Origin of the sequence: Serratia sp. C2(1), assembly GCF_036352655.1 — a bacterium.
GTDB classification, from domain to species: Bacteria; Pseudomonadota; Gammaproteobacteria; order Enterobacterales; family Enterobacteriaceae; genus Serratia; species Serratia inhibens.
In genome coordinates this window covers 344,488-402,158 of sequence record NZ_JAZFBA010000002.1, presented here as the reverse complement: position 1 = coordinate 402,158, position 57,671 = coordinate 344,488, and the positions used below count along the sequence as shown (strand labels likewise).

The 57,671-nt window shown below is 58.0% G+C and carries 47 protein-coding genes and 1 riboswitch (1 of these 48 running past the window's edge); of the genes, 22 read left to right on the top strand and 25 right to left on the bottom strand.

Going from position 1 to position 57,671, the window contains the following annotated elements:
* The 3 genes in view from leuB to leuD are tightly spaced (at most 11 nt apart) and all read left to right on the top strand, a layout consistent with a single transcriptional unit that may run on beyond the window.
* Positions 1-736, top strand: the 3' portion of a protein-coding gene (gene leuB / locus V2S86_RS17435; RefSeq protein ID WP_311994018.1) for a 3-isopropylmalate dehydrogenase. The gene continues 356 nt to the left of window position 1, outside the view; 736 of the gene's 1,092 nt are visible here — the last part of the coding sequence; the start codon falls outside the window, past its left edge; it ends in the stop codon at positions 734-736.
* 1 nt (position 737) lies between these two features.
* On the top strand, positions 738-2,138 hold the full coding sequence (gene leuC, locus V2S86_RS17430; RefSeq protein ID WP_004950109.1) for a 3-isopropylmalate dehydratase large subunit: 1,401 nt from the start codon (positions 738-740) through the stop codon (positions 2,136-2,138).
* Positions 2,139-2,149: 11 nt separating this feature from the next.
* Positions 2,150-2,752: a 3-isopropylmalate dehydratase small subunit gene (gene leuD / locus V2S86_RS17425; RefSeq protein WP_330763469.1), complete on the top strand. Its 603-nt coding sequence runs from the start codon at positions 2,150-2,152 to the stop codon at positions 2,750-2,752.
* 134 nt (positions 2,753-2,886) lie between these two features.
* On the opposite strand, the gene V2S86_RS17420 is transcribed toward leuD, so the two are convergent.
* The 3 genes from V2S86_RS17420 to sgrT form a co-directional block, all read right to left on the bottom strand.
* Positions 2,887-4,359 (bottom strand): DASS family sodium-coupled anion symporter, encoded by a 1,473-nt coding sequence (locus V2S86_RS17420; protein WP_330763468.1) that lies wholly within the window; start codon positions 4,357-4,359, stop codon positions 2,887-2,889.
* 142 nt (positions 4,360-4,501) lie between these two features.
* Positions 4,502-5,707 carry an MFS transporter gene (locus tag V2S86_RS17415; protein ID WP_330763467.1) on the bottom strand — a complete coding sequence of 402 codons (1,206 nt, stop codon included), beginning with the start codon at positions 5,705-5,707 and terminating at the stop codon, positions 4,502-4,504.
* Positions 5,708-6,090: 383 nt separating this feature from the next.
* Positions 6,091-6,303 (bottom strand): glucose uptake inhibitor SgrT, encoded by a 213-nt coding sequence (sgrT, locus tag V2S86_RS17410; RefSeq protein WP_330763565.1) that lies wholly within the window; start codon positions 6,301-6,303, stop codon positions 6,091-6,093.
* 90 nt (positions 6,304-6,393) lie between these two features.
* Between sgrT and sgrR the strand changes: the two genes are divergently transcribed.
* The 7 genes from sgrR (at position 6,394) to ilvN (ending at position 13,967) form a co-directional block, all read left to right on the top strand.
* Entirely contained in the window at positions 6,394-8,055 is a 1,662-nt protein-coding gene (gene sgrR / locus V2S86_RS17405) for an HTH-type transcriptional regulator SgrR (protein WP_330763466.1), read from the top strand.
* Between the two features lie 37 nt (positions 8,056-8,092).
* Positions 8,093-8,218, top strand: a riboswitch (TPP riboswitch).
* A gap of 55 nt (positions 8,219-8,273) precedes the next feature.
* Complete coding sequence (gene thiB / locus V2S86_RS17400; RefSeq protein ID WP_330763464.1) at positions 8,274-9,260, top strand: thiamine ABC transporter substrate binding subunit; 987 nt, start codon at positions 8,274-8,276, stop codon at positions 9,258-9,260.
* The gene (gene thiP / locus V2S86_RS17395; RefSeq protein WP_330763463.1) at positions 9,236-10,840 is read left to right on the top strand and encodes a thiamine/thiamine pyrophosphate ABC transporter permease ThiP; all 1,605 of its coding nucleotides are present in this window, start codon (positions 9,236-9,238) and stop codon (positions 10,838-10,840) included. Before thiB ends, thiP begins: the two co-directional genes overlap by 25 nt.
* Positions 10,841-10,954: 114 nt before the next feature.
* Complete coding sequence (gene thiQ, locus V2S86_RS17390) at positions 10,955-11,659, top strand: thiamine ABC transporter ATP-binding protein ThiQ (protein ID WP_330763462.1); 705 nt, start codon at positions 10,955-10,957, stop codon at positions 11,657-11,659.
* An 88-nt stretch (positions 11,660-11,747) separates the two neighbouring features.
* A complete protein-coding gene (gene ivbL / locus V2S86_RS17385) occupies positions 11,748-11,864 on the top strand; it encodes an ilvB operon leader peptide IvbL (protein ID WP_208295193.1) in 117 nt (38 codons plus the stop codon).
* Between the two features lie 111 nt (positions 11,865-11,975).
* On the top strand, positions 11,976-13,670 hold the full coding sequence (gene ilvB, locus V2S86_RS17380) for an acetolactate synthase large subunit (RefSeq protein WP_004950090.1): 1,695 nt from the start codon (positions 11,976-11,978) through the stop codon (positions 13,668-13,670).
* 3 nt (positions 13,671-13,673) lie between these two features.
* Positions 13,674-13,967, top strand: coding sequence for an acetolactate synthase small subunit (ilvN, locus tag V2S86_RS17375; RefSeq protein WP_006317571.1), 294 nt, complete (start codon positions 13,674-13,676; stop codon positions 13,965-13,967).
* Positions 13,968-14,113: 146 nt separating this feature from the next.
* Here the strand turns inward: ilvN and V2S86_RS17370 are convergent, their stop codons facing one another.
* Positions 14,114-14,881, bottom strand: coding sequence for a DedA family protein (locus V2S86_RS17370; RefSeq protein ID WP_330763461.1), 768 nt, complete (start codon positions 14,879-14,881; stop codon positions 14,114-14,116).
* 183 nt (positions 14,882-15,064) lie between these two features.
* On the opposite strand from V2S86_RS17370, the gene V2S86_RS17365 reads away from it, so the two are divergent.
* The 3 genes from V2S86_RS17365 to rluA all read left to right on the top strand — a co-directional run bounded on the left by V2S86_RS17365 (position 15,065) and on the right by rluA (position 21,309).
* Positions 15,065-17,428, top strand: coding sequence for a DNA polymerase II (locus V2S86_RS17365; RefSeq protein WP_330763460.1), 2,364 nt, complete (start codon positions 15,065-15,067; stop codon positions 17,426-17,428).
* A 269-nt stretch (positions 17,429-17,697) separates the two neighbouring features.
* Complete coding sequence (gene rapA / locus V2S86_RS17360) at positions 17,698-20,604, top strand: RNA polymerase-associated protein RapA (protein ID WP_330763459.1); 2,907 nt, start codon at positions 17,698-17,700, stop codon at positions 20,602-20,604.
* A 54-nt stretch (positions 20,605-20,658) separates the two neighbouring features.
* Positions 20,659-21,309 carry a bifunctional tRNA pseudouridine(32) synthase/23S rRNA pseudouridine(746) synthase RluA gene (gene rluA / locus V2S86_RS17355; protein WP_330763458.1) on the top strand — a complete coding sequence of 217 codons (651 nt, stop codon included), beginning with the start codon at positions 20,659-20,661 and terminating at the stop codon, positions 21,307-21,309.
* A 138-nt stretch (positions 21,310-21,447) separates the two neighbouring features.
* On the opposite strand, the gene djlA is transcribed toward rluA, so the two are convergent.
* Positions 21,448-22,254 (bottom strand): co-chaperone DjlA, encoded by an 807-nt coding sequence (gene djlA / locus V2S86_RS17350; protein ID WP_330763457.1) that lies wholly within the window; start codon positions 22,252-22,254, stop codon positions 21,448-21,450.
* A gap of 228 nt (positions 22,255-22,482) precedes the next feature.
* Between djlA and lptD the strand changes: the two genes are divergently transcribed.
* The 6 genes from lptD (at position 22,483) to apaH (ending at position 29,244) form a co-directional block, all read left to right on the top strand.
* The gene (gene lptD, locus V2S86_RS17345) at positions 22,483-24,846 is read left to right on the top strand and encodes an LPS assembly protein LptD (protein ID WP_330763456.1); all 2,364 of its coding nucleotides are present in this window, start codon (positions 22,483-22,485) and stop codon (positions 24,844-24,846) included.
* A gap of 65 nt (positions 24,847-24,911) precedes the next feature.
* Positions 24,912-26,210, top strand: a complete 1,299-nt coding sequence (gene surA, locus V2S86_RS17340) for a peptidylprolyl isomerase SurA (RefSeq protein ID WP_330763455.1) — start codon at positions 24,912-24,914, stop codon at positions 26,208-26,210.
* Positions 26,197-27,189: a 4-hydroxythreonine-4-phosphate dehydrogenase PdxA gene (gene pdxA / locus V2S86_RS17335; RefSeq protein ID WP_330763454.1), complete on the top strand. Its 993-nt coding sequence runs from the start codon at positions 26,197-26,199 to the stop codon at positions 27,187-27,189. Before surA ends, pdxA begins: the two co-directional genes overlap by 14 nt.
* A complete protein-coding gene (gene rsmA, locus V2S86_RS17330; protein ID WP_330763453.1) occupies positions 27,182-28,000 on the top strand; it encodes a 16S rRNA (adenine(1518)-N(6)/adenine(1519)-N(6))-dimethyltransferase RsmA in 819 nt (272 codons plus the stop codon). Before pdxA ends, rsmA begins: the two co-directional genes overlap by 8 nt.
* 12 nt (positions 28,001-28,012) lie before the next feature.
* Positions 28,013-28,390, top strand: coding sequence for a Co2+/Mg2+ efflux protein ApaG (gene apaG, locus V2S86_RS17325; protein ID WP_311994037.1), 378 nt, complete (start codon positions 28,013-28,015; stop codon positions 28,388-28,390).
* A gap of 2 nt (positions 28,391-28,392) precedes the next feature.
* Positions 28,393-29,244, top strand: a complete 852-nt coding sequence (gene apaH, locus V2S86_RS17320) for a bis(5'-nucleosyl)-tetraphosphatase (symmetrical) ApaH (protein ID WP_330763452.1) — start codon at positions 28,393-28,395, stop codon at positions 29,242-29,244.
* Between the two features lie 48 nt (positions 29,245-29,292).
* On the opposite strand, the gene V2S86_RS17315 is transcribed toward apaH, so the two are convergent.
* The 4 genes from V2S86_RS17315 to V2S86_RS17300 all read right to left on the bottom strand — a co-directional run bounded on the left by V2S86_RS17315 (position 29,293) and on the right by V2S86_RS17300 (position 33,248).
* Complete coding sequence (locus tag V2S86_RS17315; protein ID WP_330763451.1) at positions 29,293-31,182, bottom strand: PhoX family protein; 1,890 nt, start codon at positions 31,180-31,182, stop codon at positions 29,293-29,295.
* 179 nt (positions 31,183-31,361) lie between these two features.
* Positions 31,362-31,844, bottom strand: a complete 483-nt coding sequence (gene folA / locus V2S86_RS17310) for a type 3 dihydrofolate reductase (RefSeq protein ID WP_006317558.1) — start codon at positions 31,842-31,844, stop codon at positions 31,362-31,364.
* Positions 31,845-31,986: 142 nt separating this feature from the next.
* The gene (locus V2S86_RS17305) at positions 31,987-32,451 is read right to left on the bottom strand and encodes a threonine/serine exporter (protein ID WP_043912103.1); all 465 of its coding nucleotides are present in this window, start codon (positions 32,449-32,451) and stop codon (positions 31,987-31,989) included.
* Positions 32,448-33,248, bottom strand: a complete 801-nt coding sequence (locus tag V2S86_RS17300) for a threonine/serine ThrE exporter family protein (protein ID WP_330763450.1) — start codon at positions 33,246-33,248, stop codon at positions 32,448-32,450. The genes V2S86_RS17305 and V2S86_RS17300 overlap by 4 nt, the downstream gene beginning before the upstream one ends.
* A 129-nt stretch (positions 33,249-33,377) precedes the next feature.
* On the opposite strand from V2S86_RS17300, the gene V2S86_RS17295 reads away from it, so the two are divergent.
* Positions 33,378-33,992: a LysE family translocator gene (locus V2S86_RS17295; protein ID WP_330763449.1), complete on the top strand. Its 615-nt coding sequence runs from the start codon at positions 33,378-33,380 to the stop codon at positions 33,990-33,992.
* Positions 33,993-34,130: 138 nt separating this feature from the next.
* Here the strand turns inward: V2S86_RS17295 and kefC are convergent, their stop codons facing one another.
* From kefC to pvcA, 8 genes are all read right to left on the bottom strand, one after another.
* Positions 34,131-35,984, bottom strand: coding sequence for a glutathione-regulated potassium-efflux system protein KefC (kefC, locus tag V2S86_RS17290; RefSeq protein ID WP_330763448.1), 1,854 nt, complete (start codon positions 35,982-35,984; stop codon positions 34,131-34,133).
* A complete protein-coding gene (gene kefF / locus V2S86_RS17285; RefSeq protein ID WP_041416736.1) occupies positions 35,977-36,534 on the bottom strand; it encodes a glutathione-regulated potassium-efflux system oxidoreductase KefF in 558 nt (185 codons plus the stop codon). The genes kefC and kefF overlap by 8 nt, the downstream gene beginning before the upstream one ends.
* 181 nt (positions 36,535-36,715) lie before the next feature.
* Positions 36,716-39,940, bottom strand: a complete 3,225-nt coding sequence (gene carB / locus V2S86_RS17280; RefSeq protein WP_330763447.1) for a carbamoyl-phosphate synthase large subunit — start codon at positions 39,938-39,940, stop codon at positions 36,716-36,718.
* Positions 39,941-40,096: 156 nt separating this feature from the next.
* Positions 40,097-41,245: a glutamine-hydrolyzing carbamoyl-phosphate synthase small subunit gene (gene carA / locus V2S86_RS17275; protein ID WP_330763446.1), complete on the bottom strand. Its 1,149-nt coding sequence runs from the start codon at positions 41,243-41,245 to the stop codon at positions 40,097-40,099.
* A gap of 471 nt (positions 41,246-41,716) precedes the next feature.
* Positions 41,717-42,538 carry a 4-hydroxy-tetrahydrodipicolinate reductase gene (dapB, locus tag V2S86_RS17270; RefSeq protein ID WP_330763445.1) on the bottom strand — a complete coding sequence of 274 codons (822 nt, stop codon included), beginning with the start codon at positions 42,536-42,538 and terminating at the stop codon, positions 41,717-41,719.
* 262 nt (positions 42,539-42,800) lie between these two features.
* Positions 42,801-44,060, bottom strand: a complete 1,260-nt coding sequence (locus tag V2S86_RS17265; RefSeq protein ID WP_330763564.1) for a glycosyltransferase — start codon at positions 44,058-44,060, stop codon at positions 42,801-42,803.
* A 23-nt stretch (positions 44,061-44,083) separates the two neighbouring features.
* Complete coding sequence (locus V2S86_RS17260) at positions 44,084-44,947, bottom strand: TauD/TfdA dioxygenase family protein (RefSeq protein WP_330763444.1); 864 nt, start codon at positions 44,945-44,947, stop codon at positions 44,084-44,086.
* Between the two features lie 90 nt (positions 44,948-45,037).
* Positions 45,038-46,003 (bottom strand): L-tyrosine isonitrile synthase, encoded by a 966-nt coding sequence (pvcA, locus tag V2S86_RS17255; protein ID WP_330763443.1) that lies wholly within the window; start codon positions 46,001-46,003, stop codon positions 45,038-45,040.
* A gap of 191 nt (positions 46,004-46,194) precedes the next feature.
* Here pvcA and V2S86_RS17250 point away from each other — a divergent pair, with 191 nt between their 5' ends.
* On the top strand, positions 46,195-47,118 hold the full coding sequence (locus V2S86_RS17250; RefSeq protein ID WP_330763442.1) for a LysR family transcriptional regulator: 924 nt from the start codon (positions 46,195-46,197) through the stop codon (positions 47,116-47,118).
* A 306-nt stretch (positions 47,119-47,424) separates the two neighbouring features.
* Here V2S86_RS17250 and ispH read toward each other — a convergent pair whose 3' ends face one another.
* The 5 genes from ispH to ribF form a co-directional block, all read right to left on the bottom strand.
* Positions 47,425-48,378: a 4-hydroxy-3-methylbut-2-enyl diphosphate reductase gene (ispH, locus tag V2S86_RS17245; RefSeq protein WP_330763441.1), complete on the bottom strand. Its 954-nt coding sequence runs from the start codon at positions 48,376-48,378 to the stop codon at positions 47,425-47,427.
* Positions 48,359-48,829 carry an FKBP-type peptidyl-prolyl cis-trans isomerase gene (fkpB, locus tag V2S86_RS17240; protein WP_330763563.1) on the bottom strand — a complete coding sequence of 157 codons (471 nt, stop codon included), beginning with the start codon at positions 48,827-48,829 and terminating at the stop codon, positions 48,359-48,361. The genes ispH and fkpB overlap by 20 nt, the downstream gene beginning before the upstream one ends.
* Position 48,830: 1 nt before the next feature.
* On the bottom strand, positions 48,831-49,340 hold the full coding sequence (gene lspA, locus V2S86_RS17235; RefSeq protein ID WP_006317538.1) for a signal peptidase II: 510 nt from the start codon (positions 49,338-49,340) through the stop codon (positions 48,831-48,833).
* A 13-nt stretch (positions 49,341-49,353) separates the two neighbouring features.
* Positions 49,354-52,170, bottom strand: a complete 2,817-nt coding sequence (gene ileS, locus V2S86_RS17230; RefSeq protein ID WP_330763440.1) for an isoleucine--tRNA ligase — start codon at positions 52,168-52,170, stop codon at positions 49,354-49,356.
* 157 nt (positions 52,171-52,327) lie between these two features.
* On the bottom strand, positions 52,328-53,266 hold the full coding sequence (ribF, locus tag V2S86_RS17225; protein WP_212558460.1) for a bifunctional riboflavin kinase/FAD synthetase: 939 nt from the start codon (positions 53,264-53,266) through the stop codon (positions 52,328-52,330).
* 390 nt (positions 53,267-53,656) lie between these two features.
* Here ribF and rpsT point away from each other — a divergent pair, with 390 nt between their 5' ends.
* Positions 53,657-53,920 carry a 30S ribosomal protein S20 gene (gene rpsT / locus V2S86_RS17220; protein ID WP_006317535.1) on the top strand — a complete coding sequence of 88 codons (264 nt, stop codon included), beginning with the start codon at positions 53,657-53,659 and terminating at the stop codon, positions 53,918-53,920.
* Positions 53,921-53,988: 68 nt separating this feature from the next.
* On the opposite strand, the gene nhaR is transcribed toward rpsT, so the two are convergent.
* The 3 genes from nhaR to dnaJ form a co-directional block, all read right to left on the bottom strand.
* Positions 53,989-54,888 (bottom strand): transcriptional activator NhaR, encoded by a 900-nt coding sequence (gene nhaR, locus V2S86_RS17215; RefSeq protein WP_004950031.1) that lies wholly within the window; start codon positions 54,886-54,888, stop codon positions 53,989-53,991.
* 194 nt (positions 54,889-55,082) lie between these two features.
* A complete protein-coding gene (gene nhaA / locus V2S86_RS17210; protein ID WP_330763439.1) occupies positions 55,083-56,249 on the bottom strand; it encodes a Na+/H+ antiporter NhaA in 1,167 nt (388 codons plus the stop codon).
* 242 nt (positions 56,250-56,491) lie between these two features.
* A complete protein-coding gene (dnaJ, locus tag V2S86_RS17205) occupies positions 56,492-57,619 on the bottom strand; it encodes a molecular chaperone DnaJ (protein ID WP_330763438.1) in 1,128 nt (375 codons plus the stop codon).
* Positions 57,620-57,671: the final 52 nt, after the last annotated feature.

Sequence of the window (57,671 nt, the reverse complement as noted above, 5' to 3'; positions counted from 1 at the left end):
GTTCTGTCCGCTGCGTGCCGACATCGCCGCCCGTGGTTTTGACATCTTGTGCGTGCGTGAGCTGACCGGCGGCATCTACTTCGGTCAACCGAAAGGCCGCGAAGGCCAGGGCATGCAGGAACGCGCCTTTGATACCGAGGTGTATCACCGCTTCGAGATCGAACGCATCGCGCGCATCGCCTTTGAGTCCGCACGCAAGCGCCGTAACAAAGTGACCTCTATCGATAAGGCCAACGTCCTGCAAAGCTCCATTCTGTGGCGCGAAGTGGTGAACCAGGTTGCCAAAGACTACCCGGACGTGTCGCTGTCGCACATGTACATCGACAACGCCACCATGCAGCTGATTAAAGATCCGTCGCAGTTCGACGTGTTGCTGTGCTCCAACCTGTTCGGCGATATTTTGTCCGACGAATGCGCGATGATCACCGGTTCGATGGGCATGCTGCCTTCCGCCAGCCTGAACGAACAGGGCTTTGGTCTGTATGAGCCGGCGGGTGGTTCTGCGCCGGATATCGCGGGTAAAGGCATCGCCAACCCGATCGCCCAGATCCTGTCCGCGACCCTGTTGCTGCGTTACAGCCTGGGGGCCTCCGAGGCGGCCGACGCCATTGAGCGCGCGATCAACCAGGCACTGGAACAAGGTTACCGCACCGCCGATCTGGCCGGTGAGGGCAAGGCCATCAGCACCGATGAAATGGGTGACGTCATAGCCCGCTTTGTAGCTCAGGGGGCATAACATGTCGAAAACGTTATATCAGAAATTATATGATGCCCACGTGGTGTACGAAGCGCCGAACGAAACGCCGCTGTTGTATATCGATCGCCACCTGGTGCACGAAGTCACGTCTCCGCAGGCGTTCGACGGCCTGCGCGCCATGGGCCGCAAAGTGCGCCAGCCGGGCAAAACCTTTGCCACCATGGACCACAACGTGTCCACCCAGACCAAAGACATTAACGCCAGCGGCGAAATGGCCCGCATTCAGATGCAGGAACTGATCAAGAACTGCGCTGAGTTCGGCGTTTCGCTGTACGATCTGAACCACCCGTTCCAGGGCATCGTGCACGTTATCGGCCCAGAGCAGGGTATGACGCTGCCGGGGATGACCATCGTCTGTGGCGACTCCCACACCGCCACCCATGGCGCCTTCGGTTCTTTGGCGTTTGGGATCGGCACCTCGGAAGTTGAACACGTGCTGGCGACCCAGACTCTGAAACAGGGCCGCGCCAAGACCATGAAAATCGAAGTGACCGGCGTCGCTGCGGAAGGCATCACCGCCAAGGACATCGTGCTGGCGGTGATCGGTAAAACCGGCAGCGCCGGCGGTACCGGCCACGTGGTGGAGTTCTGTGGCAAGGCAATTGAAGCGCTGAGCATGGAAGGCCGTATGACGCTGTGCAACATGGCGATCGAAATGGGCGCCAAAGCGGGCCTGGTCGCGCCGGACGACACCACCTTTGATTATCTGAAAGGCCGCCAATTTGCCCCTACCGGCGAGAACTGGGAACAAGGCGTCGCTTACTGGCGCACGCTGAAATCCGACGACGATGCCAAATTCGACACCGTAGTAACCCTGCGCGCCGAAGACATCGCGCCACAGGTGACCTGGGGCACCAACCCTGGGCAAGTGATCGCCGTCAATCAGGCGATCCCGGCACCGGAATCCTTTAGCGATCCGGTCGAGCGCGCCTCAGCCGAGAAGGCGTTGGCCTATATGGATCTGAAGCCGGGCATTAAGCTGACTGAAGTGCCGATCGACAAAGTGTTTATCGGCTCCTGTACCAACTCGCGCATCGAAGATCTGCGCGCGGCGGCGGCGATTGCCAAAGGGCGCAAAGTCGCCAACGGCGTTCAGGCCATCGTGGTGCCTGGTTCCGGCCCGGTAAAAGCGCAGGCGGAAGCCGAAGGTCTGGACAAGATCTTTATTGAAGCCGGTTTTGAATGGCGTTTGCCGGGTTGCTCCATGTGCCTGGCGATGAACAACGACCGCCTGAATCCTGGCGAACGCTGCGCATCCACCAGCAACCGTAACTTCGAAGGGCGCCAGGGCCGCGGTGGGCGCACCCACCTGGTCAGCCCGGCGATGGCCGCTGCCGCTGCCGTTGCCGGCCATTTCGCCGATATCCGTGATATTCACTAAGGGGCACTACCGTGGCTAAATTTACTCAACATACCGGTTTAGTGGTGCCTTTGGATGCGGCCAACGTCGATACCGACGCCATTATTCCAAAACAGTTTTTGCAGAAAGTCACCCGCACGGGTTTCGGCCAGCACCTGTTCAACGACTGGCGCTTTTTGGACGACGCCGGCCAGCAACCGAACCCGGAGTTCGTGCTGAATAAGCCGCGCTACAAAGGGGCCAGCATCCTGTTGGCGCGCGAGAACTTCGGCTGCGGATCCTCGCGCGAGCATGCGCCCTGGGCGCTGACCGACTACGGTTTCAAAGTGGTGATAGCGCCAAGCTTCGCCGATATTTTTTACGGTAACTCGTTCAACAACCAGCTGCTGCCGGTGGCGCTGAGCGAACAGGACGTGGATACGCTGTTCAAGCTGGTGGCTGAAAACGAAGGTACCGAGTTTGTGGTGGATCTGGAAAATCAGACGGTGAATGCCGGTGGCAAAAGCTATCCGTTCGAGATCGACAGCTTCCGCCGCCACTGCATGATCCACGGGTTGGACAGCATCGGTCTCACGCTGCAACACGAAGCGGACATCTCCCGCTACGAGGCGCAACAGCCGGCGTTTCTGAACTGATCATCTTCTTAATGCCCTAAATAATTGGCGCTGCGGCAAGGCGGCAAGTAAGTAAATCCCCTGTCACTTAGCTCACTAAGTGACAGGGGGCGCTCACGCAGCCAACACAGCGGTAGCGCCAAGTATGACGGGGATTACCAGTAACCCAACCACTTCCACCACGCCCCGCCGATCAGGATCCAGATCAGCAAGTTAACCACGCTCACGACAAAGCCGGTTTTCCACCATTCTCCCAGCGTCACGTAACCGGAACCGAAGACAATAGGCGCAGTGCCGGTACCGTAATGGGTCAGCGACATCATCAGTGAAGAAGCGAACGCCAGAATCAACCCCAGCAGCGCCGGCGGTGCGCCCAAGGTCATTCCTGCAGCCAGGAAGGCGGCAAACATCGCGGTAACGTGGGCGGTAGCGCTGGCGAAGAAATAATGCGAATAGAGATAGATGGCGGTCAGCAAGATGGCACCGCCCACCCAGCTCATGCCCATGTGGTCGATGCCGCTGCCGACGGAGTGCGACAGCCAGTCAATCAGCCCCAGCTTGCCGAGAAAGCTGGCCATCATCACCAGCGCGGAGAACCATACCACCGTATCCCAGGCCCCTTTGTGCTTGAGCACGTCCTCCCAACTCAGCACGCCGGTCGCCAACAGCACCGCCAGGCCGATCAGCGCCGCCGTGGTCGGGTTTACCAGCCAGGCTGGGCCAAAGATCATCGCCGGGATGCCGGCCCACAGCACCAGCAGCAGGGCAAACACCCCTAAAGTGATTTTCTCCGGCAGCGTCACCGGGCCCAACTCTGTGAGTTTTTCCCGCGCAAAACGCGGTGCATCCGGGGTGCTTTTAATTTCCGGCGGGTACAACAGATAGAGCACCAGCGGTATCGCCACCAACGAACAGAGCCCCGGCACCAGTGCCGCGAGCGCCCACATCGACCATGACAGCTCCAGGCTGCCGCCGGTGCCTTTGGCGATCAGGCTGACGATCAAAGGGTTAGACGCGGTGGCGGTAATAAACATCGCCGAGCTCACCGGGTTGATATTGTAATTCACCAGTGCCAAATAACGGCCAATCTTGCCAGAAGTGTTCAACTCCGGCTTGGATCCGAAGCTGTCGGCGATCGACTTCATTATCGGATGAATAATCCCGCCGCCGCGGGCGGTATTGCTCGGGGTAACCGGCGCTAAAGTGAGTTCCGCCAGCGTCAGCGCGTAGGCGATACCCAGCGTCTTTTTGCCGAACAGGGAAATGAAATAGTAACCGATCCGTGAGCCCAACCCGGTTTTGTTGAGGCTAAAGGAGATCATGATCGAGAAGCCAATCAGCCAAATCAGCTGATTGGAAAAACCGCTGAGCGCATCCTCCAGCGCCGCTCCCGGCTTGCCGGGATTAGTCACGCCGGTGATCGCCACCAGCGCGATGGCCACCACGGAAACGGCGCCAATCGGCATCGCCTTGCCGATGATGGCGATGATAGTGCCGATAAACAGCGCCAGCAGATGCCAGGCATTGGGCGTAACCCCTTCAGGAACCGGGATAACAAACCAAATAAGCAAAGTGGCGGCAACGGCACACAGAGAGGGGACGGGTTTAAGCGGTGTTAGTTTGTCCATGGCATACCCAAATGGTCTAAAAGGATCGGCATCTCAGCAGCAAGATGGGCAAGAGCGCCGCAATCGCGCTCCGGGTCCGTTTAGCTTGGGGTTCTGGCGTAATGTTCTCAATGACATGCGTCAAGGTTAATGACGTTAGCGTTTACACTTCTCGTACGCGGGCGCTGATCCACAGCGCCACCACCGCCAGGGCCGTCGCCAGCCAGTAAACCGCATAGTGTCCCAGGTTTTCCACCAGCGCGCCTTGCAGTACGCCGGCCAGGATCACCCCGGTAGAAATGCTGTTGGTAAACAAGGTAGTCGCCGCACCCGGCCGCCCGGGCATCAGATCCTGGAAATAGAGCATGCCGATACCGGCGATGATGCCGATAAATACGGCGTTGAACAGTTGCAACACCATCAACGCCAGCTTGAATTTAAATACCACCAACCCGGCATAAAACAAAATGCCGGCCGCCACGGCAAACAGCATCATATTGCGCTTGCCGAAACGTTTGACGTAGTAACCGGCCAGCAGCATCGCCGGGATCTCAAGCCCGGCAGCCGTGCCCATCAACAACCCCGCAAGGTTCTCCGGCAGGCCCAGATCGGCGGTGATATACAGCGGCATATCGATGATGTACAGGGTATTGCAAGTCCACATCAGCATAGAGGCGATAAACAGCCGCCGTACATCGGGGTTTCGCCAGGCGCCGGCGGGCGCTATCGGGGCCGAAGGCCCACCGTCCAGCGCATCGCCCTGCTCCACCGACGGGGTGCGCGGCACAGAAGGCAGGGTAAACCACACCAGCAAGGCGCAGATCGCGAAGGTGGCGGCGGCGATCATAAACATCCAGGTAAAGCCGTAGTTCAACGCCAGCGTGAACGCCAGAGGTGGGCCAATCACCCACGCCAGCGACAATTGCGCACGCATGACCGAACTGAACATCACCACTTCACGCGCCGAGCTGTCGGCATATTCCCGCGCCAGCGCGAAAATCTGCGGCATGGCGGTATTGGCAATCGCCGACATCAGCACCCCGGCGGTGATCAGCGTCAGGTAGTCGCGGTTGAAGGCAAACAACAGGCAGTTGCCGACCGCCATCAGGCAACACACCAGGATCAGCGTGCGCCGGTCACCGCGCGTATCCGAACGCTTGGCCAGCAGAAAACTGACGACGATGCCGGCAATGGCGTTGACGGTGTAGAACAACCCCACCCACAGCGGCCGTACCTTGACTTCGGTGGTAAGGAACAGGCTCAGCGTCGGCGCCAACAGCGCCCCGGCGATCCCGGAAAGAAAAGCAATCAACAAGAATGCGGCAAAGACGGGATTAAAGCGGCGCGGCAACCAGTACAGTCGTTTCATATCTTCGTCCCTGCCCCTAAAGCGGAAGACAAAACCTTAGGCTACGGTGAAAAAATTGCAAGAACATCATCGCGGCCAATAATAAAAAAACCAGTGGGTATGACCCCACTGGCTGGTGAACAACACCATTACTCAGAAACTTTTTTGCTGCCGCAAACTCAGAGATGCTCGCGATATTGCTTGTCCGTCATATCGAGGCTACGCCCCACCGTTGCACGTGAGCGCCGCTGGCGGTCATTTGGGCGTGCAGCAAGGCGCGTGTCGTGAGGTTTGGTGGGCCAAATAAGCGGCGCGCAACACAGATGTGCGCTCAAATGGCCCCAGCCCTTCGGGTCGCGCCCCAAAAACCCGTTTTCTGTGTTGGCGGGCTTGCCCATAGCCCACTATGGGCTGCTCCCTTCGTCGGGATAACGGGCTTTTGGGTCTGCGACGGCACCACGGTCAACGGTGGGACGTAGCCTAAGATCCCACTGTGTCAGATGGGCCAACATATCCAGCCGGGCCTGTTCCGGCACCAGGCCCAGCCAGTCGGCGTGCTGGCGGCGCACCGCGCTGAAATAGCGCTGATAGAACTGTTCTGACAAGAAAGCTTTCATCATTCGCCCTCCCCCTTTCATTGAGGAAAATTATCGGCGTAATATGGGGAAAGATAAATTGATGAATTGATGCCGGAGCCTTCCTCTTTTATGTCTACCTCACGTTTGCAACAGCAGTTCATTCGCCTGTGGCAGCGCTGCCACGGCGAGACCACCGACACCACGCTGCAAGAGTTGGCCGAAGTGCTCACTTGCTCGCGCCGTCACGTGCGTTCATTGCTCGGTGCCATGCAACAACAAGGGTGGCTGACCTGGCAAGCGGAATCGGGGCGCGGCAAGCGTTCGCGGCTCACCTTCCACTACACCGGCCTGGCGCTGCAGCAGCAGCGGGCAGAAGAGCTGCTGGAGCAGGACCGCATCGATCAACTGGTGCAACTGGTCGGCGATAAAAACGTGGTGCGGCAAATGTTGCTGTCCCAGCTTGGGCGCAGCTTTCGGCAGGGTAAACACATCTTGCGCGTACTCTACTATCGCCAGTTGTACAACCTGCTGCCCGGCTCGGCGCTGCGCCGTTCGGAAATTCACCTGGCCCGGCAGATTTTCAGCGGCCTGACGCGGATAAACGAGGAAAACGGGGAACTGGAGTCGGACCTGGCTCATCACTGGCAGCCGCTGACGCCCTTGCACTGGCGTTTTTATCTGCGCCCGGCGATACATTTTCATCACGGCCGCGAGCTGGAAATGGACGATGTGATTAGCTCCCTCACTCGTCTGATCCCTCAGCCGCTGTTTTCGCATATCGAGAGCGTGACCTCACCGACGCCTTTCGTGATTGACGTGCATCTGCACAGCCCCGATTACTGGTTGCCCTGGCTGCTGGGCAGCGTGCCTGCCATGATCCTGCCGCGCGAATGGCAAAGCATGCCGGAGTTCTCGCGCCATCCGGTCGGCACCGGGCCGTACAGCGTGGTACGCAACCACCGCAGCCAGATGAAAATCCACGCCTTCGATGACTACTTCGGCTACCGGGCACTGATTGATGAGGTGAATATCTGGGTGTTGCCGGAGCTTACCGAAGAGCTGGTGCATTCCGGCGTGCAACTGCAGGCGGATGACACCGGCAACAACGAACTGGAAAGCCGGCTGGAGGAAGGCTGCTATTTCCTGCTGTTCGATCAACGCTCTCCTTTGGCGGCCGATCCGGCCATTCGCAGCTGGCTGTGCGAGCTGATTAATCCCATCTCGCTGCTGAGTAATGCCGGGCCGGTTTATCAACGCTATTGGTCACCGGCCTATGGCATCCTGCCGCGCTGGCATCACAATCGTGCGCTGGCGCAACAACCCAAGCCGGCCGGGCTGACCGCGTTGACGCTGACCTACTACAGTGAACACTCGGAATTCCACGCCATTCAACAGGCAATTGAACCGCTGTTGGCGCTGCACGGGGTGCGGCTTAACGTGCAGGTGGTGAGCTACGACGCCTGGCATAAGGGGGAAGCGGCCAGCGATCTGTGGTTGGGTAGCGCCAACTTCTACCTGCCGCTGGAGTTTTCGCTGTTCGCCACCCTGTATGAGCTGCCGCTGATGCAGCACTGCATGAATGAAGATCTCGCCGCAGATGCGGCGCTGTGGCGCGCCAATGCCCTGCCGCTGGCGGATTTTTGCCAACGATTGGTCAAGGGTCACCAGTTACACCCGCTGTTTCATCACTGGCTGCAACTGCATGGCCAGCGCAGCATGCGCGGCGTGCGAATGAATACCCTTGGCTGGTTTGATTTTAAATCCGCCTGGTTTGCGCCGCCGGAAGCATAAGCGCCTTTCGCCGACGCCCGTTAGTCTCTACAATAGCGCCGTCTCAACGGGGTGCGAAACGGTGGCGGCGCGATGAAAACGCGGTGCGCAGGTTTTGCTGAGAACAAACCCGTCGAACCTGATCCGGTCAATACCGGCGGAGGGATTTGAGCATAGCGACCCGGTTTAATCACCTCGCCCTCAGATACCTTTGCCCCCTTATCTTTCAGGAGTGCAAAGTGGTCAAAAAAAGCCTGCCCTTATTACTGTTGTTGTGCGCCGTACCGGTGTTTGCCAAACCCACGCTGACGGTCTACACCTATGATTCCTTCGCGGCCGACTGGGGCCCTGGCCCGGCGGTGAAAAAAGCGTTCGAAGCGGACTGCAACTGCGAGCTGAAATTCGTCGCGCTGGAAGACGGCGTTTCGCTGCTTAACCGCTTGCGCATGGAAGGGAAAAACAGCGCTGCCGACGTGGTGCTGGGGCTGGACAACAACCTGTTGCAGGCCGCGCAGCAAACCGGCCTATTCGCGCCTAGCCGCATTGACGGCGCCAAACTGAGCGTGCCGGGCGGCTGGCAGGATAAAACCTTCGTGCCTTATGACTACGGTTACTTTGCCTTCGTTTACAACAAAGAAAAGCTGAAAAACCCGCCAAAGAGCCTGCAGGAACTGGTCAACGGCGATCAAAACTGGAAGGTGATCTACGAAGACCCGCGCACCAGCACCCCAGGCCTGGGCCTGCTGCTGTGGATGCAGAAAGTGTTTGGCGACAAAGCGCCGGAAGCCTGGCAGAAACTGGCGAAGAAAACCGTCACCGTCACCAAGGGGTGGAGCGAAGCCTACGGCCTATTCCTGAAAGGCGAAGGCGATCTGGTGCTCAGCTATACCACCTCCCCGGCTTATCATCTGATCGAAGAGAAGAAAGACAGCTACGCCGCGGCCAACTTCAGCGAAGGCCATTATTTGCAGGTGGAAGTGGCGGGCAAACTCAAGGCCGGCAAGCAGCCTGAACTGGCGGAGCGCTTCATGCAGTTTATGGTGACCCCGGCGTTCCAGAACGCCATCCCAACCGGTAACTGGATGTACCCGGTGATCAAGACTCAACTGCCGGCAGGCTTTGATCAAATGACCGTCCCCCAGACCGCGCTGCAATACAGCGCCGAAGAGGTCGCCAAACAACGCGGTAGCTGGATCCGGGCATGGCAAACCGCCGTCAGTCGCTGATCCCGCACTGGCTCTGGCCGGGGCTGCTGGCCGCCGGCCTGATCCTGGCCGTCGCCGCGCTGGCGATGGGCTCGCTGTGGCGGCACGCACCGGAAAGCGATTGGCGCGGCCTGTGGCAGGACAGCTACCTGTGGCACGTAGTCCGCTTTACCTTCTGGCAGGCATTGCTGTCCGCGCTGATCTCGGTGCTACCCGCCATAGCGCTGGCCCGAGCGCTGTACCGCCGCCGCTTCCCCGGCAGACTGTTGCTCCTGCGGCTGTGCGCCATGACGCTGGTACTGCCGGTATTGGTGGCGGTATTCGGCCTGCTCAGCGTGTATGGCCGACAGGGCTGGCTGGCATCGCTGTGCGGCTGGCTCGGCATCAACTACAGTTTTTCCCCCTATGGTCTGCAGGGCATCCTGCTGGCGCATATGTTCTTCAATCTGCCACTGGCCGCCCGCCTGCTGCTGCAGGCGTTGGAAAATATTCCGGTCGAACAGCGCCAACTGGCGGCTCAGCTCGGCATGAACGGCTGGCAACAGTTCCGCTTCGTCGAGTGGCCGGCGCTGCGTCGCCAGACCCTGCCTAGCGGCGCACTGATCTTCATGCTCTGTTTCGCCAGCTTCGCCACCGTGCTGTCACTGGGCGGTGGGCCGCAGGCCACCACCATAGAACTGGCGATCTACCAGGCGCTCAGCTATGACTACGATCTTAGCCGCGCCGCCCTGCTGGCACTGATCCAGTTGGCGTGCTGTCTGGGGCTGGTCGTGCTCAGCCAGCGCCTGAGCCAGGCGCTGCCGGTCGGCAGCACCCAGGCCCACATCTGGCGTAATCCCGAAGACAGCCTGTGGCGTCGCGCCAGCGATTTTCTGCTGATCGCCGCCGCCCTGCTGCTGCTGCTGCCCCCGCTGCTGGCGGTAATTGCCGATGGCGCCAATCAGACGATGGTCACCGTCCTGCAACAGCAGGTGCTGTGGCAAGCGCTGTTCACGTCATTGCGTATCGCGCTCGGTGCCGGCGCGTTGTGCGTGGTGTTGACCATGATGTTGCTGTGGAGCAGCCGTGAACTGAAGCTGCAACAGCGGCTGCGCTGGGGCCAAACGCTTGAACTGAGCGGCATGGTGATTCTGGCGATGCCGGGGATCGTGCTGGCCACCGGTTTCTTCCTGTTGTTGAGCGATACTGTCGGGCTGCCGCAATCGCCCTATGCTTTGGTGATCCTCACCAATGCGCTGATGGCGGTACCCTACGCCCTGAAGGTGCTGGAAAACCCGATGCGAGACCTGGCCGAACGTTACAACCCGCTGTGCCTGTCGCTGGGTATGCACGGCTGGCAGCGGCTGCGCTGGATCGAGCTGAAAGCGCTGCGCCGCCCGCTGGCGCAGGCGCTGGCTTTCGCCTGCGTGCTGTCGATCGGCGATTTCGGCGTGGTTGCCCTGTTTGGCAACGAGCAGTTCCGCACCCTGCCTTTTTACCTGTATCAGCAGATCGGCGCCTATCGCAGCAATGACGGCGCGGTCACCGCACTGTTGCTTCTGTTGCTGTGCTTCCTGCTGTTTACCCTGATCGAACGCTTACCGGGGCGCTCTGCCCAATAGATTTCAAGCTGCAGCAAGGCGGCGACTGAACGCATTCCCAGGAGCTTAGTCCACTAAGTGACTGGGATAAGTGAAGAAAGCCAACATAGCGGCAACTTGAAAGATGAAGGACATATGCTGACGCTTGAAAAACTGACTTATCTGTATGAACACCTGCCGATGCGCTTTGACCTGCGTATCCGGCCGGGCGAACGTGTCGCGGTGCTCGGCCCCAGTGGTGCGGGCAAAAGCACCCTGCTCAGCCTGATCGCCGGTTTCCTGCCGGCCGCCAGCGGCAAGCTGCTGCTGAACGGCAGCGACCACACCGGCACGCCGCCGGCCAAAAGGCCGGTCTCGATGCTGTTTCAGGAAAACAACCTGTTCGCCCACCTGAAGGTAGCGCAGAACATCGGCTTGGGCCTTGACCCCGGGCTGCGGCTGAACGCGGACCAGCAACAACAGTTGGCGCAGATTGCCCGCCAGGTGGGGTTGGAGGAACATCTGCAGCGCCTGCCGTCACAGCTTTCCGGCGGCCAGCGCCAACGCGCAGCCCTGGCTCGCTGCCTGATCCGCCAGCAGCCCATCCTGCTGCTCGACGAGCCTTTCTCGGCGCTCGACCCTGCGCTGCGCAATGAGATGCTGCAACTGTTGCAAGAGGTTTGTGACCAACGCAACCTGACGCTGCTGATGGTGTCGCACAACCTGGATGACGCCGCTCGCATCGCGCCGCGCACCCTGTTGGTGGTCGACGGGCGGATTTATTACGACGGCCCCACGCAGGCGCTGTTGGACGGCAGCGCACCGGAAGCCCGGGTGCTGGGCATTTCGCACAAACCGTGATCTGCAGCGCGTTTTTTATGCTGGGAAAATAAACCTGTTGTGCGAATTTTTCGCCTGTGGTTTTATAAAAACCTGACTTCTATTACTGATGATAAGGTTCCCTGTGATCGCATCCTCGCTGACTTCGACCCTACTAGTTACCGCGCTACCAGCCGCGGTGATGGTCGTCGTGCGTGTGGTGGTGGTCGTCGGCAATGCGCCGTAGGGTCCGAATCAACGCATCGATTCCCAAACCCCGCCGGCGCAAACCGGGCGGGGTTTCTTGTTTTAGCCCCCTGCCCAGAAAAGCGAACCGGCCCTGAGAAAGGATAGGAACATGGCAATTTCGGGCACGCCACATCAAGGCCAACGCTTCACCGGCGCAGAACTGATCGTTCATTTGCTGGAGCGCCAGGGCATCACTACCGTAGCCGGCATTCCCGGCGGCGCGGCACTGCCGCTGTATGACGCGCTGAGCCAAAGCACTCGCATTCACCACGTGCTGGCGCGCCACGAACAGGGCGCGGGCTTTATGGCGCAGGGCATGGCGCGCGCCAACGGCAAGGCGGCGGTGTGCATCGCTTCCAGCGGGCCGGGGGCGACCAACCTGGTCACCGCCATCGCCGACGCAAAACTCGATTCCATCCCGCTGGTGTGCATCACCGGCCAGGTGCCCTCTTCAATGATTGGTACCGACGCCTTCCAGGAAGTGGACACCTACGGCATCTCGATTCCCATCACCAAACACAACCATCTGGTACGCGATATCCGCGAACTGCCGCAGGTGATCTGCGACGCGTTCCGCATCGCCGAATCCGGCCGCCCCGGGCCGGTATGGATCGACGTGCCGAAAGACGTACAAACGGCGGTTATCAGCCTGGATGAACTGCCGCCCGTCGCGGTGCCCGACGCTGCGCCGGCCTTCGAAGCCGCCGCAGTGGCGCAAGCTGCCGCAATGATCAACCAGGCCAAGCGCCCGGTGTTGTATCTGGGTGGCGGCATTATCTGCGCCAACGCCTACCAACAGGCGATTGAGCTGGCCGAACGCGCCAATCTGCCGACCACCATGACGCTGATGGCGCTGGGTGCCATGCCGGTGCAACACCCGCTGTCACTGGGCATGCTGGGGATGCATGCGGCCCGCAGCACCAACTTTATTCTGCAGGAAGCCGATCTGCTGATCGTATTGGGCGCACGCTTTGACGATCGGGCGATTGGCAAAACCGAACAGTTCTGCCCCAACGCCAGCATCATTCACGTGGATATCGACCGCGCCGAACTGGGTAAGGTGAAGCAGGCGAATATTGCCATTCATGCCGACGTAGGCCAGGTGCTGCAACAATTGTTGCCGCAAATTGAAGCGCAACCGCGCAGCGAATGGCTGGACACCGTCAACGGCTTGAAACGCGAGTTCCCGTTCAGCATGCCGAACGCCGAAGATCCGCTGAGCCACTACGGTTTGGTGCTGGCCGCCGCGCGCTGCGTGGATGAAAGCGCCATCATCACCACCGACGTGGGCCAGCATCAGATGTGGGTGGCGCAAGCCTATCCGCTCAGCCGGCCGCGCCAGTGGCTGACCTCCGGCGGTCTGGGCACCATGGGCTTTGGCCTGCCGGCGGCTATCGGCGCGGCGCTGGCCGAACCGCAGCGCAAGGTGCTGTGCTTCTCCGGTGACGGCAGCCTGATGATGAACATTCAGGAAATGGCCACCGCCGTCGAGCATGATCTGGACGTGAAAATTATCCTGATGAACAATCAGGCGCTGGGGCTGGTGCATCAGCAGCAAACCCTGTTCTATCAGCAGCGCATCTTTGCCGCCGCCTACCCGAAACGCACCGATTTTATCAAGATTGCCGCCGGTTTCGGGCTGGACACCTGCGATCTGAACGCCGCAGAAGATCCGCAGGCCGCGCTGGCCGAGGCGATCCAACGCCCTGGCCCGTGCCTGATCCACGCGCTGATCGATATCAATGAAAAAGTCTTCCCGATGGTACCGCCGGGTGCCGCCAACATCGACATGATTGGAGAATAAGCCATGTCAGAACAACACAATAATCCACAGGTGATCCTTGAGCTGGCGGTCCGCAATCATCCCGGCGTGATGTCGCACGTGTGCGGCCTGTTTGCCCGCCGCGCCTTCAACGTGGAGGGTATCCTGTGCATGCCGTTGAAAGACGGCAAACAGAGCCGCATCTGGCTATTGGTGGCGGACGATCAACGGCTGGTGCAAATGATCAGCCAGGTGGAAAAACTCGAGGATGTGCTGCAGGTGAAACGCCACAACGAAGACATGCGGGTGTTTGAACAGTTGGAAGCCTTCTTCCAATAATGATATCCCCGTCGTATTTCATGCGGCAGCGTTGTTGGCTGCGTCCCTAAACCCCAGTCACTTACCCAAGTAAGCTCCGGGAGTTTAGGTTCTTGCCGCCTAGCTGTCGCATGAAATCCATAGGGGATAAAATTTGGTGCCCGACATCAGCCGGCCAGCACTTTCCACAGCAGATGCCGATACACCGGCATCAACGGTTGTTGGGATAAAGAGTAAAAGGTCCCGAGCGCCAGTATCCAACTCAGCACGCAGGCCACCCGCAACCGCACCGGCGACAGCCAGTTGCTCAGCCGATCGGCGCTGCGCTTGCCCTCACGCCACCAACGCCAGCTCAACCAGGCGGCCAGCCAAATCAGCACCACCACCGCAAACAGCAGGCATTTGAATAACGCGCTGCTGGCGCTGGCGGGAATGTCTATCGCCACGCCGGCCAGAATACCCGGGAAGAAATAGACCGGCGGCCAGGTGATGCAGCCGATAATGTTAGGCAAGGCGAATTTGTACGGCGGCAGGTCGAGCATCCCGGCGACCATCGGCACCAGCGGGCGCGTCGGGCCGACAAAACGGCCAATCAGAATGGTCGCCATACTGTGTTGATGCAGCGCATGCTCGGTTTTGTCCAGCATCGCCTTGTTCTTTTTCAGAAATGACCAACGATGCAGCGGCCCCTTGAAGGCGCGGCCGATAAAATACGAGATCCAATCCCCCAGCAGGCAACCGAGGATCCCCGCCCCCCAGGCGTAATAGAAATCCACCTGGCCGCTGCCGATCAGCGCGCCAATGCTGGCCATCATTACCGTGCCGGGCAGCAGCAACCCCACCAGCGCCAGCGATTCCAGAAACGCGACAAACATGACGACCATCAGAGTGAAAGCCAATGATTGGGTGATCAAATGCTGCAGATAGGCTTCCATATACCTCTACTCGTAATCAAAAACGCGTGGGCGTGGGATTGTCCGGTGCGGCCGGAGGTGAGTCAACCGATGAATTGTATGCGTTTTTGGCAAAACCGCCCGACAATGGACAATCACTGTATAAAAACCCATACTGTAACTTATACCTATTGCCTTTCAGTTTAGCTTCTCAGGAACCGCGTGATGTCACTCCAACAGGGTTTTCTGCTCACCCGCCACTGGCGCGATACGCCCGCAGGTACCGAGGTGGAGTTTTGGCTGGCGACCGACCACGGGCCGCAGCAACTTCGCTTGTCACCGCAGACCTCAGTAGCCTTTATCCCCGCCGAACAGCGCCAGCGCGCTGAGCTGTTGCTGCGTGAAGAGCGGCAACTGGAACTGAAAACCCTGCCGTTGACCGATTTCCATCACCGCCCGGTGCTGGGGCTGTATTGCCGCCAGCACCGCCAATTGATCAAACTGGAAAAGCTGCTGAAAGATGGCGGTGTCGATGTCTACGAAGCCGATATTCGCCCGCCGGAACGCTACCTGATGGAACGTTTTATCACCGCGCCGGTGTGGTTCAGCGGCCGGCCCAATGGCAGCGGCCCACTGCTCGATGGCCAGATGAAACCGGCGCCGGACTACCGTCCGATGCTGAAAATGGTCTCGCTGGACATTGAAACCACCGCCCACGGCGAGCTGTATTCAATCGCGTTGGAAGGTTGCGGCCAGCGTCAGGTGTACATGCTGGGGCCGGCCAACGGCGGCAATGAACCGCTGGATTTCGAGCTGGAATACTGCACCAGCCGCCCACAGATGCTGGAACGACTGAATCAGTGGCTGGAACGGCACGATCCGGACGCCATCATCGGCTGGAACCTGGTGCAGTTCGATTTACGCGTGCTGCAAAAACACGCCGAGCGCTATCAAATTCCCCTGCGGCTGGGCCGTGGCGGCAACCTGCTGGAATGGCGCGAACACGGCTTCAAGCAGAATCACTTTTTCGCCTCCGCCGCCGGGCGGCTGATTATCGACGGTATAGAAGCGCTGAAATCCGCCACCTGGAACTTCCCTTCTTTCAGCCTGGAGTATGTAGCGCAAGCGCTGCTGGGTGAAGGCAAATCCATCGATAACCCCTACCAGCGAATGGCGGAAATCGATCGGCGCTTCGCCGAAGACAAACCGGCGCTGGCGCGCTACAACCTGAAGGACTGCGAGTTGGTCACGCGGATTTTCGCCAAAGCCGAACTGCTGACCTTCTTGCTGGAGCGCGCGACCGTCACCGGGCTGGCGGCGGACCGCAGCGGCGGTTCGGTGGCCGCATTCAGTAACCTGTATATGCCGCGCATGCACCGGCTGGGTTTTGTGGCGCCCAACCTCGGCGAGCAGCCGGAGGAACACAGCCCCGGCGGCTTTGTCATGGATTCCCAACCCGGCCTGTATGACTCGGTGCTGGTGCTGGATTACAAAAGCCTGTACCCGTCGATCATCCGCACCTTCCTGATCGATCCGGTCGGGCTGGTGGAGGGCATGCGGCACCCGGGCGATACCGATTCGGTACCCGGTTTTCGCCATGCGCGTTTCTCGCGCGGCAAACATTGCCTGCCGGCGATCGTCGAACAAATCTGGCAGGGACGCGAGGCGGCAAAGCGCCAACAAAACAAGCCGTTATCCCAGGCATTAAAAATCATCATGAACGCGCTGTACGGCGTGTTGGGATCGAGCGGCTGCCGCTTTTTCGATCCCCGCCTGGCGTCGTCGATCACCCTGCGCGGCCATGAGATCATGCGCCAGACGCGCGAACTGATCGAGGCACAGGGCTATCAGGTGATCTACGGCGACACCGATTCCACCTTCGTCTGGCTGAAACAGCCGCATGACGAGCAGCAGGCGGCGCAGATTGGCAAGGCGCTGGTGCAGCAGGTCAACCAATGGTGGCAGCAGCATCTTCGGCAACAATTCGGGCTGGAGAACGCGCTGGAGCTGGAGTTTGAAACCCATTACTCGCGCTTCCTGATGCCCACCATCCGCGGCGCCGAGCAAGGCAGTAAAAAACGTTATGCCGGGCTGATCGTCAAACCCGACGGCAGCGAAGAAATGGTCTATAAAGGGCTGGAAACGGTGCGTACCGACTGGACGCCCCTGGCGCAACAGTTCCAACAGTTGCTGTACCAGCGCATATTCAAACAGCAGCCGTATCAGGATTTTGTGCGTGAATACGTCAGCAAAACGCTTAACGGCGACTTTGACGAGCGGCTGGTCTACCGCAAGCGCCTGCGCAGGAAACTCGACGAGTATCAGCGCAACGTGCCGCCGCACGTCCGCGCAGCGCGTATCGCCGACGACTATAATCGTCAACAGGGTCGACCGCTGCAATACCAGAGCGGCGGCTGGATCAGCTACGTGATGACCGTGGCCGGGCCGGAACCCCTGGAGACCCAGCAATCGGCAATAGATTACCAGCATTATCTGGACCGCCAGTTGCAACCGGTGGCAGACGCTATACTCCCTTTTCTGCACGACGATTTTACCACGCTGGTCACCGGGCAGATGGGGCTGTTCTGACATTGCACCCGCCATGCGGGCTTTGGCGAAGGGTTAAGAAAAATCATCGGGTTTTGCAGGTGACGAACGCGCCGCCTTCCATTACCATAGCGCCCTTCCCAAATTCTGAACCACGCTGCGCCCATGCCGTCTCGCGACGCCCGCATGGCGTGAACCGCTATTGCCCGTCAAATCAAAATAAACCGGGATTAGCAAACGTTTGATACAGGTGCCGCGGCCCTTCCCGCCCGGTAACAAGACTTACTTAAAAAGAATCGAGCCGACAATATATGCCTTTTACACTTGGTCAACGCTGGATCAGCGATACGGAAAGCGAATTAGGTCTGGGAACCGTCGTGGCGCTGGATGTGCGCATGGTTACCCTGCTTTTCCCCGCAACCGGTGAAAACCGACTCTATGCCAGAAGTGACTCGCCAATCACCCGCGTGATGTTCAATCCGGGCGACACCATCAGCAACCACGAAGGGTGGGAGCTGCAGGTAGAAGAGGTCAAAGAGGATAACGGCCTGCTGACCTATATCGGCACCCGCCTGGACACCCAGGAAAGCGGTGTGGCGATGCGCGAAGTGCTGCTGGACAGCAAGCTGACTTTCAGCAAACCGCAGGACCGTCTGTTCGCCGGCCAGATCGACCGTATGGATCGCTTCGCCCTGCGTTTCCGTGCGCGTAAATACCAAAGCGAGCAGTATCGCCTGCCGTTCGCCGGCCTGCGCGGCATGCGTGCCAGCCTGATCCCTCACCAGTTGCACATCGCTTATGAAGTCGGGCAGCGCCACGCGCCACGCGTACTGCTGGCAGATGAAGTCGGTCTGGGGAAAACCATCGAAGCCGGGATGATCATCCATCAGCAACTGCTGGCGGGCCGCGCCGAGCGCGTACTGATCGTGGTGCCTGAGACCCTCCAGCACCAGTGGCTGGTCGAAATGATGCGCCGCTTCAACCTGTATTTCTCGCTGTTCGACGACAGCCGCTACTCGGAAGCCAAACTCGACAGCAGCAATCCGTTTGAAACCGAACAGCTGGTGATCTGTTCTCTGGATTTCGTGCGCCGCAACAAGCAGCGCCTGGAAGAGCTGGCGGACGCCCAGTGGGATCTGCTGGTGGTCGACGAAGCCCACCATCTGGCCTGGAGCGAAGAAGCGCCAAGCCGCGAATATCAGGTCATCGAACAGCTGGCGGAACATATCCCCGGCGTACTGCTGCTGACCGCAACCCCGGAGCAGCTTGGCCAGCAAAGCCACTTCGCCCGTCTGCGCCTGCTGGATCCTAGCCGTTTCCACGATTACCAAGAATTCGTCAGCGAACAGCAAAAATACCGCCCGGTCGCCGATGCCGTTACCCTGCTGCTCAGCGGTGAACGTCTGGCCGATGACAAGCTGAACATGCTGGGCGAGTTGATCGACGAACAGGACATCGAACCGCTGCTGAAAGCCGCCAATAGTGACGCCGAGGGTGCCGAGCAGGCGCGCCAGGAGCTGGTCACCATGCTGATGGACCGCCACGGCACCAGCCGCGTGCTGTTCCGCAACACCCGCAACGGCGTTAAAGGCTTCCCGCACCGCAATCTGCACCAGATCAAGCTGCAACTGCCGACCCAGTACCAGACTGCCATCAAAGTGTCCGGCATCATGGGGGCAAAGAAAACCGTTGAGGCGCGCGCGCGCGACATGCTGTACCCGGAGCAAATCTATCAGGAGTTCGAAGGCGAGAACGCCACCTGGTGGAACTTTGATCCGCGCGTGGAGTGGCTGCTGGACTACCTGGTGGCCAACCGCGATAAGAAAGTGCTGGTGATCTGCGCCAAGGCCGACACTGCGCTGCAATTGGAACAGGTGCTGCGTGAGCGCGAAGCGATCCGCGCCGCGGTGTTCCACGAAGGGCTGTCGATTATCGAACGCGATCGTGCCGCCGCCTACTTCGCCTCTGAAGAAGACGGCGCTCAGGTGTTGTTGTGCTCGGAGATCGGTTCCGAAGGCCGCAACTTCCAGTTCGCCAGCCACCTGGTGATGTTCGACCTGCCGTTCAACCCCGATCTGCTGGAGCAGCGTATCGGCCGTCTGGACCGTATCGGCCAGATGCATGAAATTGAAATCATGGTGCCGTACCTGGAAAACACCGCTCAGGCGGTGCTGGTACGTTGGTTCCATGAAGGGCTGGACGCCTTCGAGCACACCTGCCCGACCGGCCGCACCATTTATGACAGCGGCTACGAGCAGTTGATCGGCTTCCTGGCTGCGCCGACCGAGCATGAAGGGTTGGAAGAATTCATTCACGCCTGCCGCCAGCAGCACGACCACCTCAAGGCGCAGTTGGAACAGGGCCGCGATCGCCTGCTGGAAATGCACTCCAACGGCGGCGAGAAAGCACAGGAGCTGGCGGAAGCCATCGCCAATCAAGACAACGACGTCAACCTGGTGGGCTTTGCGCTTAACCTGTTCGACATCGTCGGCATCAACCAGGACGATCGCAGCGACAATCTGATTGTGCTGACGCCGTCCGATCATATGCTGGTACCGGACTTCCCGGGCCTGCCGCAGGACGGCTGCACCGTCACCTTCGATCGCGAGCAGGCTCTGTCACGTGAAGACGCGCAGTTCGTCAGTTGGGAACACCCGATCATCCGCAACGGCCTGGATCTGATCCTGTCCGGCGATACCGGCAGCTGTGCGGTGTCCTTGCTGAAAAACAAAGCGCTGCCGGTCGGCACCTTGCTGGTTGAACTGGTGTACGTGGTTGAGGCGCAGGCACCGAAACACCTGCAACTGACTCGCTTCCTGCCGCCAACGCCAATCCGCATGCTGATGGACCGCAAAGGCACCAACCTGGCGGCGCAGGTCGAGTTCGAAAGCTTCAACCGCCAGCTGAACGCGGTGAACCGCCATACCTCCAGCAAACTGGTCAACGCGGTGCAACAGGACGTGCACGCCATGCTGCAACAGGCGGAAAGCCTGGTTGAAGCCCAGGCGCGCGCACTGATTGAACAGGCGAAACAGGAAGCGGACGACAAGCTGAGCACCGAGCTGGCACGTCTGGAAGCGCTGAAGGCGGTTAACCCGAATATCCGTGATGACGAAGTGGAAGCGCTGGAGTTCAACCGTAAACAGGTGCTGATCAACCTGAATGAAGCGGGATGGCGCCTGGACGCTATCCGTCTGGTGGTGGTCACTCACCAGTAACCTGCGGTACGGGGAACTCCGGTTCCCCGTACCGTCACTTTCAGCGGAGCCAAGATGGAACCCTACAATCCCCCTCAGGACCCGATGCATATCCTGTATCAGGATGAGCACATTATCGTGGTCAACAAGGCGAGCGGTCTGCTGTCGGTGCCTGGCCGCGCACCGGAAAACAAAGACAGCCTGATGACGCGCATTCAGGCCGATTTTCCGGCCGCCGAATCGGTGCATCGCCTGGATATGGCGACCAGCGGGGTGATTGTGGTGGCGCTGAACAAGGCCGCAGAGCGTGAGCTCAAGCGTCAGTTCCGCGATCGCGAGCCGAAGAAATCCTATATCGCCCGCGTGTGGGGCCATCTGGAGCACGATGAAGGGCTGGTGGATTTACCGCTGATTTGCGACTGGCCGAACCGGCCACTGCAAAAAGTATGCTTCGAAACCGGCAAAGCGGCGCAAACCGGGTATCTGGTGCTGTCGCGCGATGCCGATGGCAGCACGCGGGTAAAACTGACGCCGATCACCGGCCGCTCTCACCAGTTGCGCGTACACATGCTGGCACTGGGCCACCCGATCCTCGGTGACGGGTTCTATGCCCATCCCGAAGCCAAGGCAATGGCGCCGCGGTTACAACTGCATGCGCAGGAACTGCGCATCACCCATCCGGCATTCCAGACGCCGATGCATTTCCGCGCCGAGCCGGATTTCTGATAGCCCAGGGATACCCTAAATAACTCGAGTTGCAGGAAGGCGGCAACTAAGCGCAACCCCGGGAGCGTACAAAAAGTACGTGACCGGGGTAAGCGCAGGCAGCCAACACACCTGCGGCTCGAAGTATGACGGGTATCGTTATTTGAAGCCTTTCTCGCGTTTGATCAGATCGTACGCCGCCTGAATTTCCTGCGCTTTCTGCTTGGCCATTTCCATCATTTGCGGCGGCAAACCTTTCGCCACCAGTTTATCCGGATGGTGTTCGCTCATCAGCTTGCGGTAGGCGCGCTTGATGGTGGTGGCGTCGTCACTGCTGCTGACACCCAGCACTTTGCAGGCATCCTCCAACGTTGGCCCGCGCTGCGCTTGCTGATAGCCGCCCTGCTGACCACCGCCAAACTGACGCCCGCCTTCCATCATGCTGAGGAACTGATCGAACTGCGCACGCGAGATGCCCAGCTCTTCGGCGATCACGTACAGCACCTGACGTTCGTTCGGATGCAGCGAGCCGTCGGCAAACGCCGCCTGGATTTGAATTTCCAGAAACATCCGAATCAGGTCAAAACGGCCGAAACAGATGCTGCGGAACTGCTGCAACGTCTCTCTCAGCGGGAACTGGCTCTGTTTGCCTTCGCGAAACGCCTGTTGCGCCGCCGTACGGGCTTCACCGTGCAGTTGCAGACGATCCATAAACAGGCTGGCGATCTGAATATCCGCCTCGGTAACGCGCCCTTTTGATTTGGTCAGGTGACCCATCACCTGAAAAGTGGTGCGGAAAAACAGCGTTTGCCGCGTTTGCTGGTCGGCGAAAAAGCCCCGACCGCGCTTATTGCTGCGCGCAGTGTCGATCATATGACCGACAATCAGCCCCAAAACTACACCCCAGAATCCCGCGCCAGCCCAAATGGCAACGATGACCCCGAGCAGTTTTCCCCAATACTGCATATACTCCTCAATTATCATGCCGAAAGCCGCCGGCTCCCTTCTGTCTTAGATAAGGGTTAAGGCGATTTTTCCCAGGATTTGGATTATCATACCTGTCATTTATCTTTGCGCCTAACGACGACGCAAGTAAACGGCAGGATTTAACACTAGCGCAACGCAGATGAGTGATATAGTCTCTGACCGTTTGCCGGACATGACGCCTCTGATGACGGAACACCAAAACCGCGTATGAAAAAAAGTTTCCCAACACTGCTGGCCACAATGATTTGGACGGCACTCTACAGTCAGCACGCGCTGGCTGATCTGGCCGAGCAATGCATGCTTGGCGTTCCTGTTTATGACAAACCGCTGGTCAGCGGCGATCCGAACAGCCTGCCGGTCACCATCCATGCGGATGACTCCAAAGCGGACTATCCGAAAAGCGCCCTGTTCACCGGCAACGTGAATATCGAACAAGGCAACAGCACCCTGACTGCCAAGCAAGTGGAACTGAACCAGACGCAAAATCCGGGGCAGACCGAACCGGTTCGCACCGTGACGGCAACCGGCGATGTGCACTACAGCGACAATCAGATCAAGCTTAAAGGCCCGAAAGCCTGGTCGAACCTGAACAATAAAGATACCGACGTCTATCAGGGCGACTACCAAATGGTAGGCCGTCAGGGGCGCGGCGACGCCGACAAGATGAAGATGCGCGGTGCCAACCGTTACACCATTCTGGAAAACGGCACCTTTACCTCTTGTTTGCCTGGCGATAACAGCTGGAGCGTCGTCGGTTCCGAAGTGATCCATGACCGCGAAGAGCAGGTCGCTGAAGTCTGGAACGCCCGCTTCAAAATCGGTGGCGTACCGGTGTTTTACAGCCCGTACCTGCAATTGCCGGTCGGCGATAAACGCCGTTCAGGCTTCCTGATCCCGAATGCAAAATACGGCAGCAACAATGGCTTTGAGTTCATGTTGCCGTATTACTGGAACATCGCACCTAACTTCGACGCCACCATCACACCACACTACATGTCCAAACGTGGCCTGCAGTGGCAGAACGAATTCCGTTATCTGGTGCAGCCCGGCTTGGGCCTGATGGAGTTCGACTGGCTGCCGGACGATAAGGAATACAGCAAGGACAATCCTGACGACAGCACCCGCTGGTTATTCTACTGGAACCATAACGGCGTGATGGACCAGGTGTGGCGTTTTAACGCCGATTACACCAAAGTCAGCGACTCCAAATACTTTACCGATCTGGACTCGAAATACGGCTCTACCACCGACGGTTACGCAACGCAGAAATTCAGCGTTGGCTACGCCATTGACAACTGGGATGCCACCTTAAGCTCCAAGCAATTCCAGGTCTACGACGACACCGATCGCGCCAGTTCCGAATCCTATAAAGTGCAACCGCAGCTGGACCTGAATTACTATAAAAACGATCTCGGTCCGTTCGATTTGCGCATTTACGGCCAGGGGGCCAAGTTCACCAGCGTCAACCCGTATAGCCCGGACGCCACCCGTTTGCACCTGGAGCCAACGCTCAGCCTGCCATTGACCAACGGCTGGGCCAGCCTGAACACCGAAGCCAAACTGCTGGCCACCCATTATCAGCAGGATATTCCTGACGGTTTCGCCAACAACTACAAGAACCGTACCGGCAACAATGCACCAGACCTCGAGGATTCGGTCAACCGCGTGTTGCCGCAGTTCAAGGTCGACGGCAAAATGGTGTTCGACCGCAACATGAACTGGTCGGAGGGTTACACCCAAACCCTGGAGCCGCGCGTGCAGTACCTGTACGTGCCGTACCGCGACCAGAGCAACATCTATACCTACGACACCACCCTGCTGCAAACCGACTACTCCGGCCTGTTCCGCGACCGCACTTACAGCGGCCTGGATCGCATCGCTTCGCAAAACCGTGTTTCCACCGGTTTAACCACGCGAATTTATGATGACGCGCTGGTTGAACGTTTTAACGCTTCCGTGGGTCAAATCTACTACTTCAGCCGTTCACGCACCGGCGACCAGACAAGCGGTTACGACAACAATGACGATACCGGCAGCCTGGCATGGGCCGGCGATACTTATTGGAAGATTGATGACCATTGGGGCCTGCGTGGCGGGCTGCAGTATGATACGCGTCTTGCCAGCGTCTCATTGGGTAACGGCGTGCTGGAGTACCGTCAGGATGCAGAACGCGTTCTGCAGCTGAACTACCGCTACGCCACGCCGGAATATATCCAGACGGCGCTGAACACCGCACAGGTGCCAGCCTATCAGGACGGGATTTCTCAGGTGGGCGTAACCGGCAGTTGGCCGATTGTCGATCGCTGGTCAATCGTGGGCGCTTATTACTACGATACTCGCGCGCAGCAGTCCGCCGATCAGTTGCTCGGTCTGAAGTACAACACCTGCTGCTGGGCAGTGACTCTGGGCTATGAGCGCAAGATCACCGACTGGAACAACAGCAACCAAAGCAGCGTTTATGACAACAAAGTTTCATTCAATATCGAACTGCGTGGCCTGAGCAGCGATCACAGCCTGGGCTCCGCGGAAATGCTGCGTTCCGGCATTCTGCCTTACCAGCGTGCATTTTGATACTTTGTAACACTTTGAAAACGAGAACTTTCACCCGCATTTGCGGATTACAGAATGGGAAATGTATGAAGAACTGGAGAACGCTTATTCTCGGATTGGTGGTTTGCGCCAATACCGCGTTCGCAGCACCCCAAGAAGTGGATAAAGTCGCCGCCGTCGTGGATAACGGCGTAGTGCTTGAGAGCGACGTGAACAGTCTGTTGCAGTCGGTGAAACTCAATGCGCAACAGGCCGGCCAGCAATTGCCGGATGACAATACGCTGCGTCACCAGATCCTTGAGCGTCTGATTACGGATAACATCCAGTTGCAGATGGCCAAGAAAATGGGGATCACCGTTTCCGATGCCGATCTGGACAAAGCCATCGGCAATATCGCCGCACAGAACAAAATGAGCATCGATCAGATGCGCAGCCGTCTGGCGTACGAAGGGTTGAACTACAACACCTACCGTTCCCAGATCCGCAAGGAAATGCTGATTTCTGAAGTGCGCAACAACGAAGTGCGCCGTCGCGTCACCATCCTGCCTCAGGAAGTGGACGCGCTGGCAAAACAGGTTGGCGCCCAGAACGGCAGCGATACCGAAATGAACATCAGCCACATCCTGATCCCGTTGCCGGAAAACCCGTCGCAGCAGCAGGTTGACGACGCTGAAGCCATGGCCAAAAAGCTGATGGGTGAAATCAACGGCGGCGCCGATTTCGGCAAGCTGGCGATCTCCTATTCTGCCGACTCCCAGGCGCTGAAAGGCGGCAACATGGGTTGGGGCAAGCTGCAAGAAATCCCTACCCTGTTTGCCGAAAGACTGGTTAACGCCAAAAAAGGCGACGTGGTCGGCCCGATCCGCTCCGGTGTCGGTTTCCACATTCTGAAAGTGAATGATATCCGCGGTGCCAACCAGTCCGTATCCGTGACCGAGGTTCATGCACGCCACATTCTGCTCAAACCTTCCGTGGTACTGACCGACGATCAGGCGCGTGCCAAATTGCTGGCAGTCGCCGAAGCGATCAAGAGCGGCAAGGCCAAGTTTGCTGACGAAGCCAAACAGCTGTCTCAGGATCCTGGTTCTGCACTGCAGGGCGGCGATCTGGGCTGGGCTTCTCCGGACATTTACGATCCGGCCTTCCGCGACGCGTTGATGAAGCTGAGCAAAGGCGAAGTCAGCCAACCCGTTCACTCTTCCTTCGGCTGGCACCTGATTCAGTTGCTGGATACGCGTCAGGTGGACAAAACCGACGCCGCGCAGAAAGATCGCGCTTACCGCATGCTGTTCAACCGCAAGTTTGCTGAAGAAGCACAGACCTGGATGCAGGAACAACGTGCTCAGGCTTACGTGAAGATCCTTGACGGTAATGCACAACAATAATCGCATAGTCATCACCCCCGGCGAACCCGCCGGGGTTGGGCCGGATTTAGTGGCAGCGCTGGCGCAACAGGATTGGCCTGTTGAGCTGGTGGTGTGCGCGGATCCGGCCTTGTTGCTTGAGCGCGCCCGGCAGTTGAACCTGCCGTTGCAGCTTCGCGACTATCAGGCGGGCCAACCCGCCCAGCCACAACGCGCAGGCACCCTGACGGTACTGCCGGTCGCCACCGCTCATGCGGTGGTGGCGGGCGAGCTGAACGTGGGCAACAGCGCCTACGTAGTGGAAACCCTGGCACGCGCCTGCGACGGTTGCCTGAACGGCGAGTTCGCCGCGCTGATCACCGGTCCGGTGAACAAAGGGGTGATCAACGACGCCGGCGTGCCCTTTATCGGCCATACCGAATTCTTTGCCGATCGCAGCGGTTGCGATCGCGTAGTGATGATGCTGGCAACCGAAGAACTGCGCGTGGCGCTGGCGACCACTCACCTGCCGTTGTTGGCGGTACCTGGCGCCATCACACGTCAAAGCCTGTTCGAAGTCATTCGCATCCTCGACAACGATTTGAAAACCAAATTTGGCATCGCCCAGCCGCAGATTTATGTCTGCGGACTGAACCCGCACGCAGGGGAAGGCGGCCATATGGGGCGCGAAGAGATCGATACCATCATCCCGGCGCTCGATGCGTTGCGCGAGGAGGGCATCGTTCTTATCGGCCCGCTGCCGGCGGACACCCTGTTCCAGCCCAAGTATCTGCAACATGCCGATGCGGTGCTGGCGATGTATCACGATCAGGGGCTGCCGGTGCTAAAATACCAAGGGTTCGGCCGGGCGGTAAATATCACCCTCGGTTTGCCTTTTATTCGTACCTCGGTCGACCACGGTACCGCTCTGGAACTGGCCGGCACCGGCACCGCCGATGCGGGCAGTTTCAAAACGGCCTTGAATCTCGCCATTAAAATGATAATTAATTGTAATGAATAATAAAGTCCACCAAGGGCACTTTGCCCGCAAACGCTTTGGACAAAACTTTTTAACCGATCAGTTTGTCATCGATAGCATTGTCTCCGCCATTCACCCGCAGCCGGGCGAAGCGGTGGTTGAGATCGGCCCCGGCCTGGGCGCATTGACCGAGCCGGTCGGCGCACGCATGGACCGCATGACGGTGATTGAGCTGGACCGCGATCTGGCGGCCCGCCTGGCAAACCACCCGCAGTTGAAAGACAAACTGACCATTCACCAGCAAGATGCCATGACGGTGAATTTCGCCGAGATGGCCGAGCAGGCCGGCCAACCGCTGCGCGTGTTTGGCAACCTGCCGTATAACATTTCGACGCCGCTGATGTTCCACCTTTTCAGCTATACTCAGGCCATTCGCGACATGCACTTTATGTTGCAAAAAGAGGTAGTCAACCGCCTGGTTGCCGGCCCGAACAGCAAAGCCTACGGGCGTTTGACCGTGATGGCGCAGTACTACTGCAACGTGATTCCGGTGCTGGAAGTACCGCCAACCTCGTTCACTCCGGCGCCGAAAGTGGATTCCGCCGTGGTACGTCTGGTGCCGCACCAGGTGAACCCAAACCCGGTGGGCGACGTGCGTATGCTGAGCCGCATTACAACTCAGGCATTCAACCAACGCCGGAAAACCGTTCGCAACAGCCTGGGCGATCTGTTCACCCCAGAGCAGTTGACGGAATTGGGTGTCGATCCGACGTTAAGAGCAGAGAATATTTCTGTGGCGCAATACTGTAAGCTGGCTAACTGGCTTTCAGCCAATCCCGCGCCGCAGCAATAAGGAGTAGTGGTCATGATTGATTCGCCCCGTGTATGTATTCAGGTACAAAGTATCTACGTGGAATCACAGTCGATACCTGAGGAAGAACGTTACGTCTTCGCTTATACCATCACCATCCGCAATCTGGGGCGTTTCAACGTACAGCTGCTGGGCCGTTATTGGTTAATTACCAACAGCAACGGTCGCCAAACCGAAGTTCAGGGCGAAGGCGTGGTCGGCGAACAGCCGCTCATCCAGCCCGGCGGCGAATTCCAATACACCAGCGGCGCGGTCCTCGAAACGCCGCTGGGCACCATGGAAGGCCATTACGAGATGGTTGATCATCAAGGTCAACCGTTCCGCACCGCTATTCCCGTGTTCCGCTTAGCTATTCCAACGCTGATTCACTAACTATGTCGACATATCTTATCGGCGACGTTCATGGCTGTTTTGATGAACTGCAGTCGCTATTGGCTCAGGCTGCCTTCGATCCGCAAAACGATCGGCTGTGGCTGACCGGCGATCTGGTCGCCCGTGGCCCCGGTTCGCTGGACGTGTTGCGCTACGTGCGTTCGCTCGGCCCCGCGGTGCGCATGGTGTTGGGCAACCACGATCTGCATCTGCTGGCCGTCTATGCCGGCATTAGCCGCAACAAACCCAAAGACCGCATCACCCCGCTGCTGGAGGCCCCGGACGCCGACGAGCTGATCAACTGGCTGCGCCGCCAACCGGTGCTGCAGGTGGATGAAGAGCTCAAACTGGTGATGGCGCATGCCGGCATCACGCCACAGTGGGACATCGAAACCGCCCAGCTGTGCGCCCGCGAAGTAGAAGCGGTACTGAGCAGCGACAGCTATCCGTTGTTCCTGGATGCCATGTACGGCGATATGCCGAACAACTGGATCCCGGAACTGAGTGGGTTGGCTCGCCTGCGTTTCAGCACCAATGCGCTGACGCGCATGCGTTACTGTTTCCCGAACGGCCAGCTCGACATGATCTGTAAAGATGCGCCGGGCACCGCCCCTGCGCCGCTGAAACCCTGGTTTGAATTGCCGCGTTTAGTGGATCCTGAATACACCATTATTTTTGGTCATTGGGCATCGCTGGAAGGTAAAGGCACGCCAGAGGGCATTGTGGGTCTCGATACCGGCTGTTGTTGGGGAGGCGATCTGACCATGTTGCGCTGGGAAGACCGGCAGTACTTCACTCAACCTTCGAACCGCCGCGACATACTCGACGGCGCGAATACGCTGGCAGCGTCATAATAAAACCGGGGCAGTTCGACGCTGCCCCGGCCTTTTCTGCTTTTAAACTCAAGCGCCAATCACCCCGCCATCCTCACGCGTAATCATCAAGACTGACGAGCGCGGACGCGGACTGTTATTCGGGAAATGAGAGTCGCCTTCTTCACCCGGGTGCTGCACGTTGACGAACATCGTCTTGTAATCCGGCGTGAAGGTGATGCCGGTCAGCTCGCACGATTTCGGCCCAACCATAAAGCGACGGATTTCACCGCTCAGCGGGTCCCCCACCAGCATTTGGTTATTTCCCTGCCCGGCATAATCGCCCTTGTTGCTGTATTTGCCGTCGGTGAGGATCCACAGGCGCCCCGCCTTATCAAAGCCTAACCCGTCCGGGCTGTTAAAGGTGTTATCTGCGGTGATGTTCGGCGTACCGCGATTGACCCCTTCCGGATGCGCGATCGGGTTGCCGCACAGCGCATAAATATCCCAAGAAAAAGAGGTTGCTGTGGCGTCGCCGCCCTCATCCCAGCGGATAATCTGGCCGTAAACATTGTTCGGTCGCGGATTGGCGGCGTTCAACGGCATCCCTTCTTCACCGCGCTTGCTGTTATTGGTCAGCGTGCAATAGGCGCGCCCGTCATGCGGATTCACGGCGATCCATTCAGGGCGATCCATTTTAGTCGCCCCCACCTGCGCCGCGGCCTTGCGCGCGAAGATCAACACCTCCGCCTCATCGCGGAAGCCGTTTTCCGGCGTCAGGCCGTTTTTGCCGAACTCCAGCGCAATCCACCGCCCTGTCCCCTTCAACGGCGTGCCGCCGGCGTCACCGTCAAACTGCGCCACATACAGTGTGCCTTCATCCAGCAGGCTGCGGTTATTGGCCGGATTGGCGATATCCACCAGGCCTTTGGAGACATACTTATAGATATGTTCGCCACGCTCGTCGTCACCCATGTACACCACCAGACGCCCGTCCTTGGCGACGGTCACGGCGGCATTTTCGTGCTTGAAGCGGCCCAGTGCGGTGTGTTTGATTGGCGTTGACGTAGGGTTCATCGGGTCGATTTCGACGATCCAACCGTGACGGTTGAATTCATTCGGGTTCTTCGCCACGTCAAAGCGGTCATCATAGTCCGGCCAGTTGCGCTCCGGTTCGCTGACCTTCAGCGTATAGCGTTTCTGTTCCGCCGTGGTCTGGTAATCGGCCTGGTGGGTACCGAAATAGGTATCGAAATTCTCTTCGCAGGTCAGGTAAGTGCCCCAGGGGGTTTTGCCGTTAGCGCAGTTGCCGAAAGTGCCCAGCACCTTGCGTCCTGTGGGATCGGCTGCGGTTTGCAGCAGCGGGTGGCCGGCGGCCGGGCCGCTGAACTGCATCTCGGTGTTGGCGGTGATACGGCGGTTATAGCGCGAAGGGCGTTCCACTTCCCAGCGTTGACTATCCCCGGCGCGCTTTACCGCCACGATGGACACGCCATGCGCCGCCTGGGATTTACGTACGTCCTCCAGGCTGGTGGCCTTGCTGCCACCGTGGGCGAACAGATATTGCTCGTTAACGTATTCGTTGTTGATGGCCATCACGCCGTGATTGTCATCAATCGGGAAGAAACTCATGCCGTCATTGTTGTCGCCAAACTGCTTTTCCTGATCGGCGGCGCTGTTGTTGCCCTGGGCGTCAAATGCGGCGGCACCCTCCACCAGCGGCTCCCCCCAGGAGATCAACACCTCGGCACGATACCCCGGCGCGATCACCACCTCATCCGCAGTGGAGGCCGCAATACCTTTAAAACCCAACAACTTGTTCGGTGGCAAATCCTCGGCCAGCGCCTCAGCGGAAACCGTCCAGATGCCGCCGCCAAGGAAACTCGCCAGACCCACGGCACCTGCGCTGCCGAGCAGCAGTTTACGACGGGTGGGATCGGTCAGGCGGTCGGCGTCTAATTGCTCAATTTTGCTCGTCATGGTTTCATTTCCTTTTTTAATGGCGCCGCGATCAAAATTCACCAGAGTTGCCGGGCGCTCGAAGTTGAACTTCATACTAATCAGGAAGTGTGACGAAAATGTTACAACCAAAGGGCGTAAAAACGACAAAGGGCACAATCTCTTGTGCCCTTTGGGGGAAGGTGACTAACGCCCGAAAATCAACGGCGTTCTAAAATCTCGAAGCAATAGCTGTGAGAGTTCAGTTCGTCAGCGTCATGAAACTCGCTGAACGAAGTTTCCCACTCGTCCGGCTCATAGTCCGGGAAATGGGTGTCGCCACCGACTTCGGCGTCGATATGCGTCAGGTACATGCGGTTAGCACGCGCCAGGAACTGGGTATAGATATGCCCACCGCCCATTACCATCACTTCTTCGACATCACCGGCCGCAGCCAGCGCTTCGTCCAGAGACGTAGCCCAGGTCACCCCGGTTTCACTGCCGGGACGGCTGCTTAAAACGATGTTATGGCGGCCCGGCAGCGGACGACCAATGGACTCGAACGTTTTACGGCCCATAATAACCGGTTTATTCAGCGTGTTACGTTTAAACCACGCTAAGTCCGCCGGCAGGTGCCACGGCATGGCGTTTTCCATGCCAATAACGCGATCCGCCGCCAAGGCAGCGATCAGGCTGATAATCATTGTTAAACCCTGTGTAGGCAGCAAAATTGCTCACACTATACGTAAAGGCCTATCTGCCGTCGATAGGCTAATCAAGCAAGATGAATATATAAGATAGCTCTTATCAGCATATCTAATAACCAGCGTTTACGGCCGCCGGATTTCATACCCCGGGACGTTTTCGATACAGCCACAACCCCGGTAATGACAGCCCTATCGATAACGCGCCAACGATAAAACACGCCTTGAGAAAATGGGTCATCATGGTGGCCATCAGCGCCTCGCTGTAACCCAGGTGCGAAATCTCCACGACGGTGATCATCGCGGTATAAGCGGAGATGCCCGGGAACATCGGGATTACCGCCGCCACGGTAAACACCTTCGGGTGCGCCAACAGCCAACGCGACCAGTAAATGCCGATCATGCCGATTAAAATCGCCGCCAGAAACGACGCCCATTCGATGTTCATGCCTGCATGTATCATCAGCATGCGCGAACCCCGGCCGACGGCGCCGAGCAGGGCGCAGTATCGCAGCGCGCGCAGCGGCACGTTGAACAGCATAGCGAACCCCAGCGCCGGTACCGCCGCCAGCAGCATCTCTTGCAGCAAAGCCCACAACAGACTCATGACCACCCCCGCAAATCCCACAGCGACATCGCCATCACCACGCCGATACAGGTAGCCAGCGTCAACAGGCTGGCCATCGTCCAACGTGCCAACCCGGTATTGATGTGGCCTTTGAACATATCCGCTACCGCGTTAATCAACGGGAATCCCGGCACCAGCAACAGCACGCTGGCGGCCATCGCCACGGTGGAGGTTTCGCTGAACGCCGGTAACCTCAATAACAGACCGGAAACCGAGGTGGCGACAAACGCCGTGAGACAAAAGTTGATCAGTGGATTCATATGGCGCGCGGTGAGCATCTGGCGCACCCACATCGCCAGACCGCTGGCGATAAAGGTCACGGCGAACGCTTTGTTGTCACCGCCGTTCAGCATGCTGAAGCAGCCGCACGACAGCGCCACCATCAGTACCACCAGCCAGCGCGGATAGCGCAGCGGGCGAATTTTCGCGAAGCGCCGCGCGACATCGTGCACATCCGCCAGCCGATGCTCCGCCAGAATGACGATATGCTGCACCTCGGTCACCATCTGCATATTGATGCCGCGATCGACATTCTTGCGCGTGGTGGTCAGGCATTCGCCATGACTGATGGTGGTCAGCACCACCGCATTGGCCGAAATGGAACTTTCCACGCTGTCCATGCCCAACGCCAGGCCCAGCCGGGTCGATAACTGTTCCACCACCATGCTTTCGGAGCCGTGCTGCAACAACAGCAAGGCGCATTGAATGCACAGGCGGGTGATTTCACGTTGTTGCCGGTGCGGCTCCGGCATTTCGATCGTTGGGGTTTGATTCATAGTATCCCGTGGTGCGCCCTGAGTAAAAGTTCATCATATTGCCTAACAGGGGCCCAATGGGTTGATGCTAATCAGGAGAGGCGGCGTTATTATCAACGCAATTACGATTTTTGTGCAGAGACGCAAACCATGCTTGAAACTTCGCTGTTCGTCGCCGGTCTTGCCGCGCTGGGAATGCTGTCGCCCGGCCCGGATTTTTTCCTGGTGATCAAGAATGCCACCCGCTATCCGCGCCCGGCGGCCATGATGACCGCCTTCGGCGTGACCTGCGGCGTCGCCACCCATATGTCTTACTGCGTAGCCGGATTAGCGGTAGTGATCACCACCACGCCGTGGCTGTTCAACGTGCTGAAATATGCCGGTGCGGTCTACCTGATCTGGGTGGGCATTCAGGCATTGCTGTCGCGCGGGGGCGGCAAGTTGAGCGTCGGTAACCTGCCGCAGCAGCAGGTGAGCCTGAAAAGCGCTTTTGTTCAGGGCTATCTGTGCAACCTGCTCAACCCCAAAGCCACGCTGTTCTTCCTGGCGGTCTTCACGCAGGTGCTGCAGATCGACTCCGGGATGGGTGAAAAACTGTGGTATGCGGGGATTATCCTGGGCCTGTCCGCCCTCTGGTGGCCGGTGCTGGTGTTATTGTTTCAAAGCGGACCGGTACGTCGCGGATTGGAAAAAACGCAGAAGGTGGTCGACAAGCTGCTGGGCGGCATGCTGATTGCTCTGGGCATCAAGGTTGCACTGAGCTGATTTACCCGTCATACCTGTCGCCGCAGCGTTGTTGGCTGCGTACATTTACCCCGGTCACTTGGTTCACCAAGCTCCCGGGGATTCACGTACTTGCCGCCTAGCTGCAGCACCCGGTATTTTGGGTAAAGATCATCATGGTTAGCCTTTGGCTTCCACCACGTCGTCTTCCGGTGCCTTGCCGTCGATGCTGCCGCGCCAGCCGGTTTGCTGCACCCGCGCCAACCGATTCTGATCCTGCTCGATGGCCGCGCTGAGCATTTCCTTAGCCCGCTGCAGGCTGGCGATGCGGAACTCGGTATCCTGGTAATTCTCCAGCGTGTTTTCCAGCATCTTCAGGTTGTAACGCCGGAAAGTATCCGCTTTCTCACGCGCCTCGTAGGCGTCCAGCCCCAGTAGCTCCAGTGTCTCACGGCCAATGCGCAGCGAACTTTCGAAGGTTTCGCGTTCCGGGCTTTCCACCCCTAACTGCCGCAGCTGATACCAGTGATCGACATCGCGTGCGCGCGCCACGATTTTCAGGTGCGGGAAGTGCCGCTTGGCCAGTTCGGTCAGTTGCAGGTTGGCTTCCACATCGTCGATGGCGTTAATCAGTACTTTGGCGTGCGCAGCACCCGCCGCCTCCAGCAGATCGGCACGGGTTGCGTCGCCGTAAAACACTTTAGTGCCGAATTTTCGCAGCGTTTCAATGTGGTCAGGATCATGATCCAACACCACGGTGTGTACCCCGTTGGCCAACAGCAAACGGCCGGCAATCTGGCCGAAACGGCCGAAACCGGCGATGATCACGCTGGCGTTTTCTTCATCAATCACATCCGCCGGGCGTTCGTCCTTCGGCGCATTTTTCTCCAGCCTTGCGGCCACCACCAGTAACAACGGCGTCGCCGCCATCGACAAGGCTACCGCCAGCGTCAGCGATTTGGCCCAGTCCGGCGGTAACACGCCGGCCAACTGTGCGGCGCCAAAGATCACGAAGGCAAACTCACTGCCCTGCCCCAACAAAATGGCAAACATGCCGCGCTGGCGTTTTGGGACGCCCAGCCACGGCCCAATCAGCCACAGCAACGCCGCCTTGATCAGCATAAAGCCCAGCAACAGCGAGGCAATCAGCAACGGATGATGGAACAGGGTGCCGAAGTCGATCGACATACCGACACCGATAAAGAACAGCCCCAGCAACAGGCCCTTGAACGGTTGAATGTCGCTTTCCAGCGCATGACGATATTCCGAACTCGCCAGCAATACCCCGGCGAGGAAAGCGCCCATCGCCATCGACAGCCCGGCCATTTCCAGCAGAATGCCAAAACCGAACACCAGGAACAGCGCCACGGCGCTGAACACTTCACGCATGCCCGAACGAGCGACAAAGTGCAGCAACGGACGGGTGACATAGCGCCCAAGCAGCACCACGATCGCCAGCGCACCAACGACCTTAGCCGCCGACAGCGCGAACGCGCCCAGCGTAGTAGTGGCGCCGCTGCTGGCCAACAAGGGGATCATCGCCACCAGCGGGATCGCCGCGATATCCTGGAACAGCAGCACGGCAAACGAGCTGCGGCCGATCGGCGCCGGCGTCAGGTTACGCTCGCTCATCGCCTGCATGGCGATGGCGGTTGAAGACAGCGCCAGCGTCAGGCCAATCAGCAGCGCCACCTTCCAGTCCAGCCCGAGGAAGTAACAGAATGCGCTCAGCGCCAGCCCACACCCCACCATCTGGATACTGCCCCCGCCAAACACCGAGGCACGCAGCGTCCACAGCCGTTTAGGATCCAGCTCCAGCCCGATGATAAACAGCATCAGCACCACGCCAATCTCGGCGAAAGTCAGAATAGACTCTGCGTCGGAGACCAGCTTCAGCCCCCAGGGGCCGATAATGCAGCCGGCGATCAGGTAGCCGAGCACCGAGCCCAGTCCGAGACGCACTGCGATAGGGACAAACAGCGCAGCCGATCCGAGATAGATCAGCCCCTCAATCATCATCTTGTGATTATCCATGGCCGACTCCCTGATCCGCAGGCTCACTGTGTTCCATCAAATACTCAACCAAACGCTGGCGGTAAGCCTCGCCGGCGGCAATCAGCGCCGGCTCGTTACAGGTAAAAGTATTATGCACGGCAAAATACGGTTGCCAGTTCATGCCGCAATAGAGCGCGGTCGCCTGCAGCGGCTGCCCCAATACGGCGAAATTTGGGTAATCGCCCAGTTCGAAATGATGCTCGTCCCCACCGCTGGTGACCGCCCACAGGCAATCTTTGCCCACCAGCGCATCGCCGTCATGGCCGTAAGCCCAACCGTGCTCCAGCACCTTGTCGATCCACAGTTTCAGCAGCGGCGGCAGGCTGTACCACTGCATGGGATGCTGGAACACCACCATGTCGGCGCGCTCCAGCGCACGCTGCTCGGCGTTGATATCGATATTGAAGTCAGGATACAGCTCATAGAGCGAGCGGACTTCCACATCGGGAATGTCTTTTACCGCCTGCAGCAGACGGTGATTGGCATGCGAATGCCGGGGATACGGGTGAGCGTAAATAATCAGAATCATGGGGGGTCGTCGTTCCTTCGTTCCGTGCAATACATCAAGCATATACCAATCACACAGCGTGACAGTTTGCTGAATGATTGATAGCGGAAATTTCTAATTCAAGGCAACAAATTTCCTGAACAAGATCAAAAAATAAGGGCGCTGCATATGCAGCGCCCTCGGGCATTACGGCGTCACCGGATCACTTGGTGATGCGAGCGTGCAGTTCCTGCACCGAGCTAACCTGCTCGGTCGGATCCGCCTTCAGTGCCATCGCGGTGGCAAAGCCGCCGTTCAGGGTGGTGTCGTAATGCACCTTATACTGCAGCGCGCTGCGGCGAATCAGCTTGGAATCTTCAATCGCCTGGCGACCGGCCGTGGTGTTCACGATGTAGGTGTACTCGCCATTCTTGATACGGTCCTGAATGTGCGGACGGCCTTCATGCACCTTGTTGACCAGACGCGGGTTAATGCCCGCTTCGCCCAGCACGACCGCAGTGCCGTGGGTCGCGTCCAGCTCGAAGCCCTGTTTCAGCAGGCTTGCCGCCAGATCCACCACGCGGGCCTTATCGCCTTCACGTACCGACAGCAGCGCACGGCCTTGTTTCTTCATGCCTGACTGGCTGCCGAGCATGGCCTTGGAGAAGGCTTCCGCGAAGGTCCGGCCAACCCCCATCACTTCCCCGGTAGAACGCATTTCCGGCCCCAAAATCGGGTCGACGCCAGGGAACTTGTTGAACGGCAGCACCACTTCTTTCACTGAATAGTAAGGCGGGATAACTTCTTCCGTTACGCCCTGCTCGGCCAGCGTTTTGCCCGCCATGACCCGGGCGGCTACCTTCGCCAGCGGCACGCCGGTGGCTTTGGAAACGAACGGCACGGTACGCGCGGCGCGCGGGTTGACTTCGATCAGGTAGACTTCGTTGTTCTTCACCGCGAACTGTACGTTCATCAGACCGCGCACCTGCAATTCGAACGCCAGTTTCTCAACCTGTTGGCGCATCACGTCCTGAATCTCTTTGCTCAGGGTGTAGGCCGGCAGTGAGCAGGCGGAGTCACCGGAGTGCACGCCCGCCTGTTCGATATGCTCCATGATGCCGCCAATCAGCACGCGCTCACCGTCGCAAATGGCATCGACGTCCACTTCTACCGCATCATCCAGGAAGCGGTCCAGCAGCACTGGCGCATCGTTGGATACGCTGACGGCGTTCTGGAAGTAACGGCGCAGGTCGATTTCGTCGTAAACGATCTCCATCGCACGGCCGCCCAGCACGTAGGAAGGGCGTACCACCAGCGGGTAACCGATGCCGGCCGCTTTCTCTACCGCCTGTTCGATGGTGGCAACGGTGGCATTGGCCGGCTGTTTCAGGCCCAGACGGTGTACCGCCTGCTGGAAACGCTCACGGTCTTCGGCACGGTCAATCGCATCCGGGCTGGTGCCGATAATCGGCACGCCCGCAGCTTCCAGCTCACGCGCCAGTTTCAGCGGAGTCTGGCCGCCGTACTGCACGATCACGCCTTTCGGCTTCTCGATGCGCACGATTTCCAGCACGTCTTCCAGCGTCACCGGCTCGAAATACAGGCGGTCGGACGTGTCGTAGTCGGTGGAGACGGTTTCCGGGTTGCAGTTGACCATGATGGTCTCGTAACCGTCTTCACGCAGCGCCAACGAGGCGTGCACGCAGCAGTAGTCGAACTCGATGCCCTGGCCGATACGGTTCGGGCCACCGCCCAGCACCATCACTTTCGGACGGTCGTTGGTCGGGTTGGACTCGCACTCTTCTTCATAAGTGGAGTACATGTAGGCGGTGTCGGTGGCGAATTCCGCCGCACAGGTATCCACACGCTTGTAAACCGGGTGCAGGCCATAACCGTGGCGCAGCTTGCGGATTTCGCTCTCGGCTACGCCGGCCAACGTGGCCAGGCGCGCATCGGCGAAGCCTTTACGCTTCAGGGTACGCAGGAATTCCTGGGTCAGGCCGTTGATGCCGGATTCGGCAACCTGCTCTTCCAGGCGCACCAGTTCTTCAATCTGCACCAGGAACCAGCGGTCGACGTTGGTCAGGTTAAACACGCCGTCTACCGACATGCCGGCACGGAACGCGTCCGCGATGTACCAGATACGGTCACAACCGGCATCTTTCAGTTCGCGACGGATTTTGGTCAGCGCTTCCGGATCGTCCAGGCTCACTTTCGGGTCGAAGCCGGTGGCGCCCACTTCCAGACCGCGCAGCGCTTTCTGCAGCGACTCTTGCTGAGTGCGGCCAATCGCCATCACTTCGCCGACGGATTTCATTTGGGTGGTCAGGCGGTCGTTGGCGCCGGCAAATTTCTCGAAGTTAAAGCGAGGAATTTTGGTCACCACGTAGTCGATGGACGGCTCAAACGACGCCGGCGTGCGGCCGCCGGTGATGTCGTTCATCAGTTCGTCGAGGGTATAACCCACAGCCAGCTTGGCGGCGATTTTGGCAATCGGGAAGCCGGTGGCTTTTGAGGCCAGCGCAGAAGAACGGGACACGCGCGGGTTCATTTCGATGACGATCAGGCGACCGTTTTTCGGGTTAACCGAGAACTGCACGTTGGAACCGCCGGTTTCCACGCCGATTTCACGCAGCACCGCCATCGAGGCGTTACGCATGATTTGGTATTCTTTGTCGGTCAGCGTTTGCGCCGGTGCTACGGTGATGGAGTCACCGGTATGGATGCCCATGGCGTCGAAGTTTTCGATAGAGCAGACGATGATGCAGTTATCGTTCTTATCGCGCACCACCTCCATTTCGTACTCTTTCCAGCCGATCAGCGATTCGTCGATCAACAGCTCTTTGGTTGGCGACAGATCCAGGCCGCGCTCGCAGATCTCTTCGAACTCTTCGCGGTTGTAAGCGATGCCGCCACCGGTGCCGCCCATGGTAAAGGAAGGACGGATGATGCACGGGAAGCCAACGTCGGCGGCAACCGCCAGCGCTTCTTCCATATTATGTGCGATACCGGAACGCGCAGTATCCAGACCGATTTTCTTCATCGCCACGTCAAAACGGCGGCGGTCTTCGGCTTTATCGATAGCATCGGCCGTGGCGCCAATCATGGTCACGCCGAATTCGGCCAGCACGCCCTGACGCTCCAGCTCCAGCGCACAGTTCAGCGCGGTCTGGCCCCCCATGGTCGGCAATACCGCATCCGGGCGCTCTTTTTCGATGATTTTACGCACCACTTCCCAGTGGATCGGCTCGATGTAGGTCGCATCGGCCATTTCCGGGTCGGTCATGATGGTGGCCGGGTTGGAGTTCACCAGAATGACCCGGTAACCCTCTTCGCGCAGCGCTTTACACGCCTGGGCACCCGAATAGTCGAACTCACACGCCTGGCCGATGACAATCGGGCCAGCGCCGAGGATCAGGATGCTTTTTATGTCTGTACGTTTTGGCACTTTTTTGCTCCTCGAACCCGTTTACTCTCTGCTGCGCTCGGTGATGCTTCGTCAAAACCGGCTCAAAATGCTCATTTACTGAGTGTAAACTCTGCTTTTTCGCCTATTTTTTCCTTGCCTGACCTTCGCTCGCGACGAGACTAAACATGTTCTTGATTATTTGGCGTTAGAACGGTAAGTCTCGATCAGTTCGATAAAGTGGTCGAACAGCGGCGCGGCGTCGTGCGGGCCCGGGCTGGCTTCCGGGTGGCCCTGGAAGCTGAACGCCGCTTTGTCGGTGCGGTGAATGCCCTGCACCGTATGGTCGAACAGCGATTTGTGCGTTACGCGCAGTTCGGCCGGCAGGTTATTTTCGTCAACCGCAAAACCGTGGTTCTGTGCGGTGATCATCACGCAGTCGTTATCCAGATCTTTCACCGGATGGTTGCCGCCGTGGTGGCCCAGCTTCATCTTCACGGTTTTCGCACCGCTGGCCAGCGCCAGCAACTGGTGGCCGAGGCAGATGCCGAACACCGGAATGTCGGTTTCCAGGAACTGTTTGATGGCGGTGATGGCGTAATCGCAAGGCTCAGGGTCGCCCGGGCCGTTGGACAGGAAAATGCCGTCCGGATTCATCTTCAATACTTCATCTGCCGGGGTCTGCGCCGGCACGACCGTCAGGCGGCAGCCGCGATCCACCAACATGCGCAGGATGTTGCGCTTGGCGCCGTAGTCGTAAGCCACCACGTGGAACGGCAGCTCGGAGGCCGGCTTGGCTTCCGGCAGGTCGCCTTCAAGCGTCCAGCTACCCTGCTGCCAGCTGTAGGCTTCTTTGGTGGTCACTTCTTTCGCCAGGTCCATGCCTTTCAACCCCGGGAAACCCTGCGCCTTGGCCAGCGCCAGCGCGGCGTCCGGCGAGTCGGCGGCGATGATGCAGCCGTTCTGTGCGCCTTTCTCGCGCAGCAGGCGGGTCAGCTTGCGGGTATCGATATCGGCAATCGCCACGATGTTGTGACGCTTCAGGTATTCAGACAGGCCTTCTTCGCTGCGGTAGTTGCTGGCAATCAAAGGGAGATCACGAATGACGAGGCCTTGGGCGTGTACCGCGGAGGATTCTGCGTCGGAAGCATTGGTGCCGACATTGCCGATATGAGGATAAGTAAGAGTAACGATCTGGCGAGAGTAGGAAGGATCAGTGAGGATTTCTTGATAGCCGGTCATCGACGTATTGAAGACCACTTCCCCCACTGCCGTACCCTCTGCCCCGATGGCCCGACCGTGGAATTGGGTTCCGTCTTCCAGAACCAATAGCGCTGACTTAATCAAAACACCCTCCGAGGAATAATCAATCACAATATTTGCATATTAATTCAGATATCGCGATCTAAATCAATGCAAAAACCGCCCTCAAGGCCAATTTTTGGCAAATTGGGCGCATTTTAATGATGAGTGCTCCGCTTGTCTACCCAAAGCGCCATTTTTTCTCTTATTTTTGCACTTCTCAACGTTTAATAGGGTCAGCAGCCATAAAAACCCAGCTAAACTCGGGTGAGTAAACGGTTGCGAGGAAGAATGACGAAAAAGTGCGTTTCCAAAGGCTCATTCCTGATTGAAAAACATCGAAAAGAGAAATTTTTGACGAAAAAATGCAAGAAAACCATAAAAAAAAAAGCATCACAGCAATATATCAAACCAAACCAATCATTTTTAATGTTAAAAAAAAGGACAATAAAATTATTGTCCGTTAATCATAGTATTATGATCAATACAACCACATCACGATGGTATTCAAATTGATTATAACTGGTCCAGACCGAGCACGTCGCGCATATCAAACAGGCCTTTATCGTGACTATGCAGCCAAGATGCCGCCCGAACCGCACCACTGGCAAAAGTCATGCGACTGGAGGCTTTATGGGTGATTTCCACCCGCTCTCCGATGTCGGCAAACATGGCGGTATGCTCCCCGACGATATCGCCGGCGCGAATGGTGGCAAAACCTATGCTCTTGGGATCGCGCTCGCCGGTATACCCTTCGCGCGCATAGACGGCGCACTCTTTCAAGTCACGCCCCAGCGCACCGGCAATCGCCTCGCCCATGGCCAACGCAGTGCCCGAAGGAGCATCCACTTTATGGCGGTGGTGCGCTTCAACAATCTCAATGTCGGTGTAGTCGCCCATCACCTGAGCGGCTTTTTCCAACAGTTTCAGCACCAGGTTGACACCCACGCTGAAATTGGCGGCGAACACGATGCCAATCTGTTGCGCGGCGGCGCGGATGGCCGCTTTGCCTGCATCGTCAAAACCGGTGGTGCCGATCACCACCGCCTTGTTATGTTCGACGCAGAAAGCCAGGTACGCCAGCGTGCTTTCCGGGCGGGTGAAGTCGATCAGAATATCGAAGTCATCGACCACCTTTTCCAGGCTGTCGCTGACGGTAACGCCCAGCGCGCCCACGCCCGCCAGTTCACCGGCATCGGTGCCGATCAGGCTTGAACCCGGACGCGACACCGCAGCCCCCAGCACAACGCCCTGCGTCTGATGTACCGCCTGGATCAGTTGGCGCCCCATGCGGCCGCCGGAACCCGCAATCGCAATGCGGATTTGTGAATCAGTCATGCTTGCTCTCTTCTTGATTAGACGCCTACTCCATAGGCTATAGGTTTAGGGTAACTGCCCCACAGGATCACCGCCAGAAGATTCATTTCATAATTAGAAAATTATGATATCCCCCGCTTTTCATCAGTAATGTTGTCAATGGGTTAACAACCGGTCAAATAAAACCCGTTTTTCAATTGTACATAATCATGCAAATTTGATGAGAAAAAACCGCATAAAAAAGGCGCCGCAGAGGGCACCCAAAGGAACTCGATGACGGCTTTCAGCCGGTCAAGGCTGCCACCTCTTCGGCAATCGCCGCCAATGCATCATGGCGGGCATAGTCGGCCTGTACCAACGCCGCGCGCTGCCGATAAATCGGCTGCGACAGGATCTGCTGCACGGCCTGCCGCAGTTGCGCTTCATCCGGCTCGCTGGTCTGCAGGTTAATGCCGCAGCCCGCAGCCACCACCCGAGAGGCCGCCTCGAGCTTATCTTCACCGGTACCGGCGACAATCAAGGGCACGCCATGATCCAGCGCGTAGTTGATCGAGCCATAACCGCCATTGGTGATCAACAGCGCCGCCTGCGGCAGCCAGTGCTCGAAAGAGATAAACTCCCGTACTCTGGCGTTGTCCGGCCGTTGCGCCGGCACTCCGTCAACCGAGCGACCGCCGGTGGTCGCCAGCACCCGCACCGGTAATTCCGCCAACGCTGTTAGCGTCGGAACAATCAACTGGTGCAGATCGACATTCGCCAACGTACCCTGCGTCACGATAACCAACGGCCGAGGATCCGCTTCATCCCACTCTCCCCCGTCTTGCGGTGCCGCCGCGGCACCGCGCAACGGGCCGATAAATCGCACGCCTGCCGGCAGATCCTCGCGCGGATACTCCAGCGCCGGGGTAGCCAGTTGCAAAAAGCGATCGCAGCCACCTATCAACGCATCCGTGAACGGCTGTTGCAACGGCCCGCCACCAGATTGCACCATTGCGGTATTGAAACTCTGCTGTACCTCATCGAGCAACACGCGGGTGGCTTCATCCACCAGCTGTTCACGTCGCAGTTCATGCGGCAACAGCGCCGGGGGAATGCGCGGCCCGTAGAAGATGGAATCGCGTGAAGAATACGCCAACGGCGTCACGCCAATACCTATCACCGGCAGACGATCAGTTGCCTGCAACAGCGGCAATACCCCGTAAAAGCAGTTTTCCACCATCAGCAGATCGGTCGCCTCGGCGGCTATCGCCGCCCTCAGTTGCCGGTCCAGCAACGGGATCGGCGCGGCGAAGAAATCTTTCAGCGCCAACGCCATCTGCGCATTGCCCGGCGGCAGCGCGGCGCGTTCGGGAAAATGCCGCTCCAGATAGCGATAATCGAAATCCACCTGCGCATCGAAGGGCACAAACTGCGCCCCCGCCGCTTCGGCACGTTCGCGGAACAGCGCACCGGTCATCACCCGTACCCGGTGGCCCTGCGCAATCAGGTAGCGGGCAATCCCCAGCATCGGGTAAACGTGCCCTGGGGTGGCGACGGCCGCCATCAGTATCCTTGCCATATGTTCCGTTATGCCTCTGCGTTGGCCGGCTTCAGCGCCAGGTTGGCGCACACCGGGTTGCTCTGAATATGCACGCGCTGCAGATGACGAGCGGAGCGGGCGGTGAAACCTTCACGTCCGTGCAGCAGCGAGAAGTTATCCGCCACCACCACATCGCCCTGCTGCCACGGGTGAGCGTAATAATGGCGAGGATCGTAGAGATGCTGCTGCAGAGTCTGATGGAAAGCCTCTTGCTCTTCTTGCGGCACGCCATGATATTCAAGCGCATGCTGGTTAAGGAACTTCTTGCCCTCCGTCGGCGGTTCGTTGTAGCGCATGATCAACCCGCTGCCGCTCGGATGCGTCACCACCAGCGGCGAACAGACCTCGCCGCCATAGTGGACCACTTGCTTGATCCGATAAGAAATAGACACCTTCAGCCACTGCGCCAGCAGCGACTCATCGGCACTGGCCAGTAGCCGCGTAGTATCGACAAAGGTGGTGCGGCCGCCTTCATCCTGCGACGGTGCCGCCACGCAGTGGAATAACTGAAACTCCGGAATGGTCGGTTTGTACATGCCATCCCAGTGCAACGGGACGTAGCTGCTGTCGAAGATATGATCTTTGGCGTCCGGGTGCTCCTTCACGTCCAGCACCGCGCCGAACGGCCACATCATGATCTCTCCCCAACCGCCGGCATAGCGGGCCAGCACCTGAGGATCGGTAAAGCCGGAGTCGAAACCGCGCAGCACCAGCAGATGGTGCCTTTGCGCCAGCGCGCGCAGCGCCGCTACCGGCAGTTCGCCGATCTGTTGCCCGGGATGTTGCGGGGTCAGCACTACGCCAAACGGGGTATTCAGTTCAATGCGGCAATTCAGTTGTTGATTGTCCATCGGTGGCTCTCCTTGAAGCGAATTTGCTGCTCACACGGCAACCGTGCCGTTAAAACACGCCCGCCAACGTGGCGGGCGTAACCTGGCGTGTTACGCCACCTGAGGCTGTTCGATCAGGTAATGGCTTGGCGTGCCGCGGATCGCTACCAGCTCACCCGCCAGTTGCTGAGCGTCTTTGCGCTTCATCAGCACGAACTGGCCATTGACGTTTGCCGCCACACCGTGCCACGGCGTCAGCCAGTCGTCTTTGGTCGGCATCATATGGATGCCCATTTTCAGGCTGTCAGCGGGTTGCGGGTGGATCGACAGGCGTATCGCCGCCGGGAAATGTTGAGCCAGCAGGTTACCCCAGGCCCAACTGCGCTGTATCACGCCGCAGGCGCGCTGTTTGGCGTCTTTCTGCAACGCTGCGTTGGAGCCGCTGTAACCCGGCAACTGGCTGTCTTCATACAGAAAACGGGTAATGGCGCGATACAGCTGCAGCCCCTGTTCGTCCTGCATCAGTTGCTGCTTGATGGCCTCCTCAGGTTCGGCGTAGCCGTCGACCAGCAGTTGACGCAGCAGATCGTAGTCGTCGGTATGTTCCGCCAGCCCTTCGACGTCACCCAGGTTGAATACGCTCAGGTGCGTCGCCCCCACCTCGTGCAGCAGGTTTTCAATTTCGCGCTGATAATGGTTGATGGCCTCGTCGCTGACGCGGATCAAATCGCCGAACACATGGCCATCAGAGCAGATCACGATATGCGCTCCCGGCGGGTAATAAAGCTGGATGCGCTGACAGAGAGAATTAAGGAATATCAGCGATAGCCGTTCCGCCATATCGGGAACCGCGCCGATCACTTTATTGGTATTGGGCGATTTTGTCGGGAAGGCCGGCAGCACAAATTCGAGACGCTGATTGTTTGCAATGAATGCCCGAATACGCGGCAATTGCACCTGAGAAACGACCCGCTCTTCCTCAGTATTTGACGCTTCCAGGCCAAGAAAACGACGCCGATATTGTAATAGCTCATGCAAAATTTTTAATGACACGGTTTCAATATGGGCATTATCCACAATTAACTCCTGTTCAGATGTGGCGTAAGAAACTTATTGGCAAACGCAATAAGACTTATCAAAAAGAGGAATGACGCACCGGCAATAAGTCTCACCGTGGCGTTTATCTGCTTCAGGAAATATAGAAGAGATAATGCTATATTATTAGCCCTTATAATTTGCAATCTTGGTTAAGTTGTCCTTAACAAACTATGAGTAATATTCTAAAACGCATGGCTATTTTTTCTAAAGTTGTCGATTGCGGCGCGTTCAGCATGGCAGCCAAAGAATTAGGCATTACCACCTCAGCCGTTAGCCAGCATATCCGCCAGCTGGAAAACGAACTGGGCATTCAATTGCTTCTGCGCTCTACCCGCTCACTGAGCCTGACCGAGGCCGGTCTGTGTTTTTATGAGGATTGCGTGTTGATGATCCATGCCGCCGAGCGGGGTCAACAGCGTATTGCCGCACTGCGTGGCGAACTGGCCGGTGAGCTGCGCGTCGCCACCTCCACGGAGTTCGCCACCCATTATCTGGTGCCGGCGTTGCAAAGTTTCCTGGATGAACACCCGCGCATCACGCTACGGCTGGAAATCCATGACGAAAAAATCGACCTGATAGGCCAGCGGATAGATTTGGCGATCCGTGGCGGCGTGCTGGCCGATTCCAGCTACGTCTCCACCCGCCTGGCGCGCTTTCGCGAAGTGTTGTGCGCCTCTCCCACCTACCTTGCCGGCCACGGCGTGCCGGAGACTCCACAGGCGCTGACCCGCCATCAATGGGTCACGTTCACCCCTTTGGGGAACCCGCAATTTGTCAGGCTGATCCACGCGAACGGCGATGAACACCGGTTACGCATGACCGGGCGCTTATTTACCAATAACGGCATGGCGATGAAAGAATTGGCGCTGGCCGGCAAGGGGATTATCCGTAATTTCTTTGTCAATGTTGAACGTGAATTGCGCAGCGGTGATTTGGTGGAAGTGTTGCCTGAATGGCGGTTGCCGGAGATTAATTGCTATGCGATTATGCCGCGCCGGGACAGCCAACCATTAAAGGTTCGCCGTTTACTGGAGCATATGAAAATCCATTTAAAAGAAAAAGAGCAAAATTCCGTAGACCAGTTACGCACTTAATTAAATAAGAAGTATCTGTAACGCTAATTACTTTAGTTTTTTAACTTTTCAGCCGATTGCTGACCAGCACCAGTACATTATTTTTAGATTGCAGCCTAATGATATCATCCTTAATAACTTTATTTTCGCCAATATAAGCGTTTATCCAATATTAATTCAAATAGTCAGAACGAACTTGGCTTTAAGTAACAGAAAATTTGAATCAACTCATGTCTATTTCCAAACTCTGCTATTTTCCCGCTGCTTATCCCCTAAATGCAAAACGGGGAGCCGTAGCCCCCCGTGGTAACACTTTTGCCAAAAAGCTTATTCGACCTGTCTGATATCAACACGCAGTTCTTTCGGCACTTCAAATACGATATTCTCTTCACGGCCGCTGACTTCATGCACATCCACACCGCCCATGGCTCTCAGGCGGCTGATGACATCCTGAACCAGCACGTCCGGCGCCGAAGCCCCGGCGGTCACGCCGATGTTACTGGCGTTTTTTAGCCAGACTTCCTGAATATCCGCCGCGGAGTCGATCAGGTACGCCGGCTTGCCGACGCGCTGAGCCAACTCGGCCAGACGGTTGGAGTTGGAAGAGTTCTTCGACCCGACCACCAGCACCACATCCGCATCGCCGGCCAGGTTGCGCACCGCTTCCTGACGGTTAGTCGTGGCATAGCAGATGTCGTCCTTGCGCGGCCCGATAATGCTCGGAAAACGCTGGCGCAGGGCATCGATCACTTCTGAGGTGTCATCCACCGACAGCGTAGTCTGCGTCATAAAGCACAGGTTGCTTTCGTCCTTCACCCGCAGCTGCCACACGTCTTCCGGCGATTCCACCAAATACATGCCGCCTTTCGGGTTGCTGTACTGGCCCATGGTGCCTTCCACTTCCGGATGGCCGGCATGGCCAATCAGGATCGCCTCGGTACCCCGGCGGCTGGCTCGCGCCACCTCCATATGCACCTTGGTCACCAGCGGGCAGGTCGCGTCAAACAGCATGGTCAGATCACGGGCTTTGGCTTCTGCCCGCACCGCCTGGGAAACCCCGTGCGCCGAGAAGATCAGAATCGACCCGTCCGGCACTTCGGCAATCTCTTCGATGAACACCGCCCCACGCTCGCGCAGGCTGTCCACCACGTAGCGGTTATGCACCACTTCGTGACGCACGTAGATAGGCGCGCCGTAAATCTCCAGCGCGCGCTCAACGATACTGATCGCACGATCAACCCCGGCGCAAAATCCGCGTGGGTTAGCCAGCAATATTTGCATGCGTCTCCTCCTGCTGCGGGTCAATCTCCAGCACTTCGATATCGAAGCTCACCGGATGGCCCGCCAACGGATGGTTGAAATCAACGGTAATCGACTCTTCCGCTACTTCACGCACCACACCCGGCATTTCGCTGCCGTCGATGGCGGTAAACAGCATGATGGTGCCTACGTCCGGCACCCCGGTTTCCGCGAAATCACGGCGTGAAAAAAACTGGACCAGATCCGGATTCTCTGCGCCGAACGCCGCTTCCGGCTGCAGGGTAAAGGCGCATTTGTCGCCCACACGCAGGCCGAGCAGTTGCTCTTCCAAGGGGGCCGACAGGCTGCCGTCCCCCAGGCGGAACAACGCCGGTTTACCGTTACCGCGGGTCGACTCTGCCGTTGAGCCGTCTTCCAGTTTCAGCGTGAAATGAACCAGTACGGCGCTGTCACCGTTAACCTGAGCCGTCATATTACTCACCTTTACTCTTTGCGCCTTTGCTCGCCGGCGACAGGAAACCTTCCAGCACAATCATCGCCGCCCCCACGCAGATAAAGCTATCCGCCAGGTTGAAGGTCGGGTAATGCCAGTTGCCCACATAGAAATCGATAAAATCGACCACGAAACCGTGCCAAAGACGATCAAACAGGTTGCCGAGCGCACCGCCGATGATAAAAGCATAGGCGATGTTGTTCAGCTTCTGCTGCGCCTGGCTGCGGTACATCATCACCAGCAGCACCGCCACGATGGCGATGGCGATGCCGGCGAAGAACCAGCGCTGCCAGCCGCCGTGATCGGCGAGGAAGCTGAATGCGGCACCGTAGTTGCGCGCATAGAACAGATTGAACGACGGGATCAACGGCTGGGACTGGCCCAGCACGAAGTTACCGAGGATCCACTGCTTGCTGGCAAAATCCAGTACCAGCACCACTACCATCACCCATAGCCAACGCAGGCCGGTCGAACAGATTGGTTTACTCATCGGGCACTTGTTCTCAGGCGTAGTTACGCTTTTCGCCGTCGCCGGCTACGTTGATCACACAGCGGCCGCAGATGTCTGCGTGATCCGCCACCAGGCCGATGTCAGTAGTGTAATGCCAGCAACGCGGGCATTTCTCGCCTTCTGCCGTGCTGAAGGCAATCTTCAGACCTTTCACCAGTTCCGATTCCTGCGCGTCCGCCGGCGCATCCGCCAGAGGTGCAACCTGTGCCGCCGAGGTCAGCAGCACGAAGCGCAGCTCGTCTTGCAGGCTATTAAGGCGCTCAGCCAGCTCGCTGTCGGCATACAGCGTTACCGCCGCTTCCAGAGAACCGCCAAGGCGTTTATCGGCTCGCGCCTGCTCCAGAACCTTGTTCACTTCGCCACGCACTTTCAGCAACTCGGCCCAGAAGGCATCGTTCATGCTTTCGCCTTCGGCCAGGCCGAACAAGCCGTCGTACCACTCTTCAGTGAACACGTACTGCGCGCGTTTGCCCGGCAGGAAACCCCAGATTTCGTCGGCGGTGAACGACATGATCGGCGCCATCCAGCGCACCAATGCTTCTGCGATGTGGAACAACGCGGTCTGGCAGCTGCGGCGGGCGACGCTGTCGCTCTTCGCGGTGTACTGACGATCCTTGATGATGTCCAGGTAGAAGGAGCCCATCTCGACCGAACAGAACTGCATCAGACGCTGCACCACTTCATGGAAATCGTAGTTGGCGTAAGCCTGCTCGATATCCTGCTGCGCCGCCAGCGCACGGCCGACCGCCCAGCGATCCAGCACCACCATGTCTTCCGGAGCCACGCAATCGGTGCTCGGCTCGAACCCGTTCAGGTTGGCCAGCAGGAAGCGCGCGGTGTTGCGGATACGGCGGTAAGAATCGGCGGAGCGCTTCAGAATTTCATCGGAAACCGCAATCTCGCCGGTGTAATCGGTCGAGGCCACCCACAGACGCAGGATGTCGCCACCCAGCTTGTTCATCACGTCCTGCGGACTGACGGTGTTGCCGATCGACTTGGACATCTTGCGGCCCTGGCCGTCAACGGTGAAACCGTGGGTCAGCACTTCTTTATAAGGCGCCTTGCCCTTCATGGCGGTGGAGATCATCAGTGATGACATGAACCAGCCGCGATGCTGATCCGAACCTTCCAGATACATGTCGGCGCCGTGGCCGTTAAACTCAGGGCGTACGTCCACGACCGAAGAGTGGGTTGAACCTGAGTCGAACCACACGTCCAGGGTATCAGGTACTTTCACGTAGTCGGCAGCGTCGGCACCGAGGATATCGGCCGCGTCCAGATCCCACCAGGCTTGAATGCCGTCCTGCTCAACGCGTTTGGCCACTTCTTCCATCAACTCAACGCTGCGCGGGTGCAGTTGCTCAGTATCTTTGTGCACGAACAGCGACATCGGCACGCCCCAGGTACGCTGACGCGAGATGCACCAATCCGGGCGGTTCGCCACCATCATTTCAATGCGCGCCTGGCCCCATTCAGGGATCCACTGCACGCCCTTGATCTCTTCCAGCGACTGCTGACGCAGGCCCTTCTGATCCATGCTGATGAACCATTGCGGGGTAGCGCGGAAAATGATCGGCGTCTTGTGGCGCCAGCAGCATGGGTAGCTGTGAACCAGTTTTTCCACGTGCAGCAGCGCCCCTTTCTCACGCAACAGCTCGACGATCAGATCATTGGCCTTGAACACGAACTTGCCATCCAGCAGCGGATAGGTGCCGGTCAGGTAACAGCCGTTCGGCCCTACCGGGTTGGCCACTTCCAGGCCGTATTTCTGGCCGATCACGAAGTCGTCCGGGCCGTGGCCAGGCGCGGTATGCACCGCACCGGTACCGGCGTCCAGCGTGACGTGCTCGCCGAGGATGGCCGGCACGTCGAAGCCCATGAACGGGTGTTCGAAGCGCAGCAGTTCCAGATCGGCGCCTTTGCAGCTGCCCAACACGGTCCATTCGCTGATGCCGGCGCGTTTCATCACGCTCTCGACCAGTTCGGCCGCCAGGATCAGGCACTGACCTTCAACCTGCACCAGCTGATAAGCAAACTCAGGGTGCAGCGAGATAGCGCGGTTAGCCGGCAGCGTCCACGGCGTCGTGGTCCAGATAACCAGAGAAACCGGACCGTTAAACTGGGTCACGCCAAATTTGGCCGCCACGGCAGCCGCGTCAACCGCGTGGAAAGCCACATCGATAGACGGCGAGGTTTTGTCGTAATACTCAACTTCCGCTTCCGCCAGCGAGGAGCCGCAGTCGGTACACCAATGCACCGGCTTCGCGCCTTTCAGCAGATGGCCGTTGCTGATGATCTTGCCCAGCGCGCGGATAATGTTGGCTTCGGTTTTGAAGTCCATGGTCAGGTACGGATGATCCCAATCGCCCAGCACGCCCAGACGAATGAAGTCTTTCTTCTGGCCTTCAACCTGCTCGGCGGCATACTCGCGGCATTTCTGACGGAATTCCGCCGGGGTAAGCTTCTCGCCCGGCTTGCCGTACAGCTGCTCTACTTTCAGTTCGATCGGCAGGCCATGGCAGTCCCAACCCGGAATATAAGGCGAGTCGAAACCGGACATCCCTTTAGACTTGATAATAATGTCTTTGAGAATCTTGTTAACCGAGTGACCAATGTGAATGCTGCCGTTCGCATACGGAGGGCCGTCATGCAAAATGAAGGATTTTTTGCCCTTTTTGGCAGTACGAATCATCCCGTACAGATCCTGCTCATACCAACGTTGCAGCATGCCAGGTTCACGCTTGGCGAGATCGCCGCGCATCGGGAACCCTGTTTCCGGCAAGTTCAGGGTATTCTTGTAGTCACTCATGAGATTCTCGTTTCCGTTTTCGGCTATTTACCCATCACACTTCAAGCTGCATCTTTGTTGGCTGCCCTTTCTTACCCGAATCACTTGCCTGTGCAAGCTCCTCAGGGGTTCGCGCAGTTGCCGCCGCGATGCAACTCGAATTGTTTAGGGTAAACGATTAAACCAGTGTTTTTAACCCGAAGAACTTTCGGGCCGTCACCACATCATTGGCGATTTGCTGCTTCAGCGCATCGAGCGAAGCAAAACGCTGTTCATTGCGCAATTTCGCGCGGAGCACCACGTCAATATGGCGCCCGTAAAGATCCATTGTGACATCCAGCAGGTGGACTTCCAGCTGCTGTCGCACGCCGGCAACGGTTGGGCGCGTGCCAATATTGGCCACGCCCGGGAGCGGTTCAGGGCCCAAGCCATAAACATCCACTGCATAAACCCCTTTCACCGGCGCAACCAGGCGCTTCAGCGGCAGGTTGGCGGTCGGGAAGCCAATGGTGCGACCCAGTTCATCACCGTGCACCACCCGGCCAGAAATGCTGTACGGATGGCCCAGCAGCGCTTCTGCCTGCGCCAGGTCGTCATCGCGCAGCGCATTGCGAATGGCCGTGCTGCTGATGCGTTGATCGCCTTCACGGAAGGTCGGCGTGCTGATCACCTCGAAGCCGTATTCTTCCCCGGCTTTCTGCAATAGCGGAAAATCGCCCTGGCGAGCTGCGCCAAAGCGAAAATCATCCCCGACCATCAGGAATTTTACGCCAAGCTTTTCCACCAGCAGTTCGGCGACGAAGGCTTGGGCGGTGTTGGCGGCGAAACGCGGATCAAACTTGACGCACAGCAGGTAATCAACCCCCGCCTGCGCCAGGTACTTGGCCTTGTCACGCAAACGCGTGAGACGGGCCGGCGCCTTGTCCGCTGCAAACATTTCCAGCGGCTGCGGCTCAAAGATCATGACCATCACTGGCAGCCCGAGGCGCTGCCCTTCTTGTTTCAGCTGCTCCAGCAACGCCTGGTGACCGCGGTGTACGCCGTCAAAGTTGCCGATGGTGAGCACGCAACCATGGTGACGTGCCCGGATATTGTGAACGCCGCGAATTAGCTGCATAGCTGGCTCAAAACAGTGGAAATCGCCGGATTATACCTTGTACAGCGGTTAAGGTTAACCCGCGATTGGTGCCTTTATGTAATAGACATACCATACCGGAGATAATCGGCAGGTGAAACGCCCTGCCCGCAGTTTATCCGGCGCCATAAACGCGATTACCGACTACGGCCAATGGCTTGCGACCGCTGCGACAAATCATTGGCGAATTTTCTCGCGAAAGACTGTATTCCCATGACCGAAGCTGGTAAAATCCTGCGCCATCACAACGTAGCAAGTGCCGCCCGTACAAACGGCGCTTATTTGCACAAATTCATTGACAAACGCAGGCCAAAAGGGCATATTCCTCGGCCTTCGAATTGTCCTCAATAGAATATATTTGGGAGTTGGACCTTGGCTAATATCAAATCAGCTAAGAAACGCGCCGTACAGTCTGAGAAACGCCGCAAGCATAACGCTAGTGGTCGTTCAATGATGCGTACCTACATCAAGAAAGTAGAAGCGGCAATCGTAGCTGGCGACAAAGAAGTAGCACAAAACGCATTCAACGTAATGCAACCAATCGTGGACCGCAAGGCTGCTAAAGGCCTGATCCACAAAAACAAAGCAGCACGCCATAAGTCAAACCTGTCGGCGCGCATCAACGCAATGCAATAAGCATCGTGTTGTCTGCTTGATAAAAAAAACCGGCTCAGGCCGGTTTTTTTACGTCTGCAATACCCGGTCTAGTAAGCAAACAGCGCCGAGAAATCCTTGTTACACACCCTTTGCACCGCCGGATGCTGGATCATTCGCTCGGCAAAGATGATGTAGTACTCTTCCTGTACGCTATCAATACGCCCAATCTCCACCACGTCATCATCGTTATAAGTGTCCTGCGCATACAGAGTCGGCGCAACGAAGATCGCGTTGTGGTACATGCCAAATGTCTTCATCAGTGCGGCATCATCAAACTCGCCCAGAATCTCCACCTGAATGCCCTGGGTGTTAAACCAGTTGAGCAGTTTACGCCCCAGCATCGAACGACGGCCGGGTATCAGCAGCTTGCGCTGCTCCAGACAGGCGGGAAACGGCAGATCCGGTGCCGGCTGGCGGCAAAAGAAGCTAATGCCGCACTCCCCCAGCTTGAGCGAAAATAATCCTTCCTGCTGGCTGGAGTCCACCGGGCAGTCTGACAGGATCATATCCAGCTTGTGCTGGCTGAGCTGTTCCAACAGCATCTCATGCGTTGATTCAAAGCAACGCAGGTGAATTTGCTCGTTATCCACCACCACCGCCGTTTCCAGCACCTGACTCACCAGGCGTTTGGAAAGCGCATCCGCTACACCCACGTCGAACAGCAGGTTAGATTCTTTGCGATAATTGACGATATCCAGCATTTCCTGGCTGAGCATAAACATCTTGTCGGCGTAACGGAAAACCAGTTGCCCCAGCTCTGAAGGCACCAGCCCACGCCCCTGACGCTTGAACAGCTTGCCGTCCAAACGTTCTTCCAGCGCTTTGATCTGGCCGGTAATGGTCTGCGGCGTCAGAAACAACGCTTCGGCGGCGCCGACCACCGAACCTTCTTTGCAGACCTGCCAGAAGTAGTAAAGGTGATTAAAGTTGATATGCGACATCCTCACGAGGTGCTCTCCTTAACGTTTCGCATCGGCAAAGGGTCTGCCGTGATGAGCGATTAATGTCCTTGCTGTGTTTCAGACAACCTGTTGCTGCATTCGTCCCAAACAGAATGGTCGAAGCTGAACATATTTTATACTGAACAGCTCCGACCAGCTATTGTAGTGTGTCTCCGTCAACAGGGGATCCCCTAAAGGAGTTATCTGACTCGCGGTAACGACAGGCGCAACAGACCGTATCCCACTGCCGCCGCGGTGGTGGAACCAATCAAGATACCCAGCCGCGAGTAGGTGCTTAATGCAACATCGGCATCGCCAAAGGCCAGCGAAGCGATGAAGATCGACATGGTGAAACCAATACCACAGAGCACGGAAACGGCAAACACCTGTTTGAAACCAATACCTTCAGGCAGACGGGCGATACCCAGCTTCACCGCCAGCAGGCTAAAAGTGAAGATGCCCAAGGGTTTACCGATAAACAGACCCGCTGCAATCCCCATTGGCAACAGCGAGGTCAGCCCGCTCAGCGAGACGCCTTGCAATGAAACGCCGGCGTTGGCAAAAGCAAACAGCGGCAGTATCAGGAACGCCACCCAAGGGTGCAGCCCATGCTCCAGTGTCTCTGACGGCGACGGCCCCTTCTTCACATGCAGCGGTATCATAAAGCCGACGATCACCCCAGCCAACGTGGCATGCACCCCGGACTTCAGGATCGCCACCCACAGCACCAGGCCGACAAGCATATAGAGCGAGGTTTTCCCCACGCCGCGCCAGTTCATCAACGCCAGGACGGCAATGGAAGCCGCCGCCACGCCCAGCGCCGCCATCGACACTTCATGGGTATAGAACAGCGCGATAATCACGATCACGCCCAGGTCGTCGATAATCGCCAACGCCAACAGGAACACCTTCAGGCTGGTGGGTACCCGGTTCCCCAGCAGCGCCATGACCCCAAGGGCAAACGCAATGTCGGTAGCCGCCGGGATAGCCCAGCCCTGACGGGTGACCTCATCCGCGCCGTTGAACAGCAAATAAATCAGCGCCGGCGCCAGCATACCGCCCAACGCGGCGATCGCCGGAAATACCGCCTTGTCACGCCCGGCCAATGAGCCTTCCATCAACTCACGTTTAACTTCCAGCCCGACCACCAGGAAAAAGATCGCCATCAGGCCATCGTTAATCCACAGCAGCAAGGGTTTGCCAATCTCCAGCGAGGAGATTTTCACCATGACAGGTAAATTGAGAAAAGCGTGATAAATCCCCTGAGCCGGGGTATTGGCCATGATCAACGCGATAATCGCGGCCACAATCAGGATAATGCCGCCCGCGGCTTCCTGACGTAAAAACTGACGAATAATGTTGGTCACAATACGTCTCTCCACAGCACTGCGGGGCAGAAAAAAACGCCCTGCGAACAAAGTAATGGGATGAGTATAGACGCCGTTTCAGCTCGAAAAAACACGTTTATAAATGCTATAAAACTCGTAAAAACCGAGCAATTAAAGATACGAATCACATTTAAATTAGGCGTCGGAGAAAGGACCGAGGCAATAAAAAACCCCGGATTCGATACCGGGGTTTCATACAACAGGCTAATGAAAACAGGAAATTAACGCGTCAAATCGTCAAAAAACTTTTTCACGCCGTCGAAGAAGCTCTTCGAACGCGGGCTGTTTTTGTCGCCGGATGGGCCACCGAGGCTCTCTTCCAGTTCTTTCAGCAACTGCTTCTGCTTGTCGTTCAGGTTAACCGGGGTTTCCACCACCACGCGGCACAGCAGGTCACCCTGGCTGCCGCCACGCACAGATTTGACACCCTTGCCGCGCATGCGGAACAGTTTGCCGGTCTGGGTTTCTGCCGGTACTTTCAGCTTCACGCGGCCATCCAGCGTCGGTACTTCAATCTCGCCGCCCAATGCCGCCATCGCGAAGTTAATCGGCACTTCACAGTACAGGTTATTGCCTTCACGCTCGAAGATCGGGTGCGTTTTCACCTGAACCTGAACGTACAAGTCCCCCGCCGGTGCACCATGTTCACCCGCTTCGCCCTCACCCGCCAGGCGGATGCGGTCGCCGGTATCTACGCCGGCCGGGATTTTCACCGACAGCGTTTTGGCTTTCTCTACCCGGCCGTGGCCGTGGCAGCTGTTGCAAGGGTCTTTGATGATCTGACCGCGGCCATGGCAGTGCGGACAGGCCTGCTGCACGGTAAAGAAGCCCTGGCGCATTTGCACCTGACCCTGGCCATGACAGGTCGGACAGGTGACTGGCGAACTGCCGGGTTTCGCGCCGCTGCCGTGGCAAACGCCACACTCTTCCAGCGTCGGGATACGGATCTCTTTGGTAACGCCACGAACCGCTTCCTCGAGGGAAAGCTCCATGTTGTAGCGCAGATCGGAGCCGCGGCTGGCGCGCTGACGGCGGCCACCACCGAAGATGTCGCCGAATACGTCGCCAAAGATATCGCTGAAGTCGGCACCGCCGCCGCCAAACCCACCGCCGCCCATGCCACCCTGTTCAAAGGCGGCATGGCCGTATTGATCGTAGGCCGCACGCTTTTGCTCGTCAGTCAGGACCTCGTAGGCTTCCTTGACCTCTTTAAATTGGGTTTCGGCGTCTTTTTCCTGGTTGCGGTCAGGATGGTATTTCATCGCCAGGCGCTTGTACGCCTTTTTTATCTCACGCTCTTCCGCCGTCTTGGAGACGCCGAGAATCTCGTAATAGTCTTTCTTCGCCATTATTTCTCTTACCCTTAACATGCGTGCACGGGCGTAGAGTTGCCTCGACGCC

What these genes read in the sequence shown, in the direction of transcription:
- ribF (WP_212558460.1), bottom strand. Translation starts at nt 53,266, where the DNA reads ATGCAGCTAATTCGCGGCGTTCACAATATCCGGGCACGTCACCATGGT.
- leuC (WP_004950109.1), top strand. Translation starts at nt 738, where the DNA reads ATGTCGAAAACGTTATATCAGAAATTATATGATGCCCACGTGGTGTAC.
- fkpB (WP_330763563.1), bottom strand. Translation starts at nt 48,829, where the DNA reads ATGACGGCTCAGGTTAACGGTGACAGCGCCGTACTGGTTCATTTCACG.
- ispH (WP_330763441.1), bottom strand. Translation starts at nt 48,378, where the DNA reads ATGCAAATATTGCTGGCTAACCCACGCGGATTTTGCGCCGGGGTTGAT.
- V2S86_RS17415 (WP_330763467.1), bottom strand. Translation starts at nt 5,707, where the DNA reads ATGAAACGACTGTACTGGTTGCCGCGCCGCTTTAATCCCGTCTTTGCC.
- rsmA (WP_330763453.1), top strand. Translation starts at nt 27,182, where the DNA reads ATGAATAATAAAGTCCACCAAGGGCACTTTGCCCGCAAACGCTTTGGA.
- ileS (WP_330763440.1), bottom strand. Translation starts at nt 52,170, where the DNA reads ATGAGTGACTACAAGAATACCCTGAACTTGCCGGAAACAGGGTTCCCG.
- folA (WP_006317558.1), bottom strand. Translation starts at nt 31,844, where the DNA reads ATGATTATCAGCCTGATCGCTGCCTTGGCGGCGGATCGCGTTATTGGC.
- sgrR (WP_330763466.1), top strand. Translation starts at nt 6,394, where the DNA reads ATGTCTACCTCACGTTTGCAACAGCAGTTCATTCGCCTGTGGCAGCGC.
- V2S86_RS17295 (WP_330763449.1), top strand. Translation starts at nt 33,378, where the DNA reads ATGCTTGAAACTTCGCTGTTCGTCGCCGGTCTTGCCGCGCTGGGAATG.
- V2S86_RS17265 (WP_330763564.1), bottom strand. Translation starts at nt 44,060, where the DNA reads ATGGCGGCCGTCGCCACCCCAGGGCACGTTTACCCGATGCTGGGGATT.
- lspA (WP_006317538.1), bottom strand. Translation starts at nt 49,340, where the DNA reads ATGAGTAAACCAATCTGTTCGACCGGCCTGCGTTGGCTATGGGTGATG.
- V2S86_RS17250 (WP_330763442.1), top strand. Translation starts at nt 46,195, where the DNA reads ATGAGTAATATTCTAAAACGCATGGCTATTTTTTCTAAAGTTGTCGAT.
- V2S86_RS17315 (WP_330763451.1), bottom strand. Translation starts at nt 31,182, where the DNA reads ATGACGAGCAAAATTGAGCAATTAGACGCCGACCGCCTGACCGATCCC.
- V2S86_RS17305 (WP_043912103.1), bottom strand. Translation starts at nt 32,451, where the DNA reads ATGAGTCTGTTGTGGGCTTTGCTGCAAGAGATGCTGCTGGCGGCGGTA.
- pdxA (WP_330763454.1), top strand. Translation starts at nt 26,197, where the DNA reads ATGCACAACAATAATCGCATAGTCATCACCCCCGGCGAACCCGCCGGG.
- dnaJ (WP_330763438.1), bottom strand. Translation starts at nt 57,619, where the DNA reads ATGGCGAAGAAAGACTATTACGAGATTCTCGGCGTCTCCAAGACGGCG.
- thiQ (WP_330763462.1), top strand. Translation starts at nt 10,955, where the DNA reads ATGCTGACGCTTGAAAAACTGACTTATCTGTATGAACACCTGCCGATG.
- V2S86_RS17420 (WP_330763468.1), bottom strand. Translation starts at nt 4,359, where the DNA reads ATGGACAAACTAACACCGCTTAAACCCGTCCCCTCTCTGTGTGCCGTT.
- rluA (WP_330763458.1), top strand. Translation starts at nt 20,659, where the DNA reads ATGGAACCCTACAATCCCCCTCAGGACCCGATGCATATCCTGTATCAG.
- V2S86_RS17260 (WP_330763444.1), bottom strand. Translation starts at nt 44,947, where the DNA reads ATGGACAATCAACAACTGAATTGCCGCATTGAACTGAATACCCCGTTT.
- apaH (WP_330763452.1), top strand. Translation starts at nt 28,393, where the DNA reads ATGTCGACATATCTTATCGGCGACGTTCATGGCTGTTTTGATGAACTG.
- V2S86_RS17365 (WP_330763460.1), top strand. Translation starts at nt 15,065, where the DNA reads ATGTCACTCCAACAGGGTTTTCTGCTCACCCGCCACTGGCGCGATACG.
- V2S86_RS17370 (WP_330763461.1), bottom strand. Translation starts at nt 14,881, where the DNA reads ATGGAAGCCTATCTGCAGCATTTGATCACCCAATCATTGGCTTTCACT.
- V2S86_RS17300 (WP_330763450.1), bottom strand. Translation starts at nt 33,248, where the DNA reads ATGAATCAAACCCCAACGATCGAAATGCCGGAGCCGCACCGGCAACAA.
- apaG (WP_311994037.1), top strand. Translation starts at nt 28,013, where the DNA reads ATGATTGATTCGCCCCGTGTATGTATTCAGGTACAAAGTATCTACGTG.
- kefC (WP_330763448.1), bottom strand. Translation starts at nt 35,984, where the DNA reads ATGGATAATCACAAGATGATGATTGAGGGGCTGATCTATCTCGGATCG.
- thiP (WP_330763463.1), top strand. Translation starts at nt 9,236, where the DNA reads ATGGCAAACCGCCGTCAGTCGCTGATCCCGCACTGGCTCTGGCCGGGG.
- ilvN (WP_006317571.1), top strand. Translation starts at nt 13,674, where the DNA reads ATGTCAGAACAACACAATAATCCACAGGTGATCCTTGAGCTGGCGGTC.
- djlA (WP_330763457.1), bottom strand. Translation starts at nt 22,254, where the DNA reads ATGCAGTATTGGGGAAAACTGCTCGGGGTCATCGTTGCCATTTGGGCT.
- rapA (WP_330763459.1), top strand. Translation starts at nt 17,698, where the DNA reads ATGCCTTTTACACTTGGTCAACGCTGGATCAGCGATACGGAAAGCGAA.
- surA (WP_330763455.1), top strand. Translation starts at nt 24,912, where the DNA reads ATGAAGAACTGGAGAACGCTTATTCTCGGATTGGTGGTTTGCGCCAAT.
- lptD (WP_330763456.1), top strand. Translation starts at nt 22,483, where the DNA reads ATGAAAAAAAGTTTCCCAACACTGCTGGCCACAATGATTTGGACGGCA.
- ivbL (WP_208295193.1), top strand. Translation starts at nt 11,748, where the DNA reads ATGATAAGGTTCCCTGTGATCGCATCCTCGCTGACTTCGACCCTACTA.
- ilvB (WP_004950090.1), top strand. Translation starts at nt 11,976, where the DNA reads ATGGCAATTTCGGGCACGCCACATCAAGGCCAACGCTTCACCGGCGCA.
- kefF (WP_041416736.1), bottom strand. Translation starts at nt 36,534, where the DNA reads ATGATTCTGATTATTTACGCTCACCCGTATCCCCGGCATTCGCATGCC.
- dapB (WP_330763445.1), bottom strand. Translation starts at nt 42,538, where the DNA reads ATGACTGATTCACAAATCCGCATTGCGATTGCGGGTTCCGGCGGCCGC.
- sgrT (WP_330763565.1), bottom strand. Translation starts at nt 6,303, where the DNA reads ATGAAAGCTTTCTTGTCAGAACAGTTCTATCAGCGCTATTTCAGCGCG.